Here is a 56,013-nt window from a genome sequence, read left to right on the forward strand (position 1 = left end):
CACGCCCTGCGGGCCTTCTGGACGTCATGCCGGGCACGTGGAATAGATCAGAGCATCCCTAGAGCGAGCGACCTGCAAAGAGAGCGACGTGGGCGCCATGCAAACGCTGATACAAGGACTCAAACATCCGTGCGGTGCAATCGGCATCCTCCAGCAACGCCTTGCGCTGTGCCCTTGTCGCCAGTTGCAGTCGCAGTTCCTCGTCATCCAGCACGCGGCGTATCGTTTCGGCCAGTTCTTCCCAGTCGCCCACGGGTACCGCCAGCGCCGCCAAGGGTGACCACTCCGCTATATGCCCAACCGCTGTCCCCACCGTTGGCACCCCGGCAACGGCCGCTTCCAACAGCACCAACGGCCCTGCTTCATGCAAAGACGACATCACCAGCAAGTCCGCGGCTTCCATGATCGGCCGCAGCTCACGCTGGGTCTTGAAGCCGAGAAAACGCACCTGACGCTGCAGGCCCAGCTCGCGTGCCAGTGTTTGCAACTCGCCTTGCAAGGTGTCAACGCCGACGATGTTCAGTTGGAAGTCCACGCCTTCCTTGGCCAGCAGCGCCATCGCCCGCAGCAAGGTCGGCTGATCCTTCACCCGATTGAGACTGGCCACGTGGACCAGGCGCGCACGCTCGGCACTGCGCCGGCGTGGCGTAAGCGGAGGCCACTTGTTGAGGTCAACGCCCAGCGGTACGCGTACCGGGTCCAATTCCAGGGCACGTAATGAATCGATGATGGGCATGCTGGCCGCTGTAACCACCTCGGTACTGCGCAACACCAGCGCTTCGCGCAAACGGCCCTTCCATTTGCGCCGGCCGCCGTAGCCGATCTCATGCAAGGCAACCAGTTCGCCGCCGGCGATATGCACCAGGCTTGGAAGACGCAGGCATTTTGCGGCGACGACAGCGACCAGGCTGCACGATCCGGAAAAAATGGCCTGGATCAGGTCAAAGGGCGCTCGCCGGTGCTCGGCAGTGATCGCCGCGATGGCGCGCAGGCGTGTCCAGCGTTCGCCGATGTTGTGGATGTGCGCGCCGGCCAGCTCCCACTGTGCCGCCTGCGCTTCCTGATGCAGCGCGAAAACATGCACTTCGTGCTGGCGCGCCAGGCGCTCGATCAGCGCCAGGAAGGCGGGAATCACCCCGCGTTCACCGCTTCGGTCCACGCCGCCGGGAAGGACCAGGGCGAGCTTCATCGGCCAGTCCCAGCCAGCACTTGCGCATAAGCTTCGGCCCATTGGCGGCCGAGCGCCTCAAACGAAAGCTTTTGCTCGAAATGCGCGCGCACCTGCGCTGGAGAAGATCTTTTGCCGGCCGCACGCACCAGCGCGTCGGCCAAGCTCGCGGCATTAGCGCAAGACCATAATTGACCGATGCGTCCGCCATCCGTCAAGGCACGAAACGATGGGATATCGGTAACCACCGGGCACGCTCCGCAAGCCATGGCTTCCAGCAACGCATAGCCACAGCTTTCGGCGCGGCTGCCGGAAACGAACAGATCGGCCGATTGCATCAGCCGCTCGATGCGCTCGTGCGGAACCTTGCCAAGCAGATGAACGCGCCCGGCCAGCCTTGCATCTTGCTCGATGCGCTGCTGTACCTGGGCGAGCAGCGGCGCGCTGCCGAAGGCGCACCATAGCTGCAGGCTTGGGAGTTGCTCGGCGGCTTGCGCGACTCCGCTTAGCACGGTCAATGGATCCTTGCCGCCACTTAGATGCCCTACCCACACGACGCATGGATCACCGTAAAGGCCGCTCTCGGAGCGCGCTTGCGCACGATCGCCCGGCGTGAAACGGCAGCTCGACTCGGGTATCGCGAACAGTCGCGTCCCGGCTCCGAACACGCCTGCCGCGGTAAAAGGTTTGGCCAATTCGAGCGAGGTAAAGGTGGCGCCCGCCGCATCGGCGTACCAAGCTCGCCATTGCGATCGCCGCCACCAGCGCGGCGGCCGGTCGGCATGGTCCTGGAACAGCACCGGCAAGCGTGGCAGGTAATGCGAAATGGCTAAAGCCTGATCGCCGAACCCAAGACCATGCACGTGCAAGACGTTTGACCTGAGATGGTCAAGCAAGTCCGCGAAGTGATAACCGCGGTCGAGCAGTGTTTTGCCACGGCCGACCGGCATGAAGTGGTACTCGATACCGTTACGCGTCAGCCGCTCCTTGTGTCTTGCGGCCTGGATGACCGAGACCCTGATGCCGGAGCTGGCCGCGGCTTCGGGAATATCGACCACCGAGGGCCAGTGCTCGAATACCTCGGCCGCTGAGAGACCCGCTGGAGCGGGCAGGAAATTGATATGGGTGACGTGCACGGTTTCCTTTCGCATCTACGCCCCCGACACCTGCGGTATGCGCAGGCGCACCAGCCGGTTGGCCAGGTTCAGTTCCCACGGCCGGTCATAGCAGCGATAGCGATAGCGCCACGTCGCCATGGCACTCAGGCTGCGCTTGGCCCAGTGCGGCGAGCGCAAGTCCTGCACGGTGGGATAGCGGCAGCGCAGCACCGTAACGAAATCGTGGATGCGCTGGCGTAGTTTGTCGGTAAGCCACGGCGCATCGACATGGCAGGCATAGTCGACCCATTGCCGCTGGGTCCATTCTTCGGGCGTTGTCGGAAATACCACCGGTTCGCCGTTGAGATCGAGCAACGGCGTGGCGGGTCGTTTGCCACGATCCTTCTCATGCCGGCTGCTCTCCGGCAGCGGCGTGTAGATGTAGACGACGACCTCCGTCTGCGGGTTGATGCGTTTCATCTCGCGGATGAACTCGAAGGTATGCTCGGTTTCCTCCTCGGTATTCTGCGGTGGCGCCACCATGAAGGACAGTTCCGGAATCACACCGTTGCGCCGGCACAACTCGACCACTTGCAGCGTCTGGTCCGGCCGCGTGCCCTTGCGGATCTCCTTCAGCATCTGGCCGTTGGGCGATTCCGCCCCGATGTAGGCCATCTTCAGCCGGCTCTTGCGGACCAGCTTCCACGTGCTTTCCGACAGCTTCAGCAATGCATCGGCGCGGGCGAAGCACCACCATGGCATTTCCAGCTTCGCCATCACCTCCAGCAGAGGGATCATGTCGGCTTCGCGATCGAAGAAGTTGTTGTCGAAATACAGCACCGAATCGGCGCCCAGCTCATACTTCAGGTAGCTCAAGTCCCGTTCCAGGCGCTCCGCGGCCGGCAGTATCGTGGTGCCGCCGAACATCGCGGCAACGCCGCAGAACGTGCAACGGAAACGGCAACCGATGGCGGCCTGGTGAGCGGCTGTATGCCGGCCCAGAAAAGTGCTTGCCAGATAGCGGCGCGGATCGCCCAGCTTGTCGTAGGGGAGCACATGGCCATCATCGGGCAGCGCAAAATGGCGATTCGGGTTGTGCACGATGCTGCCACCGTTTTTCCATGACAGTCCGCTGATACTGGCCAGCGCGGGCTCCGGGTTTTGCAAGGCATTCAGCAATTCCGGCAGGCTCTCCTTGCCCTCGCCACGGATGGCGTAATCGACGTAGGGGGCTGCCAGGGCGGTTTCCGTGTGTAGCGTGGGAAAGTAGCCGCCCCAGATGATGGGCGTGGCGGGAAAGCGCTCGCGGATAGCTTTGGACACCTCAATCGCCGGAGCAACTTGCGGGCCGCCCATCACGCTGACCCCCACCGCATCGAAGCGGCCCTGCTCCAGCTTGCGCAAGCTGGCATCGACCAGGTCGCGGTCGACGTTGCCGTCGACGATTTCGCTGCTGCCGTGTTTGTCCAGAGCGGCGGACAGGTGCAGCAAGGACAGCGGAAAACGCGCATTGACGCGCGACGTGGTGATGGTGGGATTGATCAGTAGTGTGTTGGGGGATTGGGACATAAGGATGTAGATCGCTCGCTATTCATTCCACACGGCAAGGAAATTTGAGGTTATCGACAAGACACTCAGCCTCTACGCAACCTGAACACCAACGCCACCGGCACAGCCAATGCCGTACGATCAAAATTCGCCTCGGCCGGAATGTCCATCGGATCAAGCATCGGTTCCAGCACATCCTCGATCACCCATCCAAGCGCCGCACACGCCGCGTGCCAATGGCTGTAAAGATGTTGCGTATGCCGCACCGCATAACGTTGTCCGTCATGCTTGAAATCGCGCTGCCAACCTAGCGCCGGACCGATCGGATGGAAGTCGCTGCACAGCACGATGCCATCGGGCCTGGTGACGCGGTGCAATTCGCGCAAGGCGTCATGCAAACGCTCCAGGTGCCCGACGACCAGTCCGCAAACAGTCAGGTCCGCCCAGGCATCGAGCACCGGCAACGAGGTCATGCTGCCTTGTGCGAGCCCGATGCCCGCGTCGAATCGGCCTGCAGTCAGCTCGGTGCAGGCACGCTGCAACATCGCCGAGGAAAGATCCACGCCGATCGTGCGTGATGCGCCGCGCCGCAAGACATGCAGCATGTAGCGCCCGCTGCCGCAACCGACATCGAGCACGTTCAAGCCATTGAGGTCCGCCGGCATCAGTCCGAGCATGGCGCGCTCTTCGGCCAGCATCACCGGGTTGTGGGCGCGCGCCGGATAGTGGGGTGCCCACATCGCGTAAGCTTCCATCGGTGACAGCACGGGCGCGCGGGTCATCATCCGAGACCCCCGCTTGCCGCCACAAGCACGCGCTCATCGCTGCATGGCCCCGCAGCCAGTTCGAGTCCCGGCTCAAGCGCCAGCAAGGCCGGATCTGCTAGCGCGCTGGCGAGCAGCTTCGGCCTGCCATCCAGCGTCACCGGCACCGCATCCACCCCGGCTACGGCAAACCATTCGGCGAAATCCGGGTCCGCGATGCGCGGCATGCCATCACGCAGGACGGCGCGAATCTGGCTGCGTGCAATCCCAGCCAGACTGCGTACGGGATCGCCGCCGAGGTCCTCGACGACCACCAGGTCCGCCACCGCACCCGGCTGCAGGTGACCGCGCGATGGCATGCGCAGGATATGCGCAGCTTGCGTAGTCACCAGCGCGAGCAATTGTGCAGGATCGAGGCCATATCGATCGACCGCGCCAGCCAATTCGTCCAGCAGATCGCGCGCTCCGCTGAGCCGTGAATCGCTGCCCAGCGCAAGCCGGCCTGCCGCGCACAGGCGACGCGGGTCCAGCGTATGCCCCAGCAAGCGCAAATTGCTGCTGGGACACCACACCACCGCGGCGGCTTGCGCTATCGCGCGCTCGATGTCCTCGCTGCTCAGACCCACGCCGTGGATCAACACGCTGTTGCCGGCCAGGCAGCCGATTTGATCCAGCTGTGCCAGTTCTGCACGCGCCACCGCATCGGTGCCTTCGGCGAGATGGATCAGCCATGGATGTTCCGCCGGGGTAGCGGCAAAACTCTCCCGCACCGGCGGCCCATACTCGGGCCAGCCCAGCGCATAACTCCAGCCGTAGTCGCGCAACAGCGCGACGGGAAAATCTTCCTCGTCCAGCACCGGATGCCAGGGATCGTGGTGCGCCACACAGGTGGTACCGGCCAGCAAATTTTTCAGCGCGCCGTGCCGCATGCGCAAGGCCTTGGGCAACCGCAGCGCGGCCATCACTTCCGGAGCCTGGAAATGCTCCTGGAACGCGCGAATCCACGCATAACTGTTGGGAAAAGGCGCATGGCCGCCCAAGGCGGGAATGGCATTGACGTGCAGATGGTCGTGCGCGTTGATCAAGCCGGGGAAAACCAGGTGATCGCGCAGGTCCACGCCGTAAGCCCGCGGCGCCGGCGTGGCATCCATGCGCCCTGCCCTGATCGACAAAGCTGCTCCCGTCACACCATCGGGCGTCACCGTGACAGCGTGGTGTAGGTTGACATGGGCCCGGGTCGCTGATGCATCCATAGGCTTCAGCGCCGCTGCATCACGATCAGGAAGTGATCGCCCATGTCGCGCAAGCCCGGCAGTGCGCCAAAGCGATCATCCAGACGGCCGAGCCGATCGCAAGCCGACTGATGGCGGTGATAAAACTCCACCAGGTAGGGCGGCGGCATGAACAGGCTCATAGCTCGATAGCCGTTCAGCGTGAAATGGGCTGCAAAGGTGCGATAGAACTCGCGCGGCAGGTAGTAATGCGTCCAGATCGTATGGCGATTCATGCCCACTGCGGTGGCGCCGCGCGCAGCGCGCACGCAAGCACGCTTGATGCGCCGCTTGAACAGGTAATAGCCCACTTCCCACGGGCAGATGCGCCCGATCACCGAAAACACCAGCTTACCGCCCGGCTGCAATAGGCGCGCGCATTGGACCGCGACGTCACCCAGGTCCGGCGCGCAGTTGAGAGGACCGAAATTGGAATAGATGCCGTCAAAGCCGCCCTCCAACCGGTCGAGCTGGTGCACGCCGACGTGCAGCGCCGCAACCTGCGCCTGAACACCTGCCGCGGTCGCCCGTGCCTGCGTGCGTTCCACCATGCGCGGCGACCAGTCGCTGGCGACCACCTGGTAACCGCGCCGTGCAAATTCCACCGCATCGATGCCTGTGCCGCAGCCCAGATCGAGCAGGCGCGAGCCGGCAGGGACTTCGCTGCTCACGCTGTTCCACAGCGTGAGACGCATGCGCTGGATCAGTTCGTTGTTGCCGCGTGGCCCGTCATAGTCCGGGGCAACGCTATCGAAGGCGCGCTGGGTATCGAGCAGCTGCGTTTCGCTCAGGGTTGCCGGGGGGCTTCCTGCTTCCAGTTTTAACGTACGGCTCACTACGGTCTCCACCGGGTCGGCATAGGGCACGCAGTGAGTGCGGGTTCGTGGGTGATTTGGTTGTATGGCAAAGCTGGGATTGGCAGCCCAGCCTGCGCGCTACACGCCGGCGGCGATGTGCTGCACTTTGGTGGACACCGCCACCCTGCGTCTGGCCGCATTCCTGGCCACCGCCGCCACGACTCCCGCGAACAGGCCCAACACCACACCCATTCCATACATCAGTACAGGGTTGGGAAATACCGGATGCTCCGGCACGTATACCGGCCACATCAGCGAAGTGTCATAGGTATAAGTGGCGCTGAGGCGTGTGAGCAGTTCGTTGCGCGTCTGCTCCAGCGCGCGGATCTCGTCGTTCTTGCCGGTCATCAGCACGAAGGCGAGATTGTCCTTGCCCTGCGTGGCGACCTGCTGCAATCGATCCCTTTCGGCCTTTACGCTCTCAAGATTGCTCTGAATTTCATCCAGGCGTTGATGGGCAAGCTTCAGCTGCGTCGCCTCCAGACCACGATGAATGCCCTGCAGCTGGGCCACCGTGCCTTCGGCCAGCTCACGCGCCCGTTGCGGGGAGTGCGCGCGCACGCTGAGCTTGATCAGCGGTCCGGCGTACGCCAACGGCTCCAGCTTGAAGCTCTTGCGATAAAGACCCGCTTCAGGCGACTTCGGGTCGATGCCCATGCTTTGCAGCGTCTGGTTCTGGAACGGAATCAGCTGCAATCGCTCCAGCACGCGCTGCAGCGGCTCGGCCTTGGGATCCTGCCCCGACGGAGCCGCGCCGACCTGGCCGATCTGGATCCAGGCGCTGGCCTGCCATTGCGGTTTCAGCGTGAACATGAAGGCAATGGTGGCCAGCAGCACCACGGCGAACGTGGCCAGGAACCACAGCCACTCCCGGCACAACAGCCGCCACATGTCGATCAGGTAGATTTCGTCTCGTTGCATAGGTGTCAGGCTCATGGGATGGAATGGAGGGGTTGCGACCTGCTCGGCAGCCATGCCGCCAGCACCTGCAGCGCCAGGCACACGCCAATGAAGCCTGCATTGGTCCAGGTGTAGGCCTGCGGGGCGAACGGCGACATGACGCAGCAATAGGCAACGCGCAGGAAAATCAGCAAGGGAAACAGCGCCACGGCCGGACACATGCGGCGCACGCTCCATGCCAGCAAGGCATACAGACCAACTATCGACAGCACCGCCCCCATCGCCCCCCACGCAATCAGGAACGGAAAGAACTCGGTGCCGACGTTGATGTTCGACGCGTCAAGCGGAATATCCGTGCCGGCGGTGGCGATGGAGCCCGCGCCCGGTACCAGCTGGTTGACCAGGAAACTCGCATTGACGTAGTGCTTGGCGAGAATCGAGCCGAAGTTGTACGGCCCGGCGCTTATATAGAGCAGCAGCCACTTGATGCCCTGCGGCGCGGCGCGATACATGTCGCTGAACGGCAAGGCCACCGTATCCAGCGAGCCCGAACGCAGGATGCCCAGCATGGAGAACATGCTCGCGCCCAGCACGCCGAGGAACACCACTGCTTTCCACGGTACCGGCTTGGCTTCGTTCCGACGCAGTAGCACCACCAGGGCAAGCGAAAACAGCGATGCGAGCAAGCGGTTGCGATCGATCACCAGCACCGGGAACGCCACGCCGATCACGATCAGCAGATTGCGCAGCCACTTGTTGCGTGCGCACAGCACGCCAATCGGCGGCAGGGTCCAGCACATGTCGGAAATATGCCGGATGTGCTCGTGGCCACCCTCCATCGTGGCGTACGCGGAAGGCTTGTCCAGCAGAGGAATCGGGAACAGCAGCAAGTCCAGCAGACAGAACGCCGTGATGCCTGCGGCGTAAGCCAGGGCCACGAACGACTCCCGTGTGCCCACGTAGCCGCGCGCACGAAACGCATGCATCGGTGGCAAGCGTGGCCCGGCAAGCACGTCGAACAGCAAGATGCCAAGCGCGCTGACCACCAGCAGCAGCATGCCTTGCAAGTAGTCACCCGGCAGATTGTAGCTGAGCAGCGTGAGCCCGCAGGCCAGCAGGATTGGCACGGACAGATAGACCGACGGCAGGCGCAGCAGCCGATTCATGTCTTCTCCACCAGCCTGCCGGCGGGCGGCAGGCGTACCTTCGATGCGGCCAACAGCGACAGATAGGCCAGCATGTGGCAGCTCAGCAAAACCGAACGCTTTTGCAGGAAGGCAATCTTGGCACTGATGTAATGCGACTGCGCCTTGAGCAAGGTGCGATAGGGCTCGTCGAACAGCTCAGTACTGCGTCGCGCGACCCGCCATGATTCGGTGAGGTTGACGATGCGCGTAGCCGTATGCCGCGTCCTGCTCATGTTGTTGCCATGCAGGCGATAGGCACAAACCGGCAGGTCGATGAAACCCAGCGCATCGCGCGCAGCCAGGCGCAGGAAAAAATCCCAGTCGTCGATGCGCAGCCCTTCGGTCCAGCGATCGACGGTTTCCAGCGCGCTCTTCCTGAGCAAGGCAACCGGACCGCCGATCGCCCAGTGGCGGATCACCGCGCGACGAATACCCTCGTCGGTGCGGTATAGACGCTTATCCGCGTGATACAAGTCGCGCATGCCGCTGTCGTGCAGCTTGTTGCCGTATTGGTCCACCACGATCGAATCGCCGACCACCGCCCGCTTGCGCGGATGGTTCTGCAGGTAGCGTACTTGCGCCTCCAGGCCACCTGGCAGAAGGTAGTCGTCGCTGGCGCCCAGGCGCAGGAATTCGCCGTGCGCGCGTGCCGCCAATTCGTTCAAAGTGGCGGCGACGCCGCGATTCTGCCCCTGGTGCACATATTCGACCCGCAACTGCTGGCCGTACCGGCTCGCCCATTCGGCAATGCGTTCACCGGTGCGGTCGGTAGAGCCGTCATCGATGATCACCACTTCCTTGGCCGGATACGAATCCTCCAGCACGCTGTCCAGGCAACGCTGGATGAAGCGTTCGTGGTTGTAGGCCGGAATCAACACGGATACGAGCGGCTCCGCCGAAGTGCTTATCGGCTGGTGGCTGGCTGCTGTCGTCATAATGCCCCCAGGTAACGTCGCGCGACCACCACGTTGAACGCAAGGTAGAACAGATAGTTGACCGCGAACGCGTACATTGCGCCGATCAGTCCGAACGATGCCGTGAAGACATAAACCAGGGCCAGGTAGCTGAGCGCGAACACGCACTCGGAGATCACGAACAGCCGCGTCATGGCCTTGGCCAGCATCAGGTACGAAAGCATGAAGGAGGCGATCTTGATCACGTCGCCGAACAATTGCGGGCCGTACAGCGCATTGGCGGCAGTGAAGTCCGCACTGAACAGCAAGCGCGTGACCCAGTCACGCAACGCATAAACCAGCGCCGCCAGAACGATCACCGCCGGCAAAAGATGGCGATAGGCATTGCGCAGCTCGGCCGCCAGCGACTCGCGCCCATGCGTGGAAGCCAGCTTAGGCAGGTAATAGATATTGATGGCGCTGGTCAGGAACAGCAGGTAGGCATCCGATACCTTGCTTACCGCCTGCCAATAGCCCACCTGTTCCCAGCCCAATTGCTGGGCCAGATGATTGCGCACCGCGATATTGATCAGCGGCGGCAGCAGCGCCGAGGTAAGCGTCATCACGGAGAATGCCGCCAGCTTGAGGCTCATCTCGCGATCGAACTGCATACGCAGCATGCCGCGCTCGAAATAGGGGCTGCGCCGCCATGCAGGCAGTCCGACCACCAGCAACAGCAGCTGCCCCACCACCAGCGCCAGCAATACGCCATACAAGTGCAGCCAGTGCGACAGGCCCACCGCCATCACTACGCTGAGTGCCGAGCCCAGTACCTGGATGAAGGCGAGCCGCCGCACATCCATGAAGCCGTTGAGCACGGCCAGAATATAGTTGGCCAACGCGATGCCTAGCTGGGCGACCGCCAGCACGCGAATCAGGTTTTCGTAACGGGCATCGCCGAGCAGCCACAACGAGAGTTGCTTGCTCAGCAACAACGCCGCACACCCCATCAGGCAGGAAGCAAACAGGGCGTACCACAAGGCGGCCGCCAGCAGGCGCGAAAGCTTTTGCGCGTCATGTCGGTATTCGGCCACGTATTTGACGATGCCCGCGCTGATGCCACCGCCCGCAAGCACCGCCAGCAGCGACATCAGGCTCATGAACTGCCCCAGCCTGCCCACGCCTTCGGGCCCGGCCAGCCACGCCACCAGCTTGATCACCACCAGTCCGGCCAGCAGGCGTGCGCCGGTGGCCAAAGTGGAATAGAAGCCAGCGCGCACGATATTCATGCGTTCCCCTCGAAGGACTGGCAAGCGGCGATGACACGCTCCACTTCCTCGTCATGCAAGACGGGCCCGATCGGCAGGCTCAGGACTTCCTCGTGCAAGCGCTCGGTCAATGGCAGGCGCACGTCACGCAACGCGGGATAAGCCGATTGCCGGTGTGGCGGTATCGGGTAATGCACCTGGGTCTGGATGCCATGGGCTTGCAAATGCCTCTGCAAGGCATCGCGTTGCGCGCAGCGCACCACGAACAGGTGCCATACGTGCTGCTCTTCATGGGCTACCGAAGGCAAGCCAATTTGCGGATGACGTATGCCTTCGCGATAGCGCAGCGCCACCTGGCGGCGCCGCGCGATGTCCTCGTCCAGGTACTTCAGCTTCACCCGCAACAAGGCGGCCTGCAGTTCGTCCAGTCGCGAATTGATGCCCTGGTACAGATGGCGGTACTTTTCGGCGGAGCCGTAATTGCGCAACGCAGCGACCCGATCCGCCAGCAGCGTGTCGTTGGTGACGACCGCGCCTCCGTCGCCCAGCGCGCCAAGATTTTTGACGGGAAAAAAACTGAAGCCTGCCGCGTGCCCCAACGCCCCTGCCCTACGCCCGCCGCTCGCCGCGCCGTGCGCTTGCGCCGCGTCCTCGATCAATAGCAACTGGTGGCGATTGGCCAATTCGGCCAAGGCCGGCATATCCGCCAACTGCCCATACAGATGCACCGCCATGATCGCACGTGTGCGTGGTCCGATAGCCGCCTCCACCGCGGACGGGTCGATATTGAAGCTGGCCGAGTCCGGTTCCACCGGCACCGGGACCAGCCGGCTCTCGGTGACGGCGAGGAAACTCGCGATGAAGGTATTGCCAGGCACGATCACTTCGTCGCCATCGTGCAGCTGGCCCAGCTCTTTGTAGGCCCGCAATATCAGCGCAAGCGCATCCAATCCATTGCCCACGCCGATGGCGTGCCGCACGCCGCAGTAATCGGCGAATTCACGCTCGAAGGCGGCCAGCTCCTGGCCGAGGATGTACCAGCCCGAATCGATGACTCTTGCGGCGGCCGCTTTCAGCTCGTCAGCGTGCCGGGCATTGATGGCCTGGAGGTTGAGGAAGGGGATATCCATGTCACACCGCCAGATGCTGTTGCTCCCTCCCCTGCGTGGCAGGGGAGGGTTGGGGTGGGGTTGCTTGAGCTTGCCGCGAGGTTGGTTTCACCCCACCCCAGCCCTCCCCTGCAAGCAGGGGAGGGAGCAGATCATGGCAAGCATGGAAATACAGGCCCATCACAACATCCACTCGTAAAAATCATGCACCACGGCGCGTGCTCCGAAATACTCCTTCTGTGCTATCAAGCCGCCATTGAGGACCCGCCCCTCCTGCTCGGTCGAAATGCCGAACGAGAAGTAATGCCGGTCCGCATAAATGCGCTCGATCAGCTCCGCCAGCAGCAGATTCAGTGCATTGCACTCACGCCCCCGTTCCGAAGCCGCCAGATACTGCGTATGCACTACCCGGCCAAAGTCATAAATCAGCGCGGCGGCCAGCAAGCCATTTTCGTCACGCGCTTCGTGCAACACGATCTGATGCGGAAAGCGGCTTTGCAGCAAGCGTAGTTCCGCCAAGCTATGGGTCGGCGCCACATCGTGGCGGCTGCGCAGCACTTCGGACAGCAACGCATGAAAATCCGCCAGGTCGCTACCCACGTGCATACGGATCGCCGACTTCCTCGCCTTGGCGACGGCCCGTCTGCGCCCTTCCGTAAAGCCGAACGGCTCGCGCAAGGCGATCACCGAAGCCACGTCGCGCCGCATCAGGCGCGCGCCCAGCCGATGCAGGGCGTACAAATCCTCTTCGGCGGGATACGCGTGAAAAACGTGCGGCACAGCTTTGTAGATGATGCGCTCCACGCCATGCGCACGGTAGTGTTCACCGATCCGCTCGAACACTTCCATCGTCCATTCGGCACGCATGGCGCGCGTCGCTATCAACCCGGCATAGCTAAGGCCGCCATGGCTGGTCGCCACCTTCTGCTTGACGCTGACGGGAAATACCGCCACCGCCTCCTCATTGCGCTTCACGACCAGCGAGCCGTCGGTGTAGCGGTCGGCGTGGTAATCCATATAAGCGCGCCGATGCAAAAAGTTGCCGTTCCTGGAATGCCCTACTACGGCATCCCATTGCGCGGTGTCGGTAGGCGCATAGCTACTAAGCGTGAACATGCACTGCACCGTCGACGGGCACGGCAGGGGCTTGGGCCACGCCGAAGCCATCCACGCCCATGTCGTTGCCGTTGTAGAACATCAGCCAGCTGTCGCCCTGGCGAATCAAGGCGGGATAGCAAAGCGTGCGCGAATCCCAGCCATCGGCCGACAACGCCAGACCCAAGGCTTCGTCGTGCCGCTCCCAGTGCACGCCATCGTTGCTGTAGGCGAGCCCTGGAAAATATTCCCCGGTGACATTGCCGCGCGTGAAGTACATGACATACCTGCCGTCCATGCGATACACGCGCGGCCGGCCGATACGGTATTCGGTGCCGCGCGGTAGCAGGCAGACGTTGTCTTCGAGCGGCATCTCGGCTAGCGAGTGCGTTTCCAGATAGCGGATGTGGTAACGAGGATACGGCTCGCCGCCGATCTGCTCCCAGTCATCGCCTACTGCGTACCACAGGCGCCAACGGTCGTTTTCCCACATCGCCGAATGCACGGCGGCGATCGTGCTGCGGCCGGGTGCGCGTTCCAGGATCGGCGTCTCTTGCAGCCGCTGGAAACTTTCGCCGCCGTCGCGGGAAAGCGCCAAGCCGGTAAAAGCCAGGAACTTGGCTTTGGCCACACGCTGGAAACCCACATAGAACATGTGCAGCCCGCCCGGCGCGTCGACCAGGTCGCCGAGGATCATGCCGTTGTCGTCGAAACAACCGTCGCGCCCGATATCCAGCACCGGTTCGGCGCTGACCCGCAAGACCACCGTGGGATCATCGGCCAGCACATCGACATAACCGATGCGGCTCACACCTTGCGCATCGCGAAACCCCGCATAGACGCGAATGGTTTCGCTGTTAAGCCGGTACGGTGTAGGGGTAAGCGCCGAATGCTGCATCCAGCCGCCCACGCCATGCCGCGCAGGCTCGAATACCAGTCCACGCTTGGTCCAGGTGTACATGGGCGTCAAAGACTCACATCGAGACTTGAGCGACCGGGCAACGCGCGCGCCGGCGAACCGACGTAGACCTTGCCGGGCTCCGTATCCTTCACCACCAGCGCGCCGGAACCGATTATGCAGTCGGGCGCGACTTTTACGTGATCGTTGAACGTGGCGTTCACGCCGATGAAGCTGCGCTCGCCGATTTCGCAGTAACCGGAAATCACCGCATGCGAAGCGACAAAGACGTTATCGCACACCACCGTACGATGCCCGACGTGATTGCCGCTCCACAGCACGACATTGTTGCCGATACGCACGAACGGCTGGATCACGTTGTTCTCGAAGATAAAGCTGTTTTCCCCCACCTCGGCGTTGCGCCATACGAAGGCGCGCGAACTGACGTACGTGGCGAAACGGTAACCCTTGGCCTTGGCTTCCCGGTAAAGGCGCGTGCGCAGCCGATTGAGCTGGCTGGCCGGCACGGCCACGAACACCTCCACTTCCGATGGCGGATAGTCGACGGCAAGCGTTTCGAACGCGACCACTGGGCGATCAGCCAGGGTCGGCTGCTTGAGGTATTCGCGCTCGACGCTGAAGGCTTTGACCTCATAGTCGCTGTCATGCTGGAAGTATTCGCAGGCGATCTGTGCAAACTCGCCCGCGCCGATGAGGACTAGAGGCTTTGGCATGCGGCCATGTCCCCCCGCAGCACGGAGCTGTTCACCTCACGCAGGAATTCGTCGTAGTTGGTGATGTAGTCGGCCGGGTCGTACAGCTGGTCGGCCAGCACCATCAGCACGCAGTCCTCGCTGAAGTCGTACATTTCCCGCCACACCATGCTTCCCAGCAGCAAGCCCTGCGAGGGGTCATCCAGCACCACTTCCACCGGCCCACTGCCGTCGTCGAGCAGAAACTTCACCGAACCACGCACCGTCACCGCCAGCTGATTGAGATGACGATGCGCATGCTGGCCGCGATGGACCTGCTGCTTGGTCGCAAACAGGTAATACACGCGCCGGATTTCGAACGGCACATTGCGATCCCTCTCCAAGGCAACAAGCATGCCGCGCTCGTCGCCATGCTGCTGCAGCTGGACTCGTTGGATTTGCATGGTCGGCCCGCTGTCATGTTGCCAGGGTGGTGTACGCAGTTGAGTGCCGAGACCTCAGGAAAAGGTTGCGTATGCCTGGCGTCCCTCCCTCAGGACAAAAGCCGACGCGATTCGCCACGCCTGGTCAAAAGGAGAAAAATCTAGCCGGCTGCAACCTTTCCCCCTATTGCCCGCACTCACCCGCAAAGGTCTCCTTCCGCCCCGCGCAAGCACATGTCGAAGCAGACTTGAGTCATCTTGGGCCACGGGGAGAACAATGGCGACGTACAACGAAACGGCCGGCAGGGAAGCGGTGCCCGCGCGTCCGCGCAAGCTTGTAGTACTGCATTGGCTTACCGTGTTGTGCCTGCTCGGTGGCGTGACCGCCATTCTGATCCGTGACGAAGTGGCGACACGGGTTGCGCGACAATGGTTATTGGAAATCCATCGCCACTTCGGCCTGGTCGTGCTCACCTTGTTCTTCATTCGAGTAGGGGTGCGTATCCGCATCGGCAAATTGCCGGCCGTGGGCACGCCCTCCCTCGCCATGCGCGCCGCGGCGGGACTGGTACATATCGCTTTATATGTCGTGCTGCTCATCCAGCCCCTGCTTGGCTGGGCGCTCAGCAACGCACAGGGCAAGCCGGTACATCTGTTTGGACTGACCCTGCCCGCACTGGTGGCAGCCGATGAAGATCTTGCCGATACCTTGCAGCAGTGGCACACGCAAGTCGCCTGGCTGCTACTGGGGCTGGTCGTGCTGCATGTGTCGGCGGCGCTTTGGCATCACTTTGTACTGCGCGACGGCTTGCTGCGGACCATGTTGCTGCAGCGCCAGCGCGATGAATGACCCGTATCCACCAGACAAGGAGAATGCCATGCAAACGTTCCTGCACCGACGCGCCTTGTGCCGGCCCAGGAAACTGCATTTGTGGTACGGCCTTGCCGCCCTGCCGCTAATCGCCGCACAGACGGCGCATGCAGTGCCTGCGTACGCACGGCAGACCGGTTCCGCTTGCGCTGACTGTCATGCGGGTGCCTATGGTCCCGCGCTAACGCCTTATGGCATGCGCTTCAAAATGAATGGCTACACCGATACGGATGGCCAGGGCACCAAGATCCCGGCCGCCATCCAGATCAACGGCACGCGCACCGTGCCTGCGAAAGGCCAAAGCAGCAACCAGCTCAGCGAAGCGGATATCTACCTGGCCGGACGCGTCTCCGACCATGTGGGCGGCTTCGTGAAAGTAGCGGATTACAACACTGGCAACAATAAATTCAATACGCAGTTGAGCGACGTCGATTTGCGCTTTGTCGCGAAGGATCTGAAACTCGCCGACAAGGAAGCGCTGATCGGCGTCAGTTTCAACAACAATCCAGGCTTCGATGATCCGGTCGACGCCCTGCCCGCGGCCACCTTGAACGGGCCACCCACGGTATCGGGCACCCTGCTCAACCCATCCAGCTCAAACACGCTGGCGCACCGCGTGTACGGAGCCAGTCTCTACGCGTTGTACGACAAGAACTGGTATGGCGAGCTGGGTACCTACAATTCTCTGCCGACCTCGATGCAGAACAACCTTGGTTATCGGATCTCCGGCGATCCCGGCAAGCTTAGCGACACGGTGTATGCGCGTTTTGCCTATCTGCGGGACTTCAAGCGCCAGTTCGTCTCCGCCGGCCTGGTGGGCCTAACCACCAAACGCCAGCTGCCACGCAGCGGCCCGAGCGAAAGCCTCACCGATCTCGGCTACGACGTAACGTATCAGTACCTGGGCAACCACGAGAACATCGTGCAGCTTGCCTACGTGAACATCATGGAGCGCCGCCGCTATGCCACTACGCCGTTCGGCCCCATTCCCGGCCTCGTGGCGCTGCCTCGCGGCGTGGTGCATGACCAGTCGCTTACGGCCACTTATGTATTCAAGCAGAGCTATGGCGTGACGATCTCCCACATGGTCAGCACCGGTACGCACGACATCGTGCGCTATGTGCCGTATGGCGAACCGGATACCTCCAGCAACTCGCTCACCGTGTTCTGGACTCCGTTCGGCAAGGACGACTCCTTCACGACCATTGCCAACTTGCGGCTGGCCGTGGAGTGGTTCCACTTCAACAAATTCAACGGCAGCAGCGACAATGTCTTCGGCGCGCCGCCGGGCGCACCGATGACCAACGCCAGGGATCTGAATGCCTTCGTGATTTTTGCCAGTGTCGCGTTCTGACAGCAACCGACGTAGCGGCGTAGGCTGGGATGTCAATCCCAGCATCGGGCGAGCACGGGGAAAGCTGGGATCGGTATCCCAGCCTACAGCCTTTTTTATCGCCCCCGTTTGAACAACCGAATCATCCTAGTAGCACGAACAGGAGTCGAAGTAGTGAGCCAACGATTTTTGGAGCATGGGTTGCGTGGTTCGGCCATAGCGGGGCTTTTGATCGGATGGATGCTCGCTTCGCCTATGGTTAGGGCTGGCGATGCCAGTGCAGGCGCGGATGTATTCAAGTCCGAATGCGCCGAATGCCATAGCCCCAAGCAGGGCAAGAACAAGAAAGGCCCGAGCCTGTTCGACATCGTGGGGCGCCCGGCCGGCACGGCGCCGAACTACAAATATACGGATGCGCTCACGCAGGGCAAATGGACCTGGACCACCGACAAACTGCATTGGTATCTGTCGCAACCGGCCCGGAAAGCCAACCCCGGTACCCGGATGAAATACGACGGCCTGGACGATCCCAAACAGCTGGATGACCTCATTACCTACCTGGGCACCCTGCATTGATGACATTCCCTTGTCCGATGGGATCGACTATAAGCTGGCCATGTTCCAGGTGAGGCGAAACCGTCATAGCCCATGCGACGCACGGTTACCCAAAGCATGAAGTGATGCCCCACAACAGCCCCCGGCCACTGATGATGGGCTGTGTGTCCGCCGTGGCCGACAAGCTGCCGCGGCGGTGGCGCCGTGCACCTGAAAAGACCGGACCATGAAGGCATCGCACCCGCTTCGTCACTACACTTTTTTACGCGTAGCTGTCGCCACGCTGTCGATGGCGGTCCTCGCCATACCCCTGCGTGCCCAGACGAGCAATCTCAACGGCACCGTGGCACTCAGTTCGCAATTGGTCGATCGTGGCCTGGCGATCACGCCGGTCACGCCCTTCCTGCAAGCGGCCACCTCCTGGACTTCGGCCAACGGCTGGGTGCTGGGGCTGTCCGCTGGCACCCAGTTGCGCTCGACCGGCCATGGTTCCGAAGCCCTGGCCCAGGCCGGGCATTACTGGTCGCTTGCCGATGACTGGCGCATGCAGGCGGGACTGGTCTATTACACCTACCCGGGCAATGCCCGCGGGCGCGCCTTTGACCGGGCCGAAGCCGGGGTCAGCTGGATGTACCGGGACGTGCTCACGTTCGGCCTGTCGGCCATCCGACTCACCCGCGGCGGCAACCACCAGCCGCGCGGCGCCGCCGACGTGGATTTTCACTGGCCCTTGCCGGCGCACTTCTCGCTTTCCGCCGGGTTGGGGGTAGCCCAGCCCCTGTCCACGGCCATCTATCACGGTACCCCCACCTACGGTACCCAGGACGACTGGGGTTACTACTACGGCGGGCACTACTACCTCTACCACCGCCAACGTTCGAGTTCATACTACGGCTATGGCCACTTAGGCCTGGCCTGGACCTATGAGGCCTGGCGGGTGGAGCTGGACCGTGTCGCCACGGATCCATCGCAGCGAGGCATGGCAGCTGCCCCATGGGTCGCCACGATCTCGTGGTCTTTTTGACGTAAAAGCAACCTTCTAGCGCTTAAGCGGCACTCATCCAGTGAACTAACGCTATCGGGTCATAAAAATCATGAACGACGCCGACGTCCCCGCTGATGCTACCGACCGTGTGTTGCTGCAGCGCATGTCCACCGGCGACCGGACCGCGCTAGCTACGCTGTATCGCAGTTACCACGGCCGATTGTGCCGATTCCTGTCACGCTTGACCCGGCGCCCCGACATCATCGAGGAAGTGATCAACGACTGCTTCTGGATCGCCTGGCAGAAAGCCGGCGACTTCCGCGGCGATTCGCGCGTGTCCACCTGGATCATGGGCATCGCCTACCGCTGCGGACTCAAGGCGTTGCGACAGCATGGCGAAGAGGCGGTCGAGGACAGCATCCCGGAAGATCGCACACCTGCCGACGATCCGGATGAGGACCGCGAACTGCGCGACTGGCTGAGCAAAGGGCTCGAACGCCTGTCTACCGACCAGCGCATAGTAGTAGAACTGGTGTACGGAGAAGGACACACCCTCGACGACGTAGCCACCATCATGCAATGCCCGGTAGGCACAGTGAAAGCAAGGCTGTTTCATGCCCGCGTAAAGCTGCGCAATGTACTACCTGCCCTAGCTGAAGGCTCGATCACCGTTAAAGAGCGCAACGATCAGGTACCATGAAGATGTTAGCTACCTATTTTGGCCAAGACTGTCCGCGTGCATGGGAAATGATGCCCTGGGTGCTGCAGAACAGGGCGACCAAGAAACAAGCCGATTGGCTCGCGAGCCACTTGGCGCAATGCGAAGCATGCCGCACCGAATTCGCGCAGCAGCAGCGCCTGCAGCAAGCCATGTCCCTTCCCTCCGAAGTCGAGGTGGATGCGGAAGCCGGCCTGCAACGCCTGCTCGGCCGTCTCGACACACCGGCGGCGGAAGAACCCAAGCGCACACGCGCAGGCGGCTGGCTGACCCGTGCGCTGGTGGCGGCGATACTGATCCAGGCCATCGGGATCGGCGCATTGGGATTGAAGATGTGGTCGACTGACCAAACAGCCAGCTACCGCACACTCAGCCAGGAAGAACCTGCGCCTGCGACGTCGGGCACGCTCCGGGTCGTCCCCGACGCCAGCATGACGCTGGGCGATTGGAATGCCTTGCTGCATTCGCTGCAGTTGCAGGTGGTGGGCGGCCCCAACGATGTCGGCGCCTACACACTTGCACCGGTCAGCGCCAAGTCGATCAAACCAAACACCCTGCAGCAATTGCGCGCCGCGCGCGGCATCCGCCTGGCAGAACCGGTGACCGGCGCGCCATGAAACGGGGCGCCAAACGATACTCAGCGTTTGCGGTTGCCGCGGCCGTTGCCTGCCTGAGTGTGCATGCAACTGCGGCGGCGGATGCCAGTCATGCATCGCCTGTATCGAGCATGGACAGCCAGCGCGACATCGTGCTGGCGGTTGCCAATCCGATCGATCCCCCTGCCCTGCATGCCGGCTCCAGCCTGCTCGGTTACGTGCCGGCCGGCTATTACGGCGCCGGGCAACGTGCCGTCTCCGCCCTTGCCGAACTGAAGCGGCACTACAACTTGGACGAAGTCACCGGCTGGCCGATCAAGGCACTCGGCGTGTATTGCGTGGTGGTAAAAACACCCGCGGGAACGGATCGCGAGGCATTGCTCAAGACGCTCGCCAAGGATGATCGCGTAAAGCTCGCGCAGCCGCTGCAGGATTATTCGGTGTATGCAACGGTAGCGGCCCAAACGCATCATCGCTACAACGATCCCTACGTCGATCTGCAACGCGGTTTCGTGGAAACCGACGCGGAGCTCGCGCACAGCGTCAGCCAGGGCGAAGGCGTGCACATCGCGGTGGTCGACACCGGCGCCGACCTCACGCATCCGGATCTGCAAGGGCGTATCCACGATACTCACAACATGGTGGACGATAGTGATACCGCGTTCAATCAAGATCACCATGGCACGGAAGTCGCCGGCGTGATTGCCGCCGATGCCGACAATCACCAAGGCATAGTCGGCATCGCACCCAAGTCCGTGCTCAGCCTGTACAAGGCATGCTGGTACGCACCAGCGCCGCAGGTCGGTGCGCGCTGCAATACCTTTACGCTCGCCAAGGCACTGGCTGCAATCATCGATACCGATGCGCGCATCGTGAACCTGAGCCTGGGTGGCCCTGACGATCCCTTGCTGGACAAGCTGCTGGCGCAACTGCTCAACCAGGGTCGCATCGTGGTGGCCGCCTTGCCGCCGGATGGACGTCTCAGCGGATTTCCCGACAACGCGCCCGGCGTCATCGTGGTACGCGTCAGCGATGCCGCACCGGCCCCGGCGGACGTATTGAGCGCTCCCGGCAAGGACATTCTTACCACCCAACCGGGTGGCGGCTACGACTTCACCTCCGGCTCGTCCATGGCCGCCGCACATGTAAGCGGCATTGTCGCCCTGCTGCTTTCCGTCTCGCCGCGACTGGATGCATATGCGGTGCGCGACCTGCTGCTGAAAAGCAGCAAGCTTTCCCATGGCGTAACCGAAGTGAACGCCGCATCTGCCGTAGCCGCGCTGCACGAACCGCAGCGAGCCACGCATTGACTGCCCAGGCGTCGGCAGGCGCGCGTAGGCTGGGATGGCAATCCCAGCATCGAGATGCCGCATAGCAAGCTGGGATTGCCATCCCAGCCTACGCCTGCGGTCCTTCTGAACATCATGCCGAGTGTGCGCAATAGATCAGAGCATCTTTAATGAAACCTATCAGCACCGCCATGGGCTTGATGCCCGACATTGCCGGCCATCGGCAACCGCAGCTTGGCAGCAAACTGGACGCGGTCGGCATGCAGGGCATCGAGATGCCGGTGCTGTTCGATGCGGGCAACGGCACGCTACAGCGCATCAGCGCCAAGGTGGATGCCTTTGTCAACTTGACGCGCGAGGACCAGCGCGGCATCCATATGTCGCGTTTGTATCTGCTGATCGATGAATACCTTGGCGGTCATGCGCTCCACACCGGCATGCTTGCCTCACTGCTGCAGGCCTGCCTGGAATCGCATCGCGACCTCGCCGATAGCGCGCGCATAGCCATCCACTTCCAGCCACTGATACGCCGCCGTGCCTTGCGCAGCGGCAACAGTGGCTGGCGCAGCTACCCGGTTTCGATCGAGGCCAGCCTCGATCGCGAAGGCGTCCGACTGGAACTCGGCACGGAGGTGCTTTATTCATCCACTTGCCCTGCTTCGGCCGCCCTGTCCCGCCAATTGATCCAACGGCAATTCGCCCAGGATTTTCCGACAGACCTGCCGTTGGACCATGCTGTCGTCTCAGCTTGGCTGGGCAGCGAAAGGGGCATCGTCGCCACGCCACATGCGCAACGCAGCGTGGCCCGGTTGCGAGTACGTTTTAAGTTCGGCGCGCCTCTGGACTTGATTGACCTGCTGGATCGTGTCGAAGCGGCGTTGGGTACGCCGGTGCAGACCGCGGTCAAGCGGGAAGACGAGCAGGCGTTTGCGTTGGCCAACGGCGAGAACTTGATGTTCTGCGAAGATGCTGCGCGACGTATTCATCGTGCGCTGGACGCTGATGAGCGCATCGAGGATTTTCATGTGCGGGTGGAGCATTGGGAGAGTTTGCATCCGCATGATGCGGTGGCGTGCGTGAGCAAAGGCGTTGCCCTGTAGCGTGAGAGTTGGGGCAAGCGCGTAGGCTGGGATGACAATCCCAGCATCGGGATGCTGCGCGGAAAGCTGGGATTAGCATCCCAGCCTACACGCTTGGCGACCGCCACAAGCCGCACCTCACCCCAAAAACGGTCTCTCTCCCGCAAACAGTATCGCCTTGGCAAAATGCCGCCATGCATCCGGCGCCAGCGGTCCAAGCAGGTAGATGCCGGCCACGTAAGCCTGCGCGCGCATTTCCATCGGCACCCCGCTCAAGGCGCGCTCGGCATCCGTCGCATCGCCGCGTCGCGCTAGTTCCACGAAACGCTGCATGCCTTGCACCCAGTCACGCCCTTCCTTGCCGTAATGCGCTTCCGTGTCTTCCAGTACTTTGGCAACGGCAGGGTCGTTGGCATCATCGCCCTGCGCGAGCGCCAGCCATACGGTCTGCTGGTCGATGCCCGTACCTTTGGGCAATGCGGATACGCGTGACCGCAGCAGGTACGAAGCTCCCTGCGAAGCCGCTGCCAGGCGCAATACATGCCCCTCCACCTGCGTGTGGGCAGCTGCCATCACCGCTTCGTCCAGCCGCCCCTCGCTCAGCAGGGACAGCGCACGATAAGGCCCTTCCTGCATGGGCTGACCAGGCTCCAACAACAAAATGCTGGTAAGCCCAGGCGACAGGGCGAGCAGTTTCGATTGCCGTTCTGGCGTGCCGGCTGGATCGACCAGACGCGACAGGCGCAGCACTTCCGCCGCGGTGGCATCGCGCAGCGTTGGGCTTTGCATCGCCTTGCTATATTTCTCCAGCGCCTGCTGATAGTTGCCTTGCTGAGTGTCGATGTAGGCGTCTGCGAAATTGAACCAGGCCGATTGCGGCCAGCGCTGTGCACCTTCAGTAAATTGGCGGTCGCGCTCCGCTCCTGACTGCATGCAACGTACCGCCACGTAGGCGAGATCAGGTTGTTCCGGCGCCGCCTTGGCGAGCGCCTCGTCGCGTGCGCAAACCTCGTCATGCGTGGCACCCACGTCGTGGTCCTGTTCCAGACGCATCGCATCCACGTCGATCGGGAAATGCTTGCGCCGCGCAGCAAAAACTTCGTTGAAACCGGGCAAGTTGCGCGCCAGCTCCAGCCAATTGCCCAGATTGGCCGAACCAGGCTTATCGAACCGTACATGCGCAAGCAGCATCGCCGCGGCCGCATGCTGATCGTTGACCTGCTCGGCATAGAATTCAGGCGGCAACGCGTCGAAGCCATCGAGCACGCTGCGCATACCTTCACCGGAGTTGGTTTGGATGCTGTGCGGCGGTTGCGCGAACACGAAATCGGCGTGCACCACCTGCCAGCGTTGGGGCTGCACCAGCGAAGGTGCAATCTTGGGTGCGGAGCCATACGAAGCCGTCCACGAATGCAGCGGAGCGGCAGCCGCCACGGTATAGATGATCTTGTCGTCGGAGCGATTGAGCGGCGCGGTGAAATGTTCGATCGGCTCGCCGTCATCCGTCCGTGCTTCCACCTCGACATGGCCTTCTTCGCGCAGCGAAACATCCTCATGCTGATGCGGCTGCACGCTGACACGGTGGCCACCCACGTTCGCCACCACCGCGCGATCCAATGGGTTGTAGACCGTGACATCGGTACTTTCATGCAGCCAGCCGAATACCAGCACGAAGCCGACGATCGCCACGGCCGCCGCTGCCCTGCCCAGGCCGGAAAGACGATCGCCAGCGCCCTCCAGTCGCTGCCATAAACCCTGCCTCGCCTGTTGCCCCCGTTCGCTGCCCGGTACCAGGGTGGGGTATTCGTCGTGGGCGGAGGGCGCTTCGATGGGCGCCTCGGCAAGCGGCTCGTCGCGTGTGGCCGCGGCAATCGATGCCTCCACGGCCAACAGCTCATCAAGGGTGGTGCGGCGTAGCGCCGAAAGCCAGTTGGCGGTGTGATTGATCCACCCGTCGATCTGGCGCAACCAGTCGTTGATGTTGGTGCGTTCCGGCGCCCGCAAGCCGTAATTGCCGAGCGCCTGCGGCCAGCTCGGCGCACCCAGCCGGGCAAGTATCCGTGCGCCGGGCTTTACCGTCGCGGCTTCATGGAAAACCCGGCTGAGCGCGCGATGCACGTCGCTCGCACCTGCCAGGATACGGCGCACGCCGTTTTCGCTGACTCGGCCCCGTGCCGTAACCTGGCGGTAATCCTTGGCAAGCGCAGCCTGGGCATCGCGCAGATTCGCTTCGGCATGATCGGCGTAGTGCAGCACATGCAGGCTGCCGAGCAGGTAATCTCGCCACACTGGCGCAAGCGTCGCGGCCACTTTCAGGTGCAAGCTGCGCACACGCCGCAACGTCGAGTGCAGGTTCGCCCGCACGCCCGTGCGCTCCTTTTCCACTTCGGCGATCGCCCCCGGAAGCTGGCTGCGTTTCAGGATATGGCCGCGATGACGAATCACGCCGTCCGGCGCGTCATAGATCCGATCGCGCAATGAGCACAGCAACGCGTGTTCGCGGTCAAGCGCCTGTAAGCGATCTAGTTCTTCGCCGATGCGCAGCGGGTACAGGTCGTCCAGCGACAACGGCAAGCGCGGCACGGCATTCTCGTAATACAGCTCGCCCGGGTTGGCGGCATGCCGTACGGCGGACATACCCAGGTAAATGCCGCGGTAATCCGACTTGAGGTGTTCGCGCGCGAACTGCTCGTCCAGCCGCCGCAGGGTTTCGTCCAGTTCCACTGGCGTTTCGTTCGGCTGGCCGGCCAGCTCCCGCGTCATGCGCTCGCGCAAGGCCTGTTCGTGCTCGAAAAGGGACCAGGCGCTGCGTTCGTCGGGCGATGCGAACAGGTAGGTGCGCTTGGCGTTGCTCTCGCGCTCATGGTTCATCGGATGGGTGGACCACATGCGCGGCGGCTGTGCCAGTTCGCTCTCGAACACGCGAAAAGCCGCCCCGCCCTCGGCCGGCAGCTGCGGGCGATTGGAGTAACCAGGATCGTTGTAGATGATGCCAAGGCGATCGACCAGAGCGTACTGCACGGCGAAAATGTCGCGCGGCGGACGCTTCGCTCCCACTTCGCCACGCAGGAAATTCAAGCTGCGATCCCAAGCGTCGTCCGCCACTTTCAGCCGATGCAGCGCATGCACCAGGGCATCGCTGCCGGTGAGCGATACCGCCACCAGGTCGGCCTGCAATTCCATTTCGCGCGAGAGCGCACGCTGGGCCAACACCACCAACCTAAACCCTGCATCGACGATCACGCGCAAGGCCCAGATCACGATGCCCAGCAGCCAGCCGATCCAAGCGATACGGATATCCAGACGGGACAAGCCGCGCAGGAACGAATCCAGCGCATCGCGCCTCGTCACGATGTGCACGGCAACCTGCTGTGCGGTATAGACCCAGCGGCCGACCGCCATCGAACGCTGGCCGAAATGGCCGAATTCATGCGCGCAGACCGCCTTGAACTCGCCCAGGTTGAGCATGTTCACCAGGCCCAGGCCGATCTCCAGATTCTTGCGCGACGGGAACAGCAGATTGAGCAATGACAGGTCGTACGAAACGGCAGCGTTGACGCGGCCGCTCGCGTACACTTTGTGCGGCCTTGGTGCGCCGGCATCATCGGCAATGCGATCGAGAAAATCGAACAGCCGCGGCTGCTCCGCACGGGTCAGTTCGATGCCATCGATTTTCGCGCCCTTCTTGATGAAGAACAGCGCCTTGATCAGAAAGAACGCCAGGAACAGGCTGCCTACGCCCACCAGGGCGGCCAGCAAACCGTTCCCACTGGCGACTCTGCCCAGCTCGACAATGCCGTTGTAGACGAACCACGCCGCCAGCGCGAAATACAGCGCCATGAACAGCAGCAAGGCACCCACTGCGATCCAGGCATGACGCACATAGGTGCCGCTGGGACGGGTAAAACCCTCCGGGACTTGGGCCGGGCCGGCCGGGTAGATCATGTTCACGCTTACCTCTCCATGCTAGCGGTGACTTCGTTGCAACTGCTTGCGTGCGCTGCCGTCCACGGCAGGACAGCCGCCATCGCGCCCCAGGCGGGACGTGCCGGATGAAAAGTGGTGTCTTGTGCGCACGCCAAGCCCGGCGTGCTCCCCCTTCATCCCTGGCCTTCCCCTGTTCCGCGTTTCCACGCTGGCACACTATGGCGGGTTCCACGTGGAGGTGGAAGGGGGTGTTCGGCTCGCCCTATGTTCACAGCGCGCAGGATCGGGCAAGAAAGCCCACCATCGTGGCAGTCAGCTGGCGGCCGTGCGGGCCTGTCGTGTCTCTGCCCGGCGCTTCGCGGTACATTGGCCATTCCCCGCCCCCAGCCAGCCTGAAGAGGTTCGCCATGCTCACCCTGAGTATCAACGGTCACGAGCATCAGTTTGACGGCCCGCCGGACATGCCCCTGCTCTGGTATCTGCGCGATACGCTGGGCTACACCGGCACTAAGTTCGGTTGCGGCATGGCCTTGTGCGGCGCTTGCACCGTGCATCTGAATGGCACCGCCGTGCGTTCCTGCATCACGCCGGTGGTTGCCGCCGCCGGCAAGCAAGTCACCACCATTGAAGGCTTGTCGCCGGATGGCAGCCATCCGGTACAGCGGGCATGGATGACCCTCAACGTAGCGCAATGCGGCTACTGCCAGGCCGGCCAGATCATGCAGGCCGCGTCGCTGTTGAAAAGCAAACCGCAACCTAGCGATGCCGACATCGACGCTGCCATGTCCGGCAACATCTGTCGCTGCGGTACCTATACGCGCATTCGTGACGCGATCAAGCTCGCCGCCGGCGAAGGGAGCGCGGCATGAGCCAGGACAACTTGCGAATCTGCAACGAAAGCCGCCGCTCTTTCCTGCTCGGCTTCGGCGCCGGCAGCCTGTTGTTGGCCTTTGGCCTGCCCACGCTTGCGCGTGCGGCGGAAACACCCAAGAAAGAATACGGTGGCGAAGGCCAGGAACACGGCCTGCGCGACGATCCGCACCTGTTTGTGGAAATCGCGCCGGACGGTACTGTCACGGTGGTGTGCATCCGCTCGGAAATGGGCCAGGGCGTGCGCACCAGCGTGGCGCTGGTGGTGGCCGATGAACTTGGCGCGGACTGGCCGCGCGTAAAAGTGCGGCAGGCGCCGGGCGACGAAGAAAAGTACGGCAACCAGGACACTGACGGCTCGCGCAGTCTGCGCCAGAGCTTCGCTGCTCTGCGTCGCGCCGGCGCTGCAGCGCGCACGATGCTGGAACAGGCCGCCGCCGCACAATGGGGCGTGCCTGCAGCTCAGGTAAAGGCCAGCATCCACGAAGTGGTCGATACCAAGAGCGGCCGCAAGCTCGGCTTCGGCGAACTTGCGGGCAAGGCGGCCGCCCTGCCCGCGCCCCATCCGGATACGCTCACGCTGAAGTCGCCAACGGAATTCCGCTACATCGGCAAGGGCAAGACGCCGTTGATCGACGGCCACGACATCGTCACCGGCAGTGCGCACTACGGGATCGATACGCGCCTGGACGGCATGCTTTACGCGGTCATTGCACGCCCGCCGGTGTACGGCGACAAGCTCGCTTCGTTCGATGGCAGTGCCGCGGAAAAAATGCCTGGCGTGGTGAAAGTGCTCACGCTGGCAGCCACACCGTTGCCGTCGGGTTTCCAGCCGCTGGGCGGTGTAGCTGTCGTCGCCAATAACAGCTGGGTGGCAATCAAGGCGCGCGAACAGTTGAAGATCAACTGGAGCAGCGGGCCGAACACCCACTACGACTCAGTCGCTTATCGCGCACAGCTCGAAGCGGCCAATCGCAAACCCGGCGAGGTCGCGCGCAACGATGGCAATGTCGACCAGGCATTGAGCGCAGCCACCAAGCGCGTCAGCGCCGATTACTACATTCCGCACCTGGCCCACGCCAGCATGGAACCACCTTCCGCCGTAGCCAAAGTCGCCGGCGACCGATGCGAGGTATGGGCCTGCACGCAAGCACCCCAGGCCGTGCGCGAGGAAGTCGCCAAGGGGCTGGGGATACCGGTGACGAATGTGACCGTCAACGTCACCCTGCTGGGTGGCGGGTTCGGACGCAAATCCAAACCCGACTACGTGGTGGAAGCCGCCCTGCTTTCCAGGGCCACCGGCAAGCCGGTGAAAGTGCTATGGACGCGCGAGGACGACATCGTCAACGACTACTTCCACGCCGTATCTGCCGAGCATTTGGAAGCGGCACTGGACGGTTCCGGCAAAGTTGCCGGCTGGCTGCACCGCACGGCGGCGCCATCCATCCAATCCACCTTCATGCCCGGCATCAAGCATGAACAACCCTTTGAATTGAGCCAGGGCCTGATCGACCTGCCTTTTGCCATTCCCAACGTGCGCGTCGAGAACCCGGCAGTGGAGGCGCATACGCGCATCGGCTGGTTTCGCTCCGTGTACAACATCCCGCATGCCTTCGGTGTGCAGAGCTTCGTGGCGGAACTGGCGCATGCTGCGGGGCGCGATCATCGCGACTTCCTGCTCGAACTGATCGGCCCCGATCGACGGTATGTACCGACGTCGCGAGTGGAGTTCTCCAACTATAGCGAGGATCCGGCGCTTTATCCGATCGACACCAAGCGCCTGAAACGCGTGATCGAAACCGTCACGGCTGCGGCCAACTGGGGTCGCGCACTGCCCAAGGGACACGGACTGGGATTGGCCGCCCATTACAGCTTCGTCAGCTATACCGCCGCGGTGATCGAAGTGGAAGCCGGCCCCGACGGCAAGCTGAGCATCCCGCGCGTGCACATCGCCATCGACTGCGGCCCGCAAGTCAACCCGGAGCGCGTGCGTTCGCAATTGGAAGGCGCGGTCATCATGGGTATCGGCCTGGCTCTGCACGGCGAGATCAGCTTCAAGAACGGCCGCAGCGAACAGTCCAACTTCAACGACTACCTGGTGCTGCGCATGAACGAAGCCCCGCGCGAAATCCATGTGCACATGGTCGGCGCGGATGATTTCTCGGTGCCGCTGAGCGGCGTGGGCGAACCCGGCTTGCCGCCGATTGCGCCGGCCCTTACCAACGCGATATTTGCCGCGACCGGGGAGCGGATTCGGACCTTGCCGGTGCGGCAGCAGTGGGTGAAGGCAAAGCATATAGCGTGAGGCACAACACGTAGGCTGGGATGACAATCCCAGCTTTGCCCAGCATGCAAGCTCGCCATGCTGGGATTGTCATCCCAGCCTACAGCTGGCGCCAAGCCACCCACTGTTCCTTCGTCAACTCCCAAATCTCCTGCCGCGTATAGCCCGGGTCCACAAACGCTCCCGGCGTCAAACCCACCAGTCTGGCTCCCGTGCGCAACTTGATGTTGCGCGAACGCTCGTTGCCTACCGCGTTGGCAAATATCAGCCGCTCGAAGCCTAGTTCATCGAAGGCAAAATCATTCACGCGTATCACCGCTTCGGTCATATAGCCATGGCCCCAAAAAGCCCGCCCCAACCAGAACCCGCGGTTTTTCCGCTCGCCATAGCGGCGCAGGTCGATGGTCCCGATCAAGCCATCGACGCTTTTACGATGCAGGCCCCACACCCAACGGTCCTGACCTTGCACGGGAACGATTTGATCGCGAATGAACGCCTGCACCCCGCCGGCCGGAAACGGCCACGGCACTTCAGCCGACAAATGCCGGATGACTTCGTAGTCGACAAAGTGATGCTCGTACGCTTCGGCATCCGCTTCGGTAACACCGAGAAGATTCAGCCGTTCGGTAGCGAGCATCGGAATCGGCATGCTAGAGCCTGTGCGCGTGCGCTGGAATGATAATCCGAGCCTTCCACGCCACCTTCAATGGTATTGCGTTTCGAAATCGGTGACCTTGCCATTGACGATGGTGACGATGATGGTCTTGTTGTCTTGCGCGTACTGCCATTGCTCGCCACGCGACAGCTGATGATCCGGCAGACCGCCATCCTGCTGGTCCAGAAAGGTTCTCACCACCGGCTGCCCCATCAACTCCTGCACGCGTGCCGCGGAATCGCCGATGGTCAGTACCTTGTCGCCCACGCGCAGCGAAGAATCGGCATGGGCTGCAAAGCATGCAAGCAGCAAACCGAGGAGTAGATAGCGGCGCATAACGAATTCCCTTTTGATTGGTTGGATGATTCCAGCGTTGTTTCTTTGGCCGTCAGTAACGACGCTCGATCACGAAATCGGCGCGGCAGCCGCGATCCACCCAGATACCGTCACGCGACCAGCCCCAGCTCCGGCCCTGCCGGCAATCGGCGCCCGAAAGCTGGTTGACGATGCGCACCGAGTCGTCACGGCGCAGATCCACCGGACAAAGCTGGTAGCTGCCGCCACGGCTTTCGCAACGCACTTGCAGCTGCGGCCTGTCCCCGCCCCAACCGGGCGGACGTCCCGGCCCCGGCCCGCCATACGGAGGCCAGCCGCGCGCCGGCGAAAACTCGCCGCGGCAGCCGTTATTCACCCAGATGCCGTAACCGTCGAAGCCCCAGGTCTGGTTGCGCACGCAGCGCGTCTTCGACATCTGCTGGACCAGCACCGCATCGCGCCATGGCACCTGGCAGCGGGCAAAACGACCATCGTTGCTGGCGCAATACACCTGCGGGCCTTGGTCATAGCGTGGCTCATACTGGGCCTGCGACGGCACGGCGACCGTCAGCAAGCCAATTCCCAGGCCCAAGCTTGCCGCTGTGCTTGCCCAAACTTTCCCGAACACGCTCATGGCTACTCCTTTGCGTCGCGTATCGCATTGGATAGGGACGATAGCCCCAACGCTGCGGCAAGTCATGGGGTCCCCATCAGGGGGTGCAAGCAGCAGTTCAGATTGAGCCGAGCGATCCCGGCCTCACGAGTTGACGTCCAGGCAAACGCGACGCTCCACGCAACGCGTGCATTTATGTGAAACTGCGCATTCCAAGCTCACCGGAGGAGTCACCCATGCGTTTCCTGTCCGCGGAAGATTTCGCCCCGCATCTCAACGAAACGTTTCACGTCGACATGGGTGAGAGCCGCACGCCTTTCATGCTGGTGGAAATAAAACCGCTAGCCACGCCGATGCTCCCGGGCATGGTGCGCGCACCCTTCTCCCTGGTCTTCCACAACGGCGCAGCCATTGTGTTTCCGCAAAAAATTTATCCGATGCACCACGATAGCCTGGGCGAATTTGGCATTTTCCTGGTAGCCGTCGCGCGTAACCGGGATGGCTTTCTGTATCAGGCGGTGTTCAACTGAGGATTCGCCTCCCAGCGCATGCGGATATAGGGCGATTCCTGTTCGACATCGACAAAACCTAAGCGTGCATAGAGCCGATGGGCCGCCGTATTGCGCACGTCCACGTGCAGATCGATACCGCAAGCCTGACCGGCATGCGCCAGGGATTGCGCCCATTGCAATAACGCGCCGCCAATACCGCGTCCGCGCCACGATGGCAGCAGGGCAATGTCGACAACGGTGAAATACGTGTTCTGCCTCAGCAGATAATAGCGGCCGATGAGCGTACCGCCGCTCTCCACCATCAGGAAATCAGCGTCGGCGTAGTAGCTCACAAAATGCCGATGTTGCAGCGCGAACTGGCTGCCGAGAAAGGCCTCACAGGCGGAGGCAGGCCATCCTGTCATACGCAACTCGTCGGCACGCAGCTCGCCATAGAGTTGCCGCAAGAACGGCAGATCCTCGGGCGTGGCGCACCGCAGACCAATGCCGCGTGCGCCTAACGAGGCGCACGCGGGGATCGGCTCCGACGTCGGTGGAAACGCCGGCAGGCTTGCGTCGATCTGCATCAGCTAAATTGCGGAAAAACGCCAACCAACGCGATGCAATAGTTGATGGCAAGAGACGGCTGACGGTTTTCGTGCGGGATGTTTTGGCCGGTCACGCCCAGCATGGTCGGCGCAAAAGTACCGTTGGGAACGGTGCCCTGCGGCGGAAACGGATCGGCCTGGTGGGGCAATTGCAGGGCGCTGTTGGTGGTGGGGCCAGCTGTGCGCTTGGTTGTATCGGTCTGGTTGAAGAGCTGGAAGCCGTGGTTGTGGGAAGGCATGGCATTGGTGAGCAGGGCGACCTCAGCCTCGCCAAAGGTTTCGCCCATCAGGCGTGAAGTGCGCCCAGGCCCTTGTCCTTGATTGCAGGCACCGCGCGTGACGAGGTTGGGGAGCTGGAACGTGGTCTGGCCGTTGCCGCCGTAGAAGGTGCCCAACAGAGAAAACAGTGTGGTGTTTTGCGAGATGGCCAAGGTGGCGCCGTTGCAAAAAGCCCAGTTCAACGGTGCGAAATTGAAGCCGAACAGCTGGATTTCACCGATATATGGCTGTGTCATGGATGTTGGCCTCGGATCACGATTGGGAGGGGAAAATGCCGTTGTAGGCGATGCAATACTGCACAGTCAGAGTGGGCATGGTGTTGTCGTGCGGCAGGTTGCCGCCGGTAAAGCCCACGGCATTGGCCGCCATCGTAAAAGCCGTTGCACCGGTCAAGTCGGCGGAATACATCGTATCGGTGCCGCCCAGCGTTCCTGGCACCAGCGTGTTTGCGGGGGTGTTGGCGTTGGCCGTGGTGGTGGTCGCATTGGCGATATGCGTATGTTGCGGCATTTCACCCGACAGCAACGTGACCCCTTCGGTCCCGCCGACCTGCCCCAGCGGGTGCGGACTCAATCCGAGGCCCGTGCCCTGATGCAAAGGCACTGAGCCGCGCAGATCAGGCACGGCAAAGGCGGTCGTGCCGTTGCCGCCGTAGGTGGTACCGATCAGCGCAAACAGGACCTCGAAGTTGGAAATGGGTAGCACGCTGCCATCGCAGGGCAGCCAGCCGGTAGGAACGCGCGAAAACCCGAACAGGCGGATTTCGCCTACAAATGGAACACTCATGGGTCACCTCGATGCAGGGGTTGATTCAGCCGCGTGCCGGAAAGATGCCGATCAATGCGATATTGAAGTTGATCGCGAGATAGGGCTGCATGTTGTTGTGCGGCTGGTTGCCGCCAGCGGGTTGCACCTGGGCTGGATTCAGGGGCGATAGCCCTGAGGCGGCGCTGGCGTAGATCGCCTCGTTGGCAAAGGCGCCGTAGACCGAATTGGTCGGGTTGCGGGTGGTGCCGTTTTGCGTACTGGTTGCCACGCTGTGGTTGTGCGCAGGCAGGTTGGCCGTGAGCAGGGTCACCGATTCCACCCCCAACGGCTCACCGATCACATAGGGCGCCGGTTGCCAGGAGCCATCGGCTGACGTGCCGGCGCCCACAGGCGTGCGTCCCCGCAGGTCTGGCAAGGCGAAAGTGACCGTGCCGTTGCCGCCATACTGGGTGCCCAACAGGGCAAACAGGGCAGTGTTCTGGTTGATGGGCAGCAACTGCCCGTTGCATTGGGCGAAACCGCGCGGCGGAAAGCCAAAACCGGTCAGCATGATTTGCCCAAGATAGTAGTCGGACATCGTGATCCCCTTGTGGCTGGATGGTGGAACCCGGGCCGTTCCCCCCTGAAGCCGGCGTCCTTGCGATACCGGTCATGACGCAACATGCCTGGGTAGTGCTAAAGTGCGGGCGCGCCACTTCAACCGTGACGCGCGTCACATCTGAAAGCTATACGTTTATCGCTCGCTGCGCGCCGTTTGTAAAGCCGCGCATCAAACAGGGGAAGAGTGATGAAGCTGCATCGGCAGTCCGTAGGGAGTGCCTGGCTGCGCCTAAGCGCAACAGGTCGCGGTATTGGGGGTTTCGCATGGCTGATGTCGCCGGGTTTCACCTCCCCGCGTGTGGGGGGTCGTGCGCAAGACTGCCCTACAAACATTTTCACCGGGGCAACCTGGGCTTCCGCCCGCATGGCCTCCGCCTTGTGCCGGCTGATGCTGGTGCTTTGCCTGAGCGCGCTTTCCTGGATGCCGGCCACGGCGCATGCCGGCAATTTGACCGGCTGCCCCTCCTCGTTCGAAGTGCCTGCAGGCGGTTCGGCCACGCTTGACACCTACCAGTGTCCCTTCACGAGCGGCCTGGGCACGTACTTTCCGGCCTTTTACCCTGATAGCACCACCACAGGCAACGACGTAGTCAATACCGCGCATGGCACTGCCACCAATGTCAGCAACGGCGATCAATATCTGGCCTACCAAAACAATGGGGATGGGGCCACTAGCGATACATATACCTGGGTGGATGCCAATAGCAGCACTAGCAGGCATGTAGAAACCATCAGCATCCTCAACATCAGCACAACCAGTCTTCCTAATGCCGCGGTAGGCACCGCCTACAACCAGACGATCTCCGGCGCTGGCGGCACACCCTCCGGCTACAGCTTTACTTCAACGAGCTTGCCGGCGGGTTTGACCCTCAGCACCGGTGGCGTTTTATCGGGCACGCCTACGACAGCCGGTAGCTATTCGTTCACCGTCACACTGTCGGACGGTGTCGTTTCGGTTCCCCGAACCTATTCCGGTTTCACCGTTGCCAATGCAGGCATAAGCATTTCCCCCTCCAGCTTGCCCAACGGCACGGTCGGCGCAGCCTATAACCAATCGGTCAGCGCCAGCGGCGGCACCTCACCTTACAGTTATACGATCAGCGCTGGCGCGCTGCCTGCGGGGCTGAGTATCAGCGCCTCAAGCGGCGCGATCACGGGTACGCCCACAGCGGGTGGCACGTTTAGCTTCACGGTGAAGGCCACGGATGCCAGCAGCAACACCGCCACCCAGACCTACTCAGGTTTCACGGTAGCCGCCCCCACCATCAGCGTATCGCCGACGACCGTGCCGGGTGCAACGCAAAATAGCAGCTACAACCAGACGATCACCGCCAGCGGTGGCACTTCGACCTATACCTATGCCGTAACCGCCGGCAGCCTTCCCAGCGGCCTTTCGATTTCCAGCAGCGGCGTGCTGAGCGGTACGCCATCGGTCTACGGCAATTACAACTTTACGATCACCGCGACCGATAGCAGCACCGGCACCGGGCCGTACACCGGCAGTCGCGCCTATAGCTTGTCGGTCACCGCATCGACACCTACGATCACCACCGCGAGCGTAGCCAACGGCACGGTCGGCGTGAGCTATAGCCAGACGATCAGCGCCAGCAGTGGCAATGCACCCTATACCTTCTCGATCTTGGCTGGCAGCCTGCCGACTGGTTTGAGTATCAGCAGCGGCGGCGTGATATCAGGCACGCCTACGGCCGGCGGTAGTTACAACTTCACCGTGAAGGTGACCGACGCGGCAAGCAACACCGCTTCCAGGACCTATAACGGCGTAACGATCAACGCGCCGATCATCACGGTATCGCCATCAACCCTGCCGGGCGCCACGCAAAACAGCAGCTACAGCCAAACCGTCACAGCCACTGGGGGCACCTCGCCGTATACCTATGCCGTGACCAGCGGCACCCTGCCCAGCGGCCTCACGCTCAATGCGAATACCGGTGCAGTGAGCGGCACACCCACGGTGTACGGCAATTACAGCTTTACCATCACCGCGACCGACAGCAGCGGTGGCACCGGCCCCTACAGCGGCAGCGCCAATTACACGCTGGCGGTCACTGCCTCAACGCCGATAATCACCACCGCGAGCGTAGCCAACGGCACGGTGGGCGTGAGCTATAGCCAGACGATCAGTGCCAGCAGCGGCAATGCACCTTATACGTTCTCGATCTCGGCCGGCAGCCTGCCGTCGGGTTTGAGTATCAGCAGCGGTGGCGTGATATCAGGCACGCCCACGGCCGGCGGCAGCTACACCTTTACCGTGAAAGTGACGGATGCAGCAAGCAACACTGCCACCAGGACCTATACCAGCGTAACGATCGGCGCGCCAATCATCACGGTATCGCCATCAACCCTGCCGGGCGCCACGCAAAACAGCAGCTACAGCCAAACCGTCACGGCCACCGGGGGCACTTCGCCGTATACCTATGCCGTGACCAGCGGCACCCTGCCCAGCGGCCTCACAATCAATCCGAATACCGGCACGTTGACGGGTACGCCGACGGTATATGGCAATTACAGCTTCACCATCACTGCGACGGATAGCAGCACGGGTACTGGACCGTATACCGGCAGCCGCGCTTACACCTTGGCAGTGACCGCATCGATCCCGGTGATCACCACCGCGAGCGTAGCCAACGGTACGGTGGGCGTGAGCTATAGCCAGACGATCAGTGCCAGCAACGGCAATGCGCCCTATACGTACTCGATCTCGGCCGGCAGCCTGCCGCCGGGTTTGAGCATCAGCAGCGGTGGCCTGATATCAGGCACGCCAACGGCCGGTGGCAGTTACAACTTCACTGTGAAGGTGACCGACGCAGCGAGCAACACCGCCACGCAAAGCTATACCGGCGTAGCCATCAGCGCGGCGATCATCACGGTATCGCCTTCGACCCTGCCGAACGCCACGCAAAACAGCAGCTACAGCCAAACCGTCACGGCCACCGGGGGCACTTCGCCGTATACCTATGCCGTGACCAGCGGCACCCTGCCCACCGGCCTCACACTCAATGCGAATACCGGTACGTTGAGCGGCACAGCCACGGTGTTCGGCAATTACAGCTTTACCATCACTGCGACAGATAGCAGCGGTGGCACCGGGCCATACACAGGCAGCCGCGCTTATACGTTGCCTGTGACCGCATCGAACCCGGTGATCAGTCCCACCACTTTGCCGAATGGCACGGTGGGTACGAGTTACAGCCAAACCATCAGCGCCAGCAACGGCAATGCGCCCTACACCTTCTCATTGAATGCTGGCAGTTTGCCGCCAGGCGTGACGCTCAGCAGCAACGGCACCCTGGCTGGCACCCCGACGGCGGGCGGATCGTACACGTTCACCGTGAAGGTGACGGACGCGGCTAGCAACACCGCCACGCAAACCTATACCGGCGTCACCATCAATGCGCCCACCTTGTCCTTGTCGCCCGCGTCCATCACTGCCGCAACCGTTGGCGCGGCCTATTCGCAAAGCTTCAGCGCCAGCGGCGGCACCGCACCCTACACCTACGCGCAAAGCGGCAGCTTGCCCGCTGGGATGGGCTGGAATGCGAGCACGGCCACCTTGTCGGGCACGCCTACGCAAGCCGGTTCCTTCCCGATCGTGGTGCAGGTCACCGATAGCAGCGGTGGCGCCGGGCCGTATACGCACAACTTCAACTACACCGTGCAAGTGAATGCGGCGAGCTTGTCGATCACACCTGCCAACAACTCGGCATTCACTGCCACCTATGCCACCGCGTATTCGCAGAGCTTCAGCGGCGCTGGCGGCACTTCGCCGTATTCGTTCAGAGTAAGCAGCGGCAGCTTGCCTGCCGGTTTGAGCCTATCCAGTAGCGGCGTGCTTTCCGGGACATCTACGCAGACTGGTCATTTCAGTTTTGCGGTCACCATGACCGATAGCTCCACCGGCACTGGCGCACCGTTCTCCACGACCGCCAACTACAGCCTCACGGTCAACGCCAGTACGATCACTCTGACGCCCGCCACGCTTACGAGCGGCATGGTCAGTACAAGCTACTCCGCGCAACTGAGCGCGCGCGGTGGCATCGGGCCTTACAGCTTCAGCGTCACCTCGGGCGCATTGCCCGCCGGCCTGTCGCTGAGCAGCAGTGGCGCCCTGACCGGTACACCCACCGCAGCCGGTGCGTTCAACATCACCGTGACTGCCACGGATGCAAACAGCTTTACCGGCAGCCAGGCCTATACGCTAACCATCGGTGCGCCGACGGTAAGCCTGAACCCAACTTCATCCACGCTGCCGACGGCAACAGCGGAAAGCGCTTATACGCAAAGCTTTACCGCCAGCGGCGGCACGGCGCCTTATCACTACGCCGTGTCCACGGGCAGCCTGCCAGCGGGGCTCAGCTTGAGCAACACTGGTGCATTGTCGGGAACCCCGACCGTAGCCGGTGCCTACACGTTCTCCGTTACCGCGACGGACAGCAGCACCGGTACCGGTGCGCCGTTTACGGCAACCCGCAGTTACACGCTGAACATCAACGCACCAAGCTTGGCGATTGCGCCAACCACCTTGCCCAATCCACAGCAGGCAGTGGCTTATAGCCAGCAAATAAGTGCGAGCGGAGGTGCGGGCGGCTACACCTACACAATCACCCAGGGTGCCCTGCCCGCTGGTCTTACGTTGAGCAACGCAGGCATGTTGTCGGGCACGCCAACAGCCAATGGCACGTTCTCGTTCACCGTCACCGCCAAGGACGGCAACAACTTCACGGCCTCGCAGAGCTATACGGTCAACGTACGGCAAGCCGTACCGATCGCCGGCAACGACACGGCGAGCACGCCAGCAAACCAGGCGGTAACGATCGCGGTAACGTCGGTGGATACCGGCGGCCCCGTCAGCAGCATCGCGATCGCCGGCACGCCTTCGCACGGCACTGCCAATGTCAGCGGCTTGACCATCGTGTACACACCGAACAGCAATTTCTTCGGTACCGATACGCTGACCTATACCGCCAGCGGACCAGGTGGCACGTCAGCGGCAGCGACTGTCACCATCACCGTCACGCCACTGGCTGTGCCTACAGCACCGGCGCAAAGCGTGACCACGCTGAACAATCAACCGTTGACGATCGACGCCACGCAAGGTGCCACCGGTGCACCGTACACGGCAGTGACGATCGTGCAGCAGCCATCCACGGGCCAGGCCGTGGTGTCGGGAACCCATATCGTCTTCACCCCGACAGCCGGCGCATCGGGCAAGGCGAGCTTGATTTATACCTTGGCCAATCCTTTCGGCGTGTCTTCGCCGATCACCGTCACCATCAACACCAACCCGATCCCCGTAGCGATCGCGCAAACGGCCGCCATGGTGGCCGGCCGGACCCTGCAGGTGAACCTCACTCAGGGCGCTCAAGGCGGTCCGTTCAACGGTGCGTCGCTAGTGTCGCTTTCCCCTGCATCAGCGGGCACGGCATCGATACAAGCGGCATCTGGCGGCTACCAGCTGACCTTTACCGGCACGCCGACTTTCAGCGGTACCGCCGTCGTAACGTTCACCCTGAGCAATGCGTATGCCGTTTCTGCCCCGGCCATGGTGACGATCGCGGTATCGGCACGGCCGGATCCGTCCAAAGACCCAACCGTGACAGGCATGCTGGCGGCGCAAGTGGACGCCACCCGCAGCTTCGCGCTGGGCCAGATCGACAACTTCCAGCAGCGCCTGGAAGTACTGCACAACGGTGGCGGCGAAGGCTTCCAGAACGGCCTGAGCTTCAGTTCCGACAGCATGCAGTTCCAGCAACAGATGCGTCAGCTCAAGAACATGCCCGCGGATCTCAATCGACGCTACTGGGCAGATCCACAGCAGCCTACGGCTTCCACCAGCTCGACCACATCGGGCTTGCCGGACGGCTATGGGCTCTGGACCGGCGGCGCGATCAACTTCGGGTCGCGCAGCTCGAGCCAAAGCATGAGCGGCTTCGGCTTCAATACCAGTGGCGTGAGCGGCGGCATCGACAAGCGCATCACCTCATCGCTTGCGGTAGGTGGTGGCATCGGCTACGGGCATAACGACACCGTTATCGGCCACGGTGACGCTCGCAATGACTCGAACAGCTACAGCCTCGTGATGTATGCCAGCTACAACCCGGGCGCCGCCACCTTTGTGGATGGTGTGCTGGGCTATCAGTGGCTTTCGTTCGACACGCAGCGCCAGATCACAGCCGACGGCAACACGGTCGCCGGCCGTCGCGATGGCACGCAGTGGTTCGGATCGTTCTCGGCCGGCTATCTATGGAATCATGACGCATGGAGACTCTCGCCCTACGGTCGCATTGACCTCGCCCATGGACAGTTGAATAGCTACACCGAACATGGCGATGCAATCTATGCGCTGCACTATCAAAACCAGACGGTGAGCACCAGCACCAGCAGCATAGGCCTGCTTTCCGGCTATACCTTCAAGCGCGACGACAGCGTGGTCATGCCCCAGCTGCGAGTGGAATTCGGCCACGACTTCCAGAGCGCCAGTGAGGCGACGATGAGCTACGCGGATCTGTTGTCCGGCCCGTATTACCGCGCCGCGGTCGATCGGCTGGCCCGCAATCATTACCTGATCGGCTTCGGCGTGAACTGGCAATACCGGGGCGGCGCGATGATACGGCTGGAATACGACGACCAGATCGACGGCAGCAACCAGAACAATCAGACCATCATGTTCGGGGTGCAGATGCCGTTGCATTGACGGAGAAGGAAGCTCCTTTCCTACGCAATGTAGCTCCCTCCCCTGCATGCAGGGGAGGGCTGGGGTGGGGTAAAACAACCTCGCGACCAGACCCCATAACTGCAATGAAAGAAAAATGGAAACGCGCCCGTCAGCTACGATGTGCGAGCACGGATGCCGAACGCCATCTATGGCAACACATTCGGCACAAAAATTTGGCAGTCCATAAATTCCGGCGCCAATATCCAATCGCCGGCTACATCGTCGACTTTGTTTGCCTCTCTGCCATGCTGGTGGTGGAGATCGATGGCGGCCAGCATCTGGATGCTCTTGAGTATGACGCGGCCAGAACCAGCGCATTGGAGGCGCGTGGCTTTCGCGTCCTGCGCTTCTGGAATGATGAAGTGTTGCTGCGCACGGAAGATGTGCTTGACGTTATCTGGCGAAATTTGGCTGAGCGCTAAAGCCCAAGCAACCCCACCCCGGCCCTCCCCTGCCAAGCAGGGGAGGGAGCAAGTCGAACACCGCGCGATTTGCAACTCCCTCCCCTGCTTGCAGGGGAGGGTTGGGGTGGGGTTGTACGAGCTTGCCGCACTGTTGAAGTTCAACGCCATCCATGGCAATCCATTCGGCACAGAAATTTGGCAGCCTATAAACGAGACAGCCTACGCCAACTCAGCCATCACCCGTTCGCGTAGGCAACATCGTAATCGCTCCAACGCACGCTTATGCAATTGAGAGACCCGGCCCTTCGTCACGCCCAGCCGCTTTGCAACCTCCACGAACGATAACTGGTGGTAGTAATGCAACACCACTACCAGCCGATCGCGCTCGGTAAGCAGCTCCAGGCTTTCCGACACGGCCGCGCTCAATTGCGCCTTCTCCAGCTCTGCGTAAGCGTCCGCGGGCTGCATGCCGCCCGGCATGGATTGCATGTCCAGCAGGAAGCCCAGGCCAAGGCCAACCGTGGTCGCTATGAAATCTTCCAGGGCATCTCCATTGCTTTCTTCATGCAACGATTCGACTCGCTCCTTCGCCGCCGCGGCTCTATAAGGCGCGTCATGGCCAAGCTCCAGGTGCACATTGCGCAATACGCGCAAGCCGTCGAAGACCGCACCGCGTACACGTAACCGTGCGAACGGCTTGAACGACACACCGCGGGAGACGTCGAAACGCTCAATCGCTTCCATCAAGCCAAGCAACGCGTTCTGTACACAGTCGTGCCAGGAGTCGCGCATCAGGTAGACGCGCAGATAGACATCGCGCGCCACCAGGCGTGCCCATGGCGAATAATGGACGATCAATGCATCACGTGCTGCGGCACTGCGCTCCTGTTGCCAGCACCGCCACAGGATGTCCTCGTCGCTCTCCACCTGGAGCGCCTGCGCATTCAGAGGTGGTAACCGCTGAGCAGGGCCTGGGCCAACAGGGTCCAGCCGTTGATCAGCAGGAATAGCAGGATCTTCAACGGCAGGCTGATCGTGGTCGGTGGCAGCATGATCATGCCCAGCGCCATCAGGATCGCCGCGACGACCAGATCGATCAGCAGGAACGGCAGGAAGATCACGAAGCCGATCTGGAAGGCCGTACGCAGCTCGCTCAGCATGAATGCGGGGATAAGCTGCAAGGCGCCGATGTCCTGCACCGACTTAGGCGGCGGTACTTTGGCCATGCGCACCACCGCCAGCAGATCATCCTCGCGCGTCTGGCGCACCATGAACAGCTTGAACGGTTCGAACGCGCGGGCTGCCGCCTCCTGGATTGGCATTTCATGCCGAAGATACGGATCCAGGCCATTCTGCTTGGCGCTCTGGAACACTGGACTCATCGAGAACAAGGTCAGGAACATCGCCAACGTAAGCAGCACGCTGTTGGGCGGCGTCTGCTGCAAGCCCAGGGCACTTCGCACCAGCGACAGCACCACGATGATGCGCGTGAACGAAGTCAGCGCAATCACCATCAGCGGAATGAACGACAGTAGCGACAGCAGCAGGAACGAGCGCAGGATAGGCGAGTAGTCCTCGCTGGAAGCGCGGGCGATGGCATCCTGGATCGGGTCCGCGCACCACCCTGCCATTGGCAGAAGCAAGCCGGCCAAAAACAAAACCGCCAGAAAACACTTGCTGCGCATCATGACGTTCCCTCGTCGATAGCTTGATGAGGAACCACCGGCGTTACCGTAGCGTTGGTGCCACGGCTGCTCTCCACGACCAGATAGGCCTGGCCTCGATAACTGATCACGTGCGCAGTCGTACCCATGCTGAGACGACGCGACGCCCGCACTTGAATGCCCTCTTCCGGTGAAACAGCCACACGCGTCGTCCCCCGCCAGGCGATCCGGCCCCGGCGGCGCACGTATAGCAATGCCGCCGTCAGCAAGCCCAATAGGCACAGCGTTATCAGCAACGCCAAGGCAAACGTGCCCATCGAGACCGGTGCGTCGGTTCGATACGGGATGACCGCAGGCGCCAACTGCGCAGCGGGAAAATTCAGCAGGCTCACAGGATCTCGGTAATCTTCAGGCCGAAACTGTCGCCTACGGCCATCAGCTGGCCGCGCGCGATCGACTTGCCGTCGAGTTGCAAGGTCACCGGTGCGTCCAAATGCGTATCCAGCGTTACCGAGTCGCCCTTCGCCAGGCTGAAAAGCTTTTCCACGTTCATCTCGGCCGAGCCCAATACCACTTCCAGGCGCACATTCACGTGGCCGAGCATGGACAGGTTGCGCCTGATCAAAGGATCGCCCGCAACGGGTTCGTAGGCGGTTTCTTCCAATTGGATGGGGGCTACGACGATTTCGTTCATGACTGCCTTTCCTTAAATACTTGGGATATTTGTAGGCTGGGATGACAATCCCAGCATCATTGGCGAGGCCTGAATGCTGGGATTGTCATCCCAGCCTACGTTTGCCCGTCGATTACGACGGCGCGTTGTTCGCCCGAACGCCGCAGGAAACCCGCGGCGATGGCACCGTGTCCTTGGAGATGAAGATGCAAGGGCTCATCGAGCCCACGGTCGCCGACCAGCACCTCGCCAATGCTGAGATCGGATAGATGCGCCAAGTCGACCGAGCCGAAATCCATCACCGCCGTCATTTTCAACGAAGCCGTCTGGATCGCGGCCTGCCGCTGTGCCAGGCCTGATTGCCTGGAAATCGCAGCCGGTGGAGCCAGGCGATCCGCCAGGTTTCGGTCGATCGCCAACTCCAATGTCAGGCGTCCGATCGAGGCGGTAACGCAGAACGCACCTAAGCGCGCTTGCTCGACGCTTAAAGGCGCACTCTCTTTGCGCAATTGCGCGGTATTGTTCACACCGGCACGGCGCTGCACGCGGGAGGCAAGATCCGTCATAGCACTCTCACCGACCTGGTGCACAAGATCCGCATCCGCGTCGGTGCTGGCGCTTGCACCGGCGAGAAAACGCCCGAGCCCGTCGAAATCCTTGCCCGCCGAGTAAATGGCCAGCGCTCCCGCATCGCTGGTCGATATCCAAGGCATGGAACGCTTTTCTTGATCGAGTTCCGTAACCTCGGCGTGCACCTCGATGGCACCCTCCGCCGAACCCATCCACCAATTGCGCGCCCAATCTTCCACCAGCCCCGCCAGCAGCGTGTGCAAGGCCGTACGGCGGGATTGGCCAAGCCAGCCAAAGCGAACATCTTGCGTCATGCATCAGCTCCCGCGCGTGCTGTCGTAAAGCTGCTGCAGCATGTCGCTGGAAACGGTCATCACGCGCGAGCTGGCCTGGTAGCCACGTTGCAGCACGATCATGTCTGCCAGCTCCTGGGTGAGGTTCACGTTGGACATTTCCAGGCTGCTGCCATCGATCTTTCCGAAGCTGGCCGAACCCGGACGACCGATCTGTGCGGTCTGGTTTTGCGGCGGCAGATACAGATTGCCCTGGATCTCCTGCATGGAAGCTTCGTTCGGAAACGAAGCTAGCGCCAGCTGCGGACCGGCGTGGGTGGAGCCATCGGCATAGGTCAGCTGCAAGATGCCGCTGGTGTCGAACGACTCGGAGGAAAGACCGACTACGCCATGACCATCCTTCACCTTGGCGGCCAGGCTGGTACTGGTACCCTGAATGCCGGTGGCGCCGCTCAAGCTGCCGGGCGTACCGAAATTGAACACGACGCTCTGGGATTTGCCACCCAGATTGGCCGTCATGGTGACCGAGTTCGCGCCCGCCTGCGGCGCACCGGTCGTATCGAAACTGACCTGGCCGCTTCCCACCGTGGCGCCACTACCATCGGTAAGGGTAACGTTCCATGTCGTGGAGCCTGGCGGAGTGGGTGTCGTCGAGCTAGTTGTCGTGGTGAGCCCCATGGTGAGCGTATGCGCCGTACCTTGCGCATCGTAGATGGTGATGCCGCTGATCGTGTCTGGCGAACTGCCGGTGACGATATTGCCGACCATGTCCACTTCGGTGGTGGCCACGGCAGGAAGCGTCTTCAGGCTGCTGATGTCGATATTGCCGAAGCTGCCGGTTGGGCTGTAGCCCTGCACCAGGTATTTGTTGACCGAATCTTCCAGCTGACCCGACGAGTTGAAGTCGAACTGGCCCGAACGCGTGTAGTAAAGATTGCCTTGCGGATCCTTGAGCATGAACAAGCCTTCGCCCTGGATAGCGACATCCGTACTGGTGCTGGTCTGTTCGATCTGTCCCTGACTGGTATCCGCACCCGTGCCGGCAATCTTGGTGCCGTCGTCGCCGATCACGTCTTCGAAGAACGAGTCGCTGCCGCGAAAGCCCGGCGTGTTCATGTTGCTGATGTTGTTGCTGATGGTGTTCAGGTTTTGCGAGAAGCCGAACAGGCCGGAGACACTGTTGTATAGCGCTTGCATGATGTTGCCTGGCATGAAGTTCTCCTTAAAGGGTTCAGCGCGCTTTGCCGGCTTGGCTGGCGCAGGCGGCTACGGCCAATCTCATGGCGTCACGAGGGTCACTTGCGACAAGTTCACATTGGTCAGCACGCTGCCGGTCGACGGCGTCACCGTGAGCTGCACGCCGTTCGCGCTGTACTGAATACCAGTCACCTTGCCGACCGTGCTCGAGCCGTCCGCATTGCTGACCTGCACCGTATGCGACAGCAAGGCGACCGTCTGGTCGGACGCATCGAGCGTGGCGAGGTTGTTGATGCCGCTGACCTCTTCGCTTTGCTGCTCGATGCCCACGAACTGCGCGAGCTGGGTCAGGAACTGGCTGTTGTCCAGCGGCTGCATCGGGTCCTGGAATTGCAGCTCGCTGACGAAGAGCTGGATGAAATCCTGTTCGTTGATGCCAGCATTGGGCAACGACGTGGCATTCGTCGAACTCAAGGTGCTACCGATCGCTTCCACCGTCATGGTGTACTCCTTAAATGAATTGGGGCGAAGTCCATACTTCGCGGCCGTTCAACATGATCTTGCCCAGTGCCATGCCTTTTGCCCTAGCGTCGCTCAGAACCCATCGAATCAAATGCGATGCCTCGCTGTCGCTGAGGCGAAAATCGCGCAACCAGGCCACGCTGCTGCCATCTCGCTGGCGAGTGAAGCGCAGCGAGCGTTCCGGCCAAAGTGCCGGTGCGGAACTGCTGGCCATCGTCGCTTCGATGGCATGGGCAGGCGTGGCCTCGTTCGGCGTCAGCAATGACTGCACCGGCAAGGTATCGACCGCCGAAGTCCCAGTGGTCGGTTCTGCCGGCTCGGCAGCTACCGTTTCATTCAGTGCCAGCGGTTCACTCACCGCCTCCGCCGCCTCGGCTAGGACACCTCGCTCCGATTGCCACGAGCCTGACTGCTTGACGCCAGCGTCCGCCGCGGTCAGTTCCGAGAGATAGGCCTGGGCCATGGCATGCCAGCCAAACACCCGGGCCTCCAGCAAAGCTTCCGTGACCCCGGTAGGCGCTACGGTGACAGGTTGGTTTGCCTGCACTGGCTCAAGCACGGCATCCTGCATTGGCAACGGTGGCAGCGTTTCGTTCGTTGCAGTATCGGCGTTGGGTTGCGCCGGCTCGAAGCTCTGCCGGACATCGAACCCCTCGCTGGCCATGGATTTCGTCTGGCTTGGCGTGGGCAATGGGGACTGCTTGCCATGCACATCCGGTTTTGCCAGCTCGTGGGCGAAGTCCTGCGCGGGCTGGCGGGATTCCTCGCGCTTGAGAAGCTGCGCAGATGTGTCGACCACATTGAAGATCGTCGTCATGGCGCCTCCCCACGGCTTTCAAGCCATAGTTCTACGCCCTCTTCCAGCGCCTTGGAGGCTCGCGCATGGGACAGCGCAAGGCGAACATCATCCAGATGCTCGTGAACCCTTTCACGATGGCGCTTCGCAGTCACGTTTTGGGCTGCCTTTTCGGCACGTCGCTGCGAGGCTTGCTCAACTTCCTGGTTGGCAAGCTGCAAGTTGCTGGTCAATACCGACGAGAGCTGGGTCAGCAATTCGTAACGGGCCAGGTCGATATAGCGTTCGCCAGCCACACAAGACTGGGCCGCCAGCGATACTTTTTCCCGCGCGTCGGCGATGGATTGCGCCTGCTGCTGCGCGGCCCGCTCTTTTTCGACGGACTCGGCCAGCGCCACCTGGGCACGCAGTTCCTTTACCTGCGCCATGCGCAAGGCCACTTCATAGGCATGCTGTTTGCGCTCGCTCACGCCGCCGCCCCCGCCTTGTTCGCCAGGACCTGTTCGAGCTTATCGACGGTTTCACGCAGCGACGCCGATTGACCGGGCATCTGGCGCAGGCAATCGACCAGCCTGGGATGAAGCACGATGGCTTCGTCCAGGGCCGGGTTCGCTCCGGCCTGGTAGGCGCCCATATCCACCAGGTCGCGTGAAGTCTCATAGGTGGAAAGGATCGACTTGACCCGTTGCGACAGTTTTTGCTGCCGTGCATCCGCCACGCGCGACAAAAGTCGGCTAACGCTCGACAGCAGATCGATGGCGGGAAGCTGGCCACGGCTCGCCAATTCACGCGACAGCACGACGTGCCCGTCCAGGATCGCGCGCATATGGTCGGCGACCGGTTCGTTCATGTCGTCGCCTTCCACCAGCACGCTATAGATCGCGGAAATCGAGCCACCCTCGCACACGCGCCCGCCGCGCTCCAGGATTTGCGGCAGCAGGTTGAAAACGGAGGGCGGATAACCGCGCGAGGTCGGCGGTTCGCCCACCGCAAGCCCGACTTCGCGCTGTGCCATCGCAAAGCGCGTGATCGAGTCGACGATCAGCAAGACATCCAGCCCCATGTCACGAAAGTATTCGGCGACCGCATGAGCGGCATGCACCGCATGCGTTCGCACCAACGCAGGCTGGTCCGCCGTGGCCACCATCATTACGGAGCGCCGGCGCCCTTCGGGCCCGAGCGATTCCTGCAGAAAATCCCCTACTTCGCGTCCGCGCTCGCCGATCATGCCGACCACGATCACGTCGGCTTTCACATGGCGCGCCATCATGCCCAGCAAGGTGCTTTTGCCGACACCGCTGCCCGCGAACACGCCGACACGCTGCCCCTTGGCAATCGGCATCACGCCATCGATGGCGCACACCCCGGTTTCCAGCGGCTCGTCCAGCGGCACCCGGCGCAACGGATTGATCGGCGCTGGCTGCACCTCACGATAGCCTTCGGCGGCAATGCCCGGGCCGCCATCGAGCGGCTCGCCAAATGCATCCAGCACACGCCCAACCATGGCCCGCGCCACAGGTATACGCAGTGCCCGGCCCAACGAGCGCACGCGTGCTCCCGCCGCGACGCCGCGCAAATGCCCGAATGGCATCAGCAGCAACTTACCGTCGCGAAAACCCACGACCTCCGCGCTTACCTTGGGTGCGCGCGCGTCGCCCTCGATCTCGCACAGCTCGCCGATCTTCACGTCCGGGCCGCTGGCCTCGATCACCAAGCCGTTGAAGCCCAGCAAATGACCGTACTCCCGCACCAGCGCCATGCGATCCAGCGCGCTGTTGAAGCGGTCGAGGGTCATCACCGCGCTCATGCACGGCTCTCCAGTCCCAGTGTCTCTAGCATGGCGCTGTAAATGACGCTCAAGCGATGCGCCAGGGAAGTTTCCGCGTAGCCACGCTCGGTGACGAGACGGCACTGCCCCGCCGACAGGTTGTGCTCAACCACCAGCTCCAGCCCTTCGATACGTTCCGGCAGATGCCCGCTGTCGGTCGGCGAAACCTCCAGCTTCAGCGCCTTGCCGCGATAATCCTCAGCCATTTGCCGGCATAGGCGCCGCATCAGCTCGCCATCTTGCTGCATGCTGCCAGCCACCCGCGCAAGGCTGCTCAGTGCCAATTCGAACGCCAACTGTTCCATCGCATCGCCTTGCGCGCGCAATTGCTTCTGCAAACTTGCAGCCAACGCGGCAAGCTGCTCGCGTTCCTGTCGCAGCGCCCGATGCTCTTCTTCCAGGCGTTGGCGCGTCTCTTGTTCCCACGCCTGGTGGAACTGTTCGGCTTCGCGGCGGCCGTCTTCCTCACCGGCCTTGAAGCCTTCGGCATAACCCTCGCGATAAGCCTGCACATCCAGCTCATCCGGTTGCGGCGGTATTTCCGCCAACGAAGGCGCCGGCGCCTTCGCGTTGCTGATGGAGCGTGGCGCTGCGCTTTCCCGCAGCCCGTGCTGTTGCAAGCGGCGGATCATGGTGCAACCCCAGCCGTTCGCCCCGTTTGCCCGGACGTGTCGAGATAGCGCGCTACGGCATCCGCGAGGGCCGGCGGAAACGGGCTGGGCAGGCGATCCAATTCATGCCGCACCGATGCGGCGCGGGATTTCTCGCACGCCGCCAGGTAAATCTCCGCATGATCCGGTGCCGCCGCAGCGAGCACGCGCGCCGCCCATGCCGGTGACAAGCGATCCAGCAGCACGATCAACACGTCCGGCGGCGGAACTTCGCGCGCCACATAACTGGGCTCGTCGGCGAGCACGGCCTGCAACAGTTCCGCATCGAGCGCTGTGTAAAGCTGGGCTTCGTTGATCAGCGGGTTCAGCACGCTACGCCAGTCTTCCGGCAAGCGCCCGAGGATCCAGCGCCGGTCGGCCGGATGCATGGTGGCCAGCGCCAGCGCGGCCTTGCGGGCACCGGCCGGATTCATCGCTCCACCTCGGAGGTTTCGATCCATTGCCGCAAACGCAACAGCGCCGCTTCGCGCTCCGACAGGGTTAGGCGACGTGGTGCGCTGGTACGCATCGCCATTAACAACGCCCCCACCAGGACCAGCACCAACACGACAATCAACGGATAGATCCACCAGTAGCGGCTGGCCAAGGCGGACGATGCCGCCTCATCGGTTGCCGAAGCACTGGTTGTCGCAGTCGCATCTGTATGAGCCAACAGCGCATCATTCAACGGGCTGGGCGCTGCGGCCACGACCGGTTCCGCTGGCGCAATCGCAGCGATATCCACTTTGTCACCACGCGAAGCATCCAGCCCAAGTCCGGCCGATACCACCTCGCCCAGCTTGTTGATCTCGCTGCTCGGCAACGTGGCGGGAATGACTATGCCTACCGAAATACGGCCGATCCGTCCCGGCGCCTGATCCACCTCTTCCTGCTCGCGGCCATGCGCGTATTCCACTTCGCGATCGCTGCTGGTGTTGCCTTTAGTGTGATCGGTATCGGTGTCGTCGCCGGCATGCCCGGTCGAGTTGATCTTTTCGCGCACCAGCAGGCCATTGCCGTCCTTGCCCTGCCCGATCAGTTGTTCGCGCACCTGCTTCACATGGTCGTAATTGAGGCTGACACTGACCGAGACGGTGAAATTGTCCGTGCGAAGCACCCGGTGCAACAAATCGCCAACGCGTGCGCGCAACTGGTTTTCCATTTGCGACTGCGCATCCAGGTTCGCCGTATTGAGCGCACCGTTCTGCCCTGCTGCTGCATAGCCGGACAGCATCATGCCCTTGTCGTCGAGCACCACCACGGTATCGGAAGACAAGCCTTCGACCGCCGAAGCCACCAAGCGTTGGATGCCGGCTACTTCGCGCGCATCCAGATGCTTGCCCGGACGCATGTTCAAGGTGACCGAGGCCTTGGAAGGATCCTGGTCCGGCGCGAACAGGTCCGAGCGACGAATGGTGAGATGCACGCGCGCGGAGGCCACTTCATCCAGCGCTGAAATGGTTCGCTCAAGCTCGCCCTGCAAGGCACGCTGGAAGTTGACCCGCTGCGCGAATTCGGTCACGCCATAGTCGGAGTCCTTGAATAGCTCGAAACCGACGCTGCCACCCTTGGGCACGCCCTGCGAAACGAGCTTCATGCGCGTCTCGTAAACCTGGGCGTCCGGCACCAGGATGGTCTTGCCCTCGTCCGCCAGGCGATAGGGCACCTGCATCTGGTCGAGCGCCGTGCTGATCTCGGCGGCGTCCGTTTCGCGCAGGTCGCGGAACAACACCCCGTAAGGCGGGTGCATGATCCACCATGAAGCGGCGCCGACGATGCCGGCGATCAGCACGATGCCGATCACGAAGGTGATGCGCGCGCGCTGGGACATGGATGCAAAAAACTGCCGCATAGGTGTGCCTGTGTCCCGCTTAAAGCTGCATATTGGTCAAGTTTTGATACGCATCAACGATCCGATTGCGCACCTCTACCGCCAGCTGCAACTTCAGCCGTGCGTGTTCCATGGCAATCATCACGTCGTGCACCGGAATGTCCTCGCCTGCCGCCAGCGCACGTGCCGCCTGGTCGGCTTGCTCGAGGCTGCCGTTGATCTCGTTTACCTGCGAACCCAGCATCTGGATAAAGGCGGGGCCCTTCTGGGCCGTCTCATCCAGCGTCTGCGGCATTTCGAGCGGTCGGATTTCCATCGGTGTGATGGACGCAGCATGGATCGGCATCACGTTCATGCGCCACCGCCCAGGTCCAGCGCATGCAAGGCCATGCCGCGCAGCGTGTTGAAGGCACGCACATTGGCTTCATAGGCACGGCTCGCATCCATCAAGGCGCTCATTTCCGTCACCATGTCCACGCGCGGGTAGCTCACCATGCCGTTCTTGTCGGCGGCCGGATCGTTAGGGTCATGCTCTTCCCGCATAGTGGCGTCGGTCGCCAGCATCACCGGTTGGGACGGCACGCTGTGGCCGGTTTCGCCAAGCATGGCATCGAAGCTCGCGGCATAAGGCGCACTCACGCGCATCAGGCGGGCGGGATGCCCGGGCTGGTTCGGCGTATTGGCAACGGCGATGTTATGACTGGCCGCCTCGATGCGCAGGCGCTCGTATTCCAGGCCGAAGCGCGTTGCGGTGAAAATCTGATCCACGACCATGCTCAATCCCTCCCTGCCAGGGCCAGCTGCATCAAGCCAAAGCGCCGCGACATCACCGTCGTCAGCGATTGAAAGTTCACGTTGGCGGTTTCCAGCTCCGCCACTTCCTCGTCCAGGCTGACCGGCGCGTTCAAGTCAGGGTCGGCGGCACGTACCGATTCACCAAGCGTGTGCGGCGTGATCGCCCGCAGCTCGCCTTCATCCATCGCCGGTTGCTCGGCCGCTTCGCGTAGCAAGCCGGTCGCCTGTGCGAAGTCGGCACGCTGCGGACGGTAGCCACCCACGTCGACGTTGGCGATGTTCGCGCTGGCCACTTCGGCGCGAACACGCGCCATGCTTAGCCCTAAACGCAAGGCTTCGGTGGTCAAATCCATGCTTGCCTCCTCATTGAATTACCAGCTCGCCGCGCAGCGCGCCGGCGTCCTTGATTGATTGCAGAATGGTGATGACGTCGCGGGTGGACAGGTGGATCGCCCGCAACGCCGCGATCAGGTCAGCTACCGTCGCGCCATTGGGAATGCTCACCAAACGCGCTTCGGGATCCTGAACATTGATATTCGCCTGCGGCACCACCGCCGTGCCGATGTTGCGCGACGGGTTCACCAACACGCCGTCCGGCTGCGACACGAGATAGTCGGTCTGCACCTGGATGCGCAGATCGCCCTGCGAAATGGTGACCGCGCCCAGGCGCACGTCACCGCCCGAGACCACGGTACCGGTGCGCTCGTTGACGACCACGCGGGCAACTTGATCCGGCGTGACCGGCACGTTCTCGATCATGGAGATCGCTTGGACCAGATCCGAAGGCGGCGCCGCAAAGGTGACGCGCACCTTGCCCGCATGCTCGGCCACGGCCGACATGCCGGCATTTCTACGCAATGACTGGGCGATGCGCTCGGCCGTGGTGAAGTCCGGCTGATACAGCACCACGTCCAGGGTTCGGCCGCCTTCACCCAGGCCGAGTGGAGCCTCGCGTTCCACCGTGGCGCCATCGGGTACACGACCCACCGTAGGATGATTCTTCTGATCGACGCTGCCGAATGCGCGCACCTGATAGCCGCCGACCGAAAGCGCACCTTGCGCTAGCGCGTATAGCTTCCCGTCAGGACCATTTAGCGGCGTAAGCAGCAAAATACCGCCGCTGAGGCTGCGTGCATCCCCCAGTGAGGACACCGACACGTCCAGCTTCTGGCCGGATTCGGCAAACGCCGGCAGCGTTGCTGTCACCATCACCGCCGCGACGTTGCGGCTGTTCAGGTCGTCCGGGCTGATGTTGACGCCGAAATGGCTGAGCGTGTTGGCCACCGATTGCACCGTCAGCCGGTTCTTGGTGGTATCGCCGGTGCCGGCCAGGCCTATGACCAAGCCGTAGCCGGCAAGCGCGTTATCCCGCACGCCTTCTACGCGGGCGATTTCCTTCAGGCGTACGCTGTTGCCCTGCGCCAGCACATCGGCGCAAAACAGCAGCAGCAACAAGACGAGCAGACGTTTCATATCAGACCCAGCCAGCGTGTGATGCGGTAAAGAATGCTGTGGCGTTGGGCGGTGGAAATGTCCCCCTTGCCGACGTAGCGGATATCCGCCTCGCTGATGCGGTTGGAGAGAATGGTGTTGTTCGGCGAAATATCTTCCGGACGCACCATGCCGGTGAGCGCAAACTGCTGCTTCTCGCCGTTGATCTCCACGGTTTGCTCGCCATGGATGCGCAACATGCCGTCGCCATCCACGCCTACCACGCGCACTGCCAGCTGCGCTTGCAAGCTTCCGGCACGGGTGGTGTTGCCCTGCCCGGCGTCCTCGCCGTTCAAGCCCAAGGCATAGTTACGCCCGATATTGCGGTACGACGCATTCGCGCCCAGCTGCACGCCGCCGCTTGCATCAGTGTTGGCACTTGCCGTCGCACGCGCGGTTTCCGTCACCAACACCGTGAGCGTGTCGCCCACCTGATGGGCGCGGCGATCCGCCGCCAGCCCATGGTAGGCGTCTGGATCGATCATCGAGCCGGACGACGTCTGGGCATGCGCGACGACGCCCATGCACGCGATGAACAGGCCTATAAATAAGGATCTAGTCGACAACTTGCACCACTCCCCTGTCGGTAATACGCGCACGCACCGGCGCTTCGGCGCCATCTATCTGCACCAAGACGGTGTCGCCAGCGTTGCCGCGACCGATCGCCGTACCCTTGGCCTGAAGCCTGATCACGCCGTACGACTCCGTCACGTCCACTCGCTGCTGGCGATCGACATCCGGAATACGCTCGAAATCCTCAAGCACTACGGAACTGCCAGCCAGCACGGCATGACGCAAACGCATGCCGTCGAGCTGATGCGGATCACTCACCAGCGTGCCTTGCATAGCCGCGATATCCGCACCGTGCAACGCAAATTTCAGCGTCGACGCTGCCGTGCCGAGAGCGGCATCCGATGCATAGGTCGACACATCATGCTGAACGCTCACGGCAAACCACACCGTGGTCGAGCGCACCACGGCATCGTTGACGACGACATCCACCGGCACGCTCACGCGAGCACGTGGCCAGCGCCCTTCGGGCTTCCGGGCCTTGAGCGCAAGCTTGCCTGCAAGCACCTGCACGTCTTCCGGCCTGCCCACCACGGCTACTTGTGCCGCCGACTTGTCGCTGCCAAGACAGGCGTCCAGCTCTGCCTGGGCAACATCGACGATGCGCACAGCCGCGACGGTCTGCAGTGGCGGCGAAGCCAGCGCAGCCCCATTCATGGCAAGAAAAAAAACGGTGGGCAGCAGTTTGCGCATGATTACTGCCGCAGGTTGTTGATCGTGTCGAGGATCTGATCCGACGCCTGCAGCACGCGCGCATTGAGCTGATAGGCACGCTGTGCGATCACCAGGGTCGCCATTTCGCTCACCATGTCCACGTTCGAGCCTTCCAGCGATCCTTGCAGGATGGCGCCCATGCCGCTGTCGTTGGGTTTGCCCACGCTGGGGTCGCCCGACTCCTGCGTCGGCACGAAGTTATTGCTGCCCACCGACTGCAAACCCTGCGGCGACGGGAACGTGCTCAACTCCAGCGTGCCGAGCAAGGTTTGCGTATGGCTGCCGCCGACTTGCGCGTAGACCTGTCCGTTCTGGTTGATCTGGATATTGGTGGCATCCGGCGGAATCTGGATCTGCTGCGCCAGGCGGCTGCCGTCCGCGGCAGCGACATAGCCTTCGCTATCCACGTGCAGCTGTCCATCGCGGGTATACAGATGATTGCCGCTGGCATCGACCACTTCGAAGAAGCCTTCGCCCTGGATGGCGATATCCCAGGCGTTACCGGTCTGTTTCATCTGGCCCTGTGAAAAGACCGCATCGGTGGACAGCACTTCCGCGCCGGCACCGGATTGGGCTGGCGTAAGGCCTGCCTGCACTTGCGAAGGGGTGATCACCGCGATGTCGCCGAACGATACACGCTTGGCCTTGAAGCCCGGCGTCTGCATGTTCGAGAGATTGTTGGACAGCGTATCGATCTGGTTCTGCACGGTCTGCAGACCGGAAGTGGCGATGTATAGGGCGTCGATCATGCTCGTATCCTCAGGAGTTGTCGCCGATATGGTTGATGCCTTGCTGCAAGGCCGCGTCGTAAGCCTGGAGCGCGCGCTGCACGGATTGCGCGTGGCGGGTAAGCGCCATCAGGCGCACCATTTCCTCGCCGGGGTCCACATTGGACTGCTCGAGCGCGCCCTGCTGCACGCGGCCAAGGAATTGCTCAGCGCTGGCACTGGTGCCGCTGTAGCTGTACAGCCCGTCGCCTATCTCACGCAGTTCGCCGGGCTTATCGATGTTGACGATCTGCAGGGTGTCGACTTCATCGCCGTTGTCGGTGATGGTGCCCGCGGCGTCGATATGCACGTTGGTGTGATTGAGCGAGATCGGGCCCGACAGCCCCATTACCGGGTGGCCGGCCGCATCCACCAGTTGCTGGTTGGCATCCAGATGGAACTGGCCGTTGCGGGTAAGCATCTGCTGGCCGTTGACGCTCACCACAAAAAAGCCCGGGCCGCGAATGGCCAGGTCGAGGGGATGCCCCG

57 protein-coding genes (1 of these 57 only partly in view) are annotated in these 56,013 nt (G+C 62.2%); 13 read left to right on the forward strand and 44 right to left on the reverse strand.

The genetic code is table 11. The features are described 5' to 3' along the window. Positions 1-58: 58 nt before the first annotated feature. The 15 genes from QQJ96_RS00005 to QQJ96_RS00075 form a co-directional block, all read right to left on the reverse strand. Positions 59-1,189, reverse strand: coding sequence for a glycosyltransferase family 4 protein (locus QQJ96_RS00005; protein ID WP_284329819.1), 1,131 nt, complete (start codon positions 1,187-1,189; stop codon positions 59-61). Further along, positions 1,186-2,319, reverse strand: a complete 1,134-nt coding sequence (locus tag QQJ96_RS00010) for a glycosyltransferase family 4 protein (RefSeq protein ID WP_284329820.1) — start codon at positions 2,317-2,319, stop codon at positions 1,186-1,188. Before QQJ96_RS00010 ends, QQJ96_RS00005 begins: the two co-directional genes overlap by 4 nt. Next, a complete protein-coding gene (locus tag QQJ96_RS00015) occupies positions 2,320-3,834 on the reverse strand; it encodes a B12-binding domain-containing radical SAM protein (RefSeq protein ID WP_284329821.1) in 1,515 nt (504 codons plus the stop codon). A 65-nt stretch (positions 3,835-3,899) separates the two neighbouring features. Further along, positions 3,900-4,595 (reverse strand): class I SAM-dependent methyltransferase, encoded by a 696-nt coding sequence (locus tag QQJ96_RS00020; RefSeq protein ID WP_284329888.1) that lies wholly within the window; start codon positions 4,593-4,595, stop codon positions 3,900-3,902. Continuing rightward, positions 4,595-5,830, reverse strand: coding sequence for an amidohydrolase family protein (locus QQJ96_RS00025; RefSeq protein WP_284329822.1), 1,236 nt, complete (start codon positions 5,828-5,830; stop codon positions 4,595-4,597). Before QQJ96_RS00025 ends, QQJ96_RS00020 begins: the two co-directional genes overlap by 1 nt. A gap of 5 nt (positions 5,831-5,835) precedes the next feature. Beyond that, positions 5,836-6,666, reverse strand: a complete 831-nt coding sequence (locus QQJ96_RS00030) for a class I SAM-dependent methyltransferase (protein WP_284329889.1) — start codon at positions 6,664-6,666, stop codon at positions 5,836-5,838. Between the two features lie 117 nt (positions 6,667-6,783). Continuing rightward, positions 6,784-7,626, reverse strand: a complete 843-nt coding sequence (locus tag QQJ96_RS00035; protein WP_284329823.1) for a Wzz/FepE/Etk N-terminal domain-containing protein — start codon at positions 7,624-7,626, stop codon at positions 6,784-6,786. Positions 7,627-7,637: 11 nt separating this feature from the next. Continuing rightward, a complete protein-coding gene (locus tag QQJ96_RS00040) occupies positions 7,638-8,771 on the reverse strand; it encodes a hypothetical protein (protein WP_284329824.1) in 1,134 nt (377 codons plus the stop codon). After that, positions 8,768-9,727, reverse strand: coding sequence for a glycosyltransferase family 2 protein (locus tag QQJ96_RS00045; protein ID WP_284329825.1), 960 nt, complete (start codon positions 9,725-9,727; stop codon positions 8,768-8,770). Before QQJ96_RS00045 ends, QQJ96_RS00040 begins: the two co-directional genes overlap by 4 nt. Continuing rightward, complete coding sequence (locus QQJ96_RS00050; RefSeq protein WP_284329826.1) at positions 9,724-10,974, reverse strand: O-antigen translocase; 1,251 nt, start codon at positions 10,972-10,974, stop codon at positions 9,724-9,726. Before QQJ96_RS00050 ends, QQJ96_RS00045 begins: the two co-directional genes overlap by 4 nt. Beyond that, positions 10,971-12,083 carry a DegT/DnrJ/EryC1/StrS family aminotransferase gene (locus QQJ96_RS00055; RefSeq protein WP_284329827.1) on the reverse strand — a complete coding sequence of 371 codons (1,113 nt, stop codon included), beginning with the start codon at positions 12,081-12,083 and terminating at the stop codon, positions 10,971-10,973. The genes QQJ96_RS00050 and QQJ96_RS00055 overlap by 4 nt, the downstream gene beginning before the upstream one ends. Before the next feature lie 159 nt (positions 12,084-12,242). Beyond that, entirely contained in the window at positions 12,243-13,178 is a 936-nt protein-coding gene (locus tag QQJ96_RS00060) for a GNAT family N-acetyltransferase (RefSeq protein ID WP_284329828.1), read from the reverse strand. Then, positions 13,165-14,118, reverse strand: a complete 954-nt coding sequence (locus QQJ96_RS00065; protein WP_284329829.1) for a glycoside hydrolase family protein — start codon at positions 14,116-14,118, stop codon at positions 13,165-13,167. Before QQJ96_RS00065 ends, QQJ96_RS00060 begins: the two co-directional genes overlap by 14 nt. 5 nt (positions 14,119-14,123) lie before the next feature. Next, the gene (locus QQJ96_RS00070) at positions 14,124-14,789 is read right to left on the reverse strand and encodes an acetyltransferase (RefSeq protein ID WP_284329830.1); all 666 of its coding nucleotides are present in this window, start codon (positions 14,787-14,789) and stop codon (positions 14,124-14,126) included. Then, positions 14,774-15,211, reverse strand: coding sequence for a sugar 3,4-ketoisomerase (locus tag QQJ96_RS00075; RefSeq protein ID WP_284329831.1), 438 nt, complete (start codon positions 15,209-15,211; stop codon positions 14,774-14,776). Before QQJ96_RS00075 ends, QQJ96_RS00070 begins: the two co-directional genes overlap by 16 nt. 256 nt (positions 15,212-15,467) lie before the next feature. Here QQJ96_RS00075 and QQJ96_RS00080 point away from each other — a divergent pair, with 256 nt between their 5' ends. The 8 genes from QQJ96_RS00080 to folE2 all read left to right on the forward strand — a co-directional run bounded on the left by QQJ96_RS00080 (position 15,468) and on the right by folE2 (position 22,637). Continuing rightward, the gene (locus QQJ96_RS00080; protein WP_284329832.1) at positions 15,468-16,040 is read left to right on the forward strand and encodes a cytochrome b; all 573 of its coding nucleotides are present in this window, start codon (positions 15,468-15,470) and stop codon (positions 16,038-16,040) included. Between the two features lie 28 nt (positions 16,041-16,068). Next, positions 16,069-17,415, forward strand: a complete 1,347-nt coding sequence (locus tag QQJ96_RS00085; protein WP_284329833.1) for a cytochrome C — start codon at positions 16,069-16,071, stop codon at positions 17,413-17,415. Between the two features lie 219 nt (positions 17,416-17,634). Next, positions 17,635-17,970, forward strand: coding sequence for a c-type cytochrome (locus QQJ96_RS00090; RefSeq protein WP_284329890.1), 336 nt, complete (start codon positions 17,635-17,637; stop codon positions 17,968-17,970). A gap of 205 nt (positions 17,971-18,175) precedes the next feature. Beyond that, positions 18,176-18,973 (forward strand): TorF family putative porin, encoded by a 798-nt coding sequence (locus QQJ96_RS00095; RefSeq protein WP_284329834.1) that lies wholly within the window; start codon positions 18,176-18,178, stop codon positions 18,971-18,973. A 70-nt stretch (positions 18,974-19,043) separates the two neighbouring features. Next, the gene (locus QQJ96_RS00100; RefSeq protein WP_284329835.1) at positions 19,044-19,634 is read left to right on the forward strand and encodes an RNA polymerase sigma factor; all 591 of its coding nucleotides are present in this window, start codon (positions 19,044-19,046) and stop codon (positions 19,632-19,634) included. 2 nt (positions 19,635-19,636) lie between these two features. Continuing rightward, positions 19,637-20,269 (forward strand): anti-sigma factor, encoded by a 633-nt coding sequence (locus QQJ96_RS00105; RefSeq protein ID WP_284329891.1) that lies wholly within the window; start codon positions 19,637-19,639, stop codon positions 20,267-20,269. After that, positions 20,266-21,558, forward strand: coding sequence for a S8 family serine peptidase (locus QQJ96_RS00110; protein WP_404649102.1), 1,293 nt, complete (start codon positions 20,266-20,268; stop codon positions 21,556-21,558). The genes QQJ96_RS00105 and QQJ96_RS00110 overlap by 4 nt, the downstream gene beginning before the upstream one ends. A 149-nt stretch (positions 21,559-21,707) precedes the next feature. Continuing rightward, positions 21,708-22,637 (forward strand): GTP cyclohydrolase FolE2, encoded by a 930-nt coding sequence (folE2, locus tag QQJ96_RS00115; protein WP_284329836.1) that lies wholly within the window; start codon positions 21,708-21,710, stop codon positions 22,635-22,637. A 117-nt stretch (positions 22,638-22,754) separates the two neighbouring features. Here the strand turns inward: folE2 and QQJ96_RS00120 are convergent, their stop codons facing one another. Beyond that, entirely contained in the window at positions 22,755-26,561 is a 3,807-nt protein-coding gene (locus QQJ96_RS00120) for a M48 family metallopeptidase (RefSeq protein ID WP_284329892.1), read from the reverse strand. A gap of 389 nt (positions 26,562-26,950) precedes the next feature. Here QQJ96_RS00120 and QQJ96_RS00125 point away from each other — a divergent pair, with 389 nt between their 5' ends. After that, positions 26,951-27,412 (forward strand): (2Fe-2S)-binding protein, encoded by a 462-nt coding sequence (locus tag QQJ96_RS00125; protein ID WP_284329837.1) that lies wholly within the window; start codon positions 26,951-26,953, stop codon positions 27,410-27,412. After that, a complete protein-coding gene (locus QQJ96_RS00130; RefSeq protein ID WP_284329839.1) occupies positions 27,409-29,718 on the forward strand; it encodes a xanthine dehydrogenase family protein molybdopterin-binding subunit in 2,310 nt (769 codons plus the stop codon). The genes QQJ96_RS00125 and QQJ96_RS00130 overlap by 4 nt, the downstream gene beginning before the upstream one ends. A gap of 79 nt (positions 29,719-29,797) precedes the next feature. On the opposite strand, the gene QQJ96_RS00135 is transcribed toward QQJ96_RS00130, so the two are convergent. The 3 genes from QQJ96_RS00135 to QQJ96_RS00145 are packed head-to-tail and all read right to left on the reverse strand — an operon-like array spanning position 29,798 to position 31,301. Further along, positions 29,798-30,346: a GNAT family N-acetyltransferase gene (locus QQJ96_RS00135; RefSeq protein ID WP_284329840.1), complete on the reverse strand. Its 549-nt coding sequence runs from the start codon at positions 30,344-30,346 to the stop codon at positions 29,798-29,800. Positions 30,347-30,400: 54 nt separating this feature from the next. Further along, entirely contained in the window at positions 30,401-30,688 is a 288-nt protein-coding gene (locus tag QQJ96_RS00140; RefSeq protein WP_284329842.1) for a DUF2845 domain-containing protein, read from the reverse strand. 52 nt (positions 30,689-30,740) lie between these two features. After that, positions 30,741-31,301 (reverse strand): DUF3011 domain-containing protein, encoded by a 561-nt coding sequence (locus QQJ96_RS00145; protein ID WP_284329843.1) that lies wholly within the window; start codon positions 31,299-31,301, stop codon positions 30,741-30,743. 215 nt (positions 31,302-31,516) lie between these two features. On the opposite strand from QQJ96_RS00145, the gene QQJ96_RS00150 reads away from it, so the two are divergent. Next, complete coding sequence (locus QQJ96_RS00150; protein WP_284329844.1) at positions 31,517-31,810, forward strand: DUF6916 family protein; 294 nt, start codon at positions 31,517-31,519, stop codon at positions 31,808-31,810. Here QQJ96_RS00150 and QQJ96_RS00155 read toward each other — a convergent pair. The 4 genes from QQJ96_RS00155 to QQJ96_RS00170 are packed head-to-tail and all read right to left on the reverse strand — an operon-like array spanning position 31,792 to position 34,003. Then, positions 31,792-32,358 (reverse strand): GNAT family N-acetyltransferase, encoded by a 567-nt coding sequence (locus tag QQJ96_RS00155; RefSeq protein ID WP_284329845.1) that lies wholly within the window; start codon positions 32,356-32,358, stop codon positions 31,792-31,794. The two genes, QQJ96_RS00150 and QQJ96_RS00155, sit on opposite strands and share 19 nt — an antisense overlap. Continuing rightward, positions 32,358-32,894, reverse strand: a complete 537-nt coding sequence (locus tag QQJ96_RS00160) for a phage tail protein (protein WP_284329846.1) — start codon at positions 32,892-32,894, stop codon at positions 32,358-32,360. The genes QQJ96_RS00155 and QQJ96_RS00160 overlap by 1 nt, the downstream gene beginning before the upstream one ends. 16 nt (positions 32,895-32,910) lie before the next feature. After that, positions 32,911-33,444, reverse strand: coding sequence for a phage tail protein (locus QQJ96_RS00165; protein ID WP_284329847.1), 534 nt, complete (start codon positions 33,442-33,444; stop codon positions 32,911-32,913). 25 nt (positions 33,445-33,469) lie between these two features. Then, on the reverse strand, positions 33,470-34,003 hold the full coding sequence (locus tag QQJ96_RS00170) for a phage tail protein (protein WP_284329848.1): 534 nt from the start codon (positions 34,001-34,003) through the stop codon (positions 33,470-33,472). A 387-nt stretch (positions 34,004-34,390) separates the two neighbouring features. Here QQJ96_RS00170 and QQJ96_RS00175 point away from each other — a divergent pair, with 387 nt between their 5' ends. Together QQJ96_RS00175 and QQJ96_RS00180 are read left to right on the forward strand one after the other, a co-directional pair. Beyond that, the gene (locus QQJ96_RS00175) at positions 34,391-40,738 is read left to right on the forward strand and encodes a putative Ig domain-containing protein (protein ID WP_284329849.1); all 6,348 of its coding nucleotides are present in this window, start codon (positions 34,391-34,393) and stop codon (positions 40,736-40,738) included. A 104-nt stretch (positions 40,739-40,842) separates the two neighbouring features. Continuing rightward, entirely contained in the window at positions 40,843-41,181 is a 339-nt protein-coding gene (locus QQJ96_RS00180; protein ID WP_284329850.1) for an endonuclease domain-containing protein, read from the forward strand. A gap of 201 nt (positions 41,182-41,382) precedes the next feature. Here QQJ96_RS00180 and QQJ96_RS00185 read toward each other — a convergent pair whose 3' ends face one another. From QQJ96_RS00185 to QQJ96_RS00285, 21 genes are all read right to left on the reverse strand, one after another. After that, a complete protein-coding gene (locus QQJ96_RS00185; RefSeq protein ID WP_284329851.1) occupies positions 41,383-42,090 on the reverse strand; it encodes a sigma-70 family RNA polymerase sigma factor in 708 nt (235 codons plus the stop codon). Between the two features lie 17 nt (positions 42,091-42,107). Continuing rightward, complete coding sequence (fliP, locus tag QQJ96_RS00190) at positions 42,108-42,851, reverse strand: flagellar type III secretion system pore protein FliP (RefSeq protein ID WP_284329852.1); 744 nt, start codon at positions 42,849-42,851, stop codon at positions 42,108-42,110. After that, a complete protein-coding gene (locus tag QQJ96_RS00195) occupies positions 42,848-43,219 on the reverse strand; it encodes a hypothetical protein (protein WP_284329853.1) in 372 nt (123 codons plus the stop codon). Before QQJ96_RS00195 ends, fliP begins: the two co-directional genes overlap by 4 nt. Further along, entirely contained in the window at positions 43,216-43,521 is a 306-nt protein-coding gene (locus QQJ96_RS00200) for a FliM/FliN family flagellar motor switch protein (protein ID WP_284329854.1), read from the reverse strand. The genes QQJ96_RS00195 and QQJ96_RS00200 overlap by 4 nt, the downstream gene beginning before the upstream one ends. 95 nt (positions 43,522-43,616) lie before the next feature. Then, on the reverse strand, positions 43,617-44,384 hold the full coding sequence (locus QQJ96_RS00205; protein ID WP_284329856.1) for a hypothetical protein: 768 nt from the start codon (positions 44,382-44,384) through the stop codon (positions 43,617-43,619). Positions 44,385-44,387: 3 nt separating this feature from the next. Next, positions 44,388-45,575 (reverse strand): flagellar hook-basal body complex protein, encoded by a 1,188-nt coding sequence (locus tag QQJ96_RS00210; protein ID WP_284329857.1) that lies wholly within the window; start codon positions 45,573-45,575, stop codon positions 44,388-44,390. A 66-nt stretch (positions 45,576-45,641) separates the two neighbouring features. Further along, positions 45,642-46,061, reverse strand: coding sequence for a flagellar hook assembly protein FlgD (locus QQJ96_RS00215; protein WP_284329858.1), 420 nt, complete (start codon positions 46,059-46,061; stop codon positions 45,642-45,644). A gap of 10 nt (positions 46,062-46,071) precedes the next feature. Beyond that, entirely contained in the window at positions 46,072-46,899 is an 828-nt protein-coding gene (locus QQJ96_RS00220; protein ID WP_284329859.1) for a hypothetical protein, read from the reverse strand. Further along, positions 46,896-47,348 (reverse strand): hypothetical protein, encoded by a 453-nt coding sequence (locus tag QQJ96_RS00225; protein ID WP_284329860.1) that lies wholly within the window; start codon positions 47,346-47,348, stop codon positions 46,896-46,898. The genes QQJ96_RS00220 and QQJ96_RS00225 overlap by 4 nt, the downstream gene beginning before the upstream one ends. Continuing rightward, complete coding sequence (locus QQJ96_RS00230) at positions 47,345-48,685, reverse strand: FliI/YscN family ATPase (protein WP_284329861.1); 1,341 nt, start codon at positions 48,683-48,685, stop codon at positions 47,345-47,347. The genes QQJ96_RS00225 and QQJ96_RS00230 overlap by 4 nt, the downstream gene beginning before the upstream one ends. Then, positions 48,682-49,338: a FliH/SctL family protein gene (locus QQJ96_RS00235; RefSeq protein WP_284329863.1), complete on the reverse strand. Its 657-nt coding sequence runs from the start codon at positions 49,336-49,338 to the stop codon at positions 48,682-48,684. Before QQJ96_RS00235 ends, QQJ96_RS00230 begins: the two co-directional genes overlap by 4 nt. Then, positions 49,335-49,790: a hypothetical protein gene (locus QQJ96_RS00240; protein WP_284329864.1), complete on the reverse strand. Its 456-nt coding sequence runs from the start codon at positions 49,788-49,790 to the stop codon at positions 49,335-49,337. Before QQJ96_RS00240 ends, QQJ96_RS00235 begins: the two co-directional genes overlap by 4 nt. Further along, positions 49,787-51,208: a flagellar basal-body MS-ring/collar protein FliF gene (gene fliF, locus QQJ96_RS00245; RefSeq protein ID WP_284329865.1), complete on the reverse strand. Its 1,422-nt coding sequence runs from the start codon at positions 51,206-51,208 to the stop codon at positions 49,787-49,789. Before fliF ends, QQJ96_RS00240 begins: the two co-directional genes overlap by 4 nt. Positions 51,209-51,227: 19 nt before the next feature. Further along, positions 51,228-51,542 (reverse strand): flagellar hook-basal body complex protein FliE, encoded by a 315-nt coding sequence (gene fliE / locus QQJ96_RS00250; RefSeq protein ID WP_284329866.1) that lies wholly within the window; start codon positions 51,540-51,542, stop codon positions 51,228-51,230. Then, positions 51,539-51,961 carry a flagellar basal body rod protein FlgC gene (locus QQJ96_RS00255; protein WP_284329868.1) on the reverse strand — a complete coding sequence of 141 codons (423 nt, stop codon included), beginning with the start codon at positions 51,959-51,961 and terminating at the stop codon, positions 51,539-51,541. Before QQJ96_RS00255 ends, fliE begins: the two co-directional genes overlap by 4 nt. A gap of 2 nt (positions 51,962-51,963) precedes the next feature. After that, positions 51,964-52,335 carry a flagellar basal body rod protein FlgB gene (locus tag QQJ96_RS00260; protein ID WP_284329870.1) on the reverse strand — a complete coding sequence of 124 codons (372 nt, stop codon included), beginning with the start codon at positions 52,333-52,335 and terminating at the stop codon, positions 51,964-51,966. Positions 52,336-52,345: 10 nt separating this feature from the next. Further along, a complete protein-coding gene (locus QQJ96_RS00265; RefSeq protein ID WP_284329871.1) occupies positions 52,346-53,455 on the reverse strand; it encodes a flagellar basal body P-ring protein FlgI in 1,110 nt (369 codons plus the stop codon). Continuing rightward, a complete protein-coding gene (locus QQJ96_RS00270; protein WP_284329872.1) occupies positions 53,452-54,039 on the reverse strand; it encodes a flagellar basal body L-ring protein FlgH in 588 nt (195 codons plus the stop codon). Before QQJ96_RS00270 ends, QQJ96_RS00265 begins: the two co-directional genes overlap by 4 nt. Beyond that, positions 54,029-54,736: a flagellar basal body P-ring formation chaperone FlgA gene (flgA, locus tag QQJ96_RS00275; protein WP_284329873.1), complete on the reverse strand. Its 708-nt coding sequence runs from the start codon at positions 54,734-54,736 to the stop codon at positions 54,029-54,031. Before flgA ends, QQJ96_RS00270 begins: the two co-directional genes overlap by 11 nt. 2 nt (positions 54,737-54,738) lie before the next feature. Continuing rightward, positions 54,739-55,506, reverse strand: coding sequence for a flagellar hook-basal body protein (locus QQJ96_RS00280; protein WP_284329875.1), 768 nt, complete (start codon positions 55,504-55,506; stop codon positions 54,739-54,741). Between the two features lie 10 nt (positions 55,507-55,516). Further along, positions 55,517-56,013: the 3' portion of a flagellar hook-basal body protein gene (locus QQJ96_RS00285; protein WP_284329876.1), read on the reverse strand. The gene runs 190 nt beyond the window's last position; 497 of the gene's 687 nt are visible here — the last part of the coding sequence; the start codon falls outside the window, past its right edge; the stop codon is at positions 55,517-55,519.

The sequence above is a fragment of the Dyella flagellata genome (genome assembly GCF_030160275.1).
Classification (GTDB): domain Bacteria; phylum Pseudomonadota; class Gammaproteobacteria; order Xanthomonadales; family Rhodanobacteraceae; genus Dyella_B; species Dyella_B flagellata.

What these genes read in the sequence shown, in the direction of transcription:
- QQJ96_RS00240 (WP_284329864.1), bottom strand. Translation starts at nt 49,790, where the DNA reads ATGAATCCGGCCGGTGCCCGCAAGGCCGCGCTGGCGCTGGCCACCATG.
- QQJ96_RS00080 (WP_284329832.1), top strand. Translation starts at nt 15,468, where the DNA reads ATGGCGACGTACAACGAAACGGCCGGCAGGGAAGCGGTGCCCGCGCGT.
- folE2 (WP_284329836.1), top strand. Translation starts at nt 21,708, where the DNA reads ATGAAACCTATCAGCACCGCCATGGGCTTGATGCCCGACATTGCCGGC.
- QQJ96_RS00110 (WP_404649102.1), top strand. Translation starts at nt 20,266, where the DNA reads ATGAAACGGGGCGCCAAACGATACTCAGCGTTTGCGGTTGCCGCGGCC.
- QQJ96_RS00095 (WP_284329834.1), top strand. Translation starts at nt 18,176, where the DNA reads ATGAAGGCATCGCACCCGCTTCGTCACTACACTTTTTTACGCGTAGCT.
- QQJ96_RS00255 (WP_284329868.1), bottom strand. Translation starts at nt 51,961, where the DNA reads ATGGTCGTGGATCAGATTTTCACCGCAACGCGCTTCGGCCTGGAATAC.
- QQJ96_RS00210 (WP_284329857.1), bottom strand. Translation starts at nt 45,575, where the DNA reads ATGCCAGGCAACATCATGCAAGCGCTATACAACAGTGTCTCCGGCCTG.
- QQJ96_RS00020 (WP_284329888.1), bottom strand. Translation starts at nt 4,595, where the DNA reads ATGACCCGCGCGCCCGTGCTGTCACCGATGGAAGCTTACGCGATGTGG.
- QQJ96_RS00130 (WP_284329839.1), top strand. Translation starts at nt 27,409, where the DNA reads ATGAGCCAGGACAACTTGCGAATCTGCAACGAAAGCCGCCGCTCTTTC.
- QQJ96_RS00045 (WP_284329825.1), bottom strand. Translation starts at nt 9,727, where the DNA reads ATGACGACAGCAGCCAGCCACCAGCCGATAAGCACTTCGGCGGAGCCG.
- QQJ96_RS00065 (WP_284329829.1), bottom strand. Translation starts at nt 14,118, where the DNA reads ATGTACACCTGGACCAAGCGTGGACTGGTATTCGAGCCTGCGCGGCAT.
- QQJ96_RS00175 (WP_284329849.1), top strand. Translation starts at nt 34,391, where the DNA reads ATGGCCTCCGCCTTGTGCCGGCTGATGCTGGTGCTTTGCCTGAGCGCG.
- QQJ96_RS00140 (WP_284329842.1), bottom strand. Translation starts at nt 30,688, where the DNA reads ATGCGCCGCTATCTACTCCTCGGTTTGCTGCTTGCATGCTTTGCAGCC.
- QQJ96_RS00165 (WP_284329847.1), bottom strand. Translation starts at nt 33,444, where the DNA reads ATGAGTGTTCCATTTGTAGGCGAAATCCGCCTGTTCGGGTTTTCGCGC.
- QQJ96_RS00200 (WP_284329854.1), bottom strand. Translation starts at nt 43,521, where the DNA reads ATGAACGAAATCGTCGTAGCCCCCATCCAATTGGAAGAAACCGCCTAC.
- QQJ96_RS00035 (WP_284329823.1), bottom strand. Translation starts at nt 7,626, where the DNA reads ATGCAACGAGACGAAATCTACCTGATCGACATGTGGCGGCTGTTGTGC.
- QQJ96_RS00125 (WP_284329837.1), top strand. Translation starts at nt 26,951, where the DNA reads ATGCTCACCCTGAGTATCAACGGTCACGAGCATCAGTTTGACGGCCCG.
- QQJ96_RS00260 (WP_284329870.1), bottom strand. Translation starts at nt 52,335, where the DNA reads ATGGATTTGACCACCGAAGCCTTGCGTTTAGGGCTAAGCATGGCGCGT.
- fliF (WP_284329865.1), bottom strand. Translation starts at nt 51,208, where the DNA reads ATGCGGCAGTTTTTTGCATCCATGTCCCAGCGCGCGCGCATCACCTTC.
- QQJ96_RS00105 (WP_284329891.1), top strand. Translation starts at nt 19,637, where the DNA reads ATGTTAGCTACCTATTTTGGCCAAGACTGTCCGCGTGCATGGGAAATG.
- QQJ96_RS00265 (WP_284329871.1), bottom strand. Translation starts at nt 53,455, where the DNA reads ATGAAACGTCTGCTCGTCTTGTTGCTGCTGCTGTTTTGCGCCGATGTG.
- QQJ96_RS00155 (WP_284329845.1), bottom strand. Translation starts at nt 32,358, where the DNA reads ATGCAGATCGACGCAAGCCTGCCGGCGTTTCCACCGACGTCGGAGCCG.
- QQJ96_RS00055 (WP_284329827.1), bottom strand. Translation starts at nt 12,083, where the DNA reads ATGGATATCCCCTTCCTCAACCTCCAGGCCATCAATGCCCGGCACGCT.
- QQJ96_RS00060 (WP_284329828.1), bottom strand. Translation starts at nt 13,178, where the DNA reads ATGTTCACGCTTAGTAGCTATGCGCCTACCGACACCGCGCAATGGGAT.
- QQJ96_RS00090 (WP_284329890.1), top strand. Translation starts at nt 17,635, where the DNA reads ATGCTCGCTTCGCCTATGGTTAGGGCTGGCGATGCCAGTGCAGGCGCG.
- QQJ96_RS00005 (WP_284329819.1), bottom strand. Translation starts at nt 1,189, where the DNA reads ATGAAGCTCGCCCTGGTCCTTCCCGGCGGCGTGGACCGAAGCGGTGAA.
- QQJ96_RS00100 (WP_284329835.1), top strand. Translation starts at nt 19,044, where the DNA reads ATGAACGACGCCGACGTCCCCGCTGATGCTACCGACCGTGTGTTGCTG.
- QQJ96_RS00145 (WP_284329843.1), bottom strand. Translation starts at nt 31,301, where the DNA reads ATGAGCGTGTTCGGGAAAGTTTGGGCAAGCACAGCGGCAAGCTTGGGC.
- QQJ96_RS00135 (WP_284329840.1), bottom strand. Translation starts at nt 30,346, where the DNA reads ATGCCGATTCCGATGCTCGCTACCGAACGGCTGAATCTTCTCGGTGTT.
- QQJ96_RS00150 (WP_284329844.1), top strand. Translation starts at nt 31,517, where the DNA reads ATGCGTTTCCTGTCCGCGGAAGATTTCGCCCCGCATCTCAACGAAACG.
- QQJ96_RS00040 (WP_284329824.1), bottom strand. Translation starts at nt 8,771, where the DNA reads ATGAATCGGCTGCTGCGCCTGCCGTCGGTCTATCTGTCCGTGCCAATC.
- QQJ96_RS00215 (WP_284329858.1), bottom strand. Translation starts at nt 46,061, where the DNA reads ATGACGGTGGAAGCGATCGGTAGCACCTTGAGTTCGACGAATGCCACG.
- QQJ96_RS00205 (WP_284329856.1), bottom strand. Translation starts at nt 44,384, where the DNA reads ATGACGCAAGATGTTCGCTTTGGCTGGCTTGGCCAATCCCGCCGTACG.
- fliP (WP_284329852.1), bottom strand. Translation starts at nt 42,851, where the DNA reads ATGATGCGCAGCAAGTGTTTTCTGGCGGTTTTGTTTTTGGCCGGCTTG.
- QQJ96_RS00050 (WP_284329826.1), bottom strand. Translation starts at nt 10,974, where the DNA reads ATGAATATCGTGCGCGCTGGCTTCTATTCCACTTTGGCCACCGGCGCA.
- QQJ96_RS00235 (WP_284329863.1), bottom strand. Translation starts at nt 49,338, where the DNA reads ATGATCCGCCGCTTGCAACAGCACGGGCTGCGGGAAAGCGCAGCGCCA.
- QQJ96_RS00010 (WP_284329820.1), bottom strand. Translation starts at nt 2,319, where the DNA reads ATGCGAAAGGAAACCGTGCACGTCACCCATATCAATTTCCTGCCCGCT.
- QQJ96_RS00180 (WP_284329850.1), top strand. Translation starts at nt 40,843, where the DNA reads ATGAAAGAAAAATGGAAACGCGCCCGTCAGCTACGATGTGCGAGCACG.
- QQJ96_RS00070 (WP_284329830.1), bottom strand. Translation starts at nt 14,789, where the DNA reads ATGCCAAAGCCTCTAGTCCTCATCGGCGCGGGCGAGTTTGCACAGATC.
- QQJ96_RS00085 (WP_284329833.1), top strand. Translation starts at nt 16,069, where the DNA reads ATGCAAACGTTCCTGCACCGACGCGCCTTGTGCCGGCCCAGGAAACTG.
- flgA (WP_284329873.1), bottom strand. Translation starts at nt 54,736, where the DNA reads ATGCGCAAACTGCTGCCCACCGTTTTTTTTCTTGCCATGAATGGGGCT.
- QQJ96_RS00230 (WP_284329861.1), bottom strand. Translation starts at nt 48,685, where the DNA reads ATGAGCGCGGTGATGACCCTCGACCGCTTCAACAGCGCGCTGGATCGC.
- QQJ96_RS00220 (WP_284329859.1), bottom strand. Translation starts at nt 46,899, where the DNA reads ATGACGACGATCTTCAATGTGGTCGACACATCTGCGCAGCTTCTCAAG.
- QQJ96_RS00160 (WP_284329846.1), bottom strand. Translation starts at nt 32,894, where the DNA reads ATGACACAGCCATATATCGGTGAAATCCAGCTGTTCGGCTTCAATTTC.
- QQJ96_RS00075 (WP_284329831.1), bottom strand. Translation starts at nt 15,211, where the DNA reads ATGCAAATCCAACGAGTCCAGCTGCAGCAGCATGGCGACGAGCGCGGC.
- QQJ96_RS00025 (WP_284329822.1), bottom strand. Translation starts at nt 5,830, where the DNA reads ATGGATGCATCAGCGACCCGGGCCCATGTCAACCTACACCACGCTGTC.
- QQJ96_RS00170 (WP_284329848.1), bottom strand. Translation starts at nt 34,003, where the DNA reads ATGTCCGACTACTATCTTGGGCAAATCATGCTGACCGGTTTTGGCTTT.
- QQJ96_RS00015 (WP_284329821.1), bottom strand. Translation starts at nt 3,834, where the DNA reads ATGTCCCAATCCCCCAACACACTACTGATCAATCCCACCATCACCACG.
- fliE (WP_284329866.1), bottom strand. Translation starts at nt 51,542, where the DNA reads ATGAACGTGATGCCGATCCATGCTGCGTCCATCACACCGATGGAAATC.
- QQJ96_RS00280 (WP_284329875.1), bottom strand. Translation starts at nt 55,506, where the DNA reads ATGATCGACGCCCTATACATCGCCACTTCCGGTCTGCAGACCGTGCAG.
- QQJ96_RS00120 (WP_284329892.1), bottom strand. Translation starts at nt 26,561, where the DNA reads ATGATCTACCCGGCCGGCCCGGCCCAAGTCCCGGAGGGTTTTACCCGT.